At 71.5% G+C, this 55,844-nt stretch carries 52 protein-coding genes and 2 pseudogenes (2 of these 54 cut by a window edge); 22 read left to right on the forward strand and 32 right to left on the reverse strand.

The window, feature by feature from the left end:
• From A6A29_RS05705 to A6A29_RS05715, 3 genes are all read right to left on the reverse strand, one after another.
• A protein-coding gene (locus tag A6A29_RS05705) for a class I SAM-dependent methyltransferase (protein WP_073718743.1) crosses the window boundary here: on the reverse strand, positions 1-407 show its 5' portion. It extends 334 nt beyond the left edge of the window; 407 of the gene's 741 nt are visible here — the first part of the coding sequence; it begins with the start codon at positions 405-407; its stop codon lies off the left edge, out of view.
• A 332-nt stretch (positions 408-739) separates the two neighbouring features.
• Positions 740-1,612 (reverse strand): undecaprenyl-diphosphate phosphatase, encoded by an 873-nt coding sequence (locus tag A6A29_RS05710; RefSeq protein WP_073718744.1) that lies wholly within the window; start codon positions 1,610-1,612, stop codon positions 740-742.
• A gap of 210 nt (positions 1,613-1,822) precedes the next feature.
• Positions 1,823-2,533: a TVP38/TMEM64 family protein gene (locus A6A29_RS05715; protein ID WP_073718745.1), complete on the reverse strand. Its 711-nt coding sequence runs from the start codon at positions 2,531-2,533 to the stop codon at positions 1,823-1,825.
• Between the two features lie 356 nt (positions 2,534-2,889).
• Here A6A29_RS05715 and tuf point away from each other — a divergent pair, with 356 nt between their 5' ends.
• Complete coding sequence (gene tuf / locus A6A29_RS05720; protein WP_073718746.1) at positions 2,890-4,065, forward strand: elongation factor Tu; 1,176 nt, start codon at positions 2,890-2,892, stop codon at positions 4,063-4,065.
• 119 nt (positions 4,066-4,184) lie between these two features.
• Positions 4,185-5,030 carry a spermidine synthase gene (locus A6A29_RS05725; RefSeq protein ID WP_073718747.1) on the forward strand — a complete coding sequence of 282 codons (846 nt, stop codon included), beginning with the start codon at positions 4,185-4,187 and terminating at the stop codon, positions 5,028-5,030.
• Between the two features lie 197 nt (positions 5,031-5,227).
• Here the strand turns inward: A6A29_RS05725 and A6A29_RS05730 are convergent, their stop codons facing one another.
• On the reverse strand, positions 5,228-6,301 hold the full coding sequence (locus A6A29_RS05730; RefSeq protein ID WP_073718748.1) for a hypothetical protein: 1,074 nt from the start codon (positions 6,299-6,301) through the stop codon (positions 5,228-5,230).
• Positions 6,302-6,411: 110 nt separating this feature from the next.
• On the opposite strand from A6A29_RS05730, the gene A6A29_RS05735 reads away from it, so the two are divergent.
• Positions 6,412-6,849: a DUF4442 domain-containing protein gene (locus A6A29_RS05735; protein ID WP_073718749.1), complete on the forward strand. Its 438-nt coding sequence runs from the start codon at positions 6,412-6,414 to the stop codon at positions 6,847-6,849.
• A 139-nt stretch (positions 6,850-6,988) separates the two neighbouring features.
• Entirely contained in the window at positions 6,989-7,648 is a 660-nt protein-coding gene (locus A6A29_RS05740; protein WP_073718750.1) for a DedA family protein, read from the forward strand.
• Positions 7,649-7,744: 96 nt separating this feature from the next.
• On the opposite strand, the gene A6A29_RS05745 is transcribed toward A6A29_RS05740, so the two are convergent.
• A complete protein-coding gene (locus tag A6A29_RS05745; RefSeq protein WP_073718751.1) occupies positions 7,745-8,275 on the reverse strand; it encodes a gamma carbonic anhydrase family protein in 531 nt (176 codons plus the stop codon).
• Positions 8,276-8,417: 142 nt separating this feature from the next.
• Between A6A29_RS05745 and A6A29_RS05750 the strand changes: the two genes are divergently transcribed.
• Positions 8,418-9,167, forward strand: a complete 750-nt coding sequence (locus A6A29_RS05750; protein WP_073719028.1) for an acyltransferase — start codon at positions 8,418-8,420, stop codon at positions 9,165-9,167.
• A gap of 2 nt (positions 9,168-9,169) precedes the next feature.
• On the opposite strand, the gene A6A29_RS05755 is transcribed toward A6A29_RS05750, so the two are convergent.
• Positions 9,170-10,036, reverse strand: a complete 867-nt coding sequence (locus tag A6A29_RS05755; protein ID WP_073718752.1) for a DMT family transporter — start codon at positions 10,034-10,036, stop codon at positions 9,170-9,172.
• 93 nt (positions 10,037-10,129) lie between these two features.
• On the opposite strand from A6A29_RS05755, the gene A6A29_RS05760 reads away from it, so the two are divergent.
• Positions 10,130-10,702 (forward strand): helix-turn-helix domain-containing protein, encoded by a 573-nt coding sequence (locus A6A29_RS05760; protein ID WP_073718753.1) that lies wholly within the window; start codon positions 10,130-10,132, stop codon positions 10,700-10,702.
• A 43-nt stretch (positions 10,703-10,745) separates the two neighbouring features.
• The gene (locus A6A29_RS05765) at positions 10,746-11,300 is read left to right on the forward strand and encodes a YbaK/EbsC family protein (protein WP_073718754.1); all 555 of its coding nucleotides are present in this window, start codon (positions 10,746-10,748) and stop codon (positions 11,298-11,300) included.
• Between the two features lie 29 nt (positions 11,301-11,329).
• Here A6A29_RS05765 and A6A29_RS05770 read toward each other — a convergent pair whose 3' ends face one another.
• The gene (locus A6A29_RS05770; RefSeq protein WP_073718755.1) at positions 11,330-12,145 is read right to left on the reverse strand and encodes an aminoglycoside N(3)-acetyltransferase; all 816 of its coding nucleotides are present in this window, start codon (positions 12,143-12,145) and stop codon (positions 11,330-11,332) included.
• 126 nt (positions 12,146-12,271) lie between these two features.
• The gene (locus A6A29_RS05775) at positions 12,272-12,688 is read right to left on the reverse strand and encodes a CoA-binding protein (protein WP_073718756.1); all 417 of its coding nucleotides are present in this window, start codon (positions 12,686-12,688) and stop codon (positions 12,272-12,274) included.
• A gap of 74 nt (positions 12,689-12,762) precedes the next feature.
• Between A6A29_RS05775 and A6A29_RS05780 the strand changes: the two genes are divergently transcribed.
• The 3 genes from A6A29_RS05780 (at position 12,763) to A6A29_RS05790 (ending at position 17,930) form a co-directional block, all read left to right on the forward strand.
• On the forward strand, positions 12,763-13,389 hold the full coding sequence (locus A6A29_RS05780; RefSeq protein WP_073718757.1) for a YigZ family protein: 627 nt from the start codon (positions 12,763-12,765) through the stop codon (positions 13,387-13,389).
• A 180-nt stretch (positions 13,390-13,569) separates the two neighbouring features.
• Entirely contained in the window at positions 13,570-14,814 is a 1,245-nt protein-coding gene (locus tag A6A29_RS05785) for an exonuclease SbcCD subunit D (RefSeq protein ID WP_073718758.1), read from the forward strand.
• Complete coding sequence (locus tag A6A29_RS05790; protein ID WP_073718759.1) at positions 14,811-17,930, forward strand: AAA family ATPase; 3,120 nt, start codon at positions 14,811-14,813, stop codon at positions 17,928-17,930. The genes A6A29_RS05785 and A6A29_RS05790 overlap by 4 nt, the downstream gene beginning before the upstream one ends.
• Positions 17,931-17,934: 4 nt before the next feature.
• On the opposite strand, the gene A6A29_RS05795 is transcribed toward A6A29_RS05790, so the two are convergent.
• Complete coding sequence (locus A6A29_RS05795) at positions 17,935-18,381, reverse strand: Lrp/AsnC family transcriptional regulator (RefSeq protein WP_073718760.1); 447 nt, start codon at positions 18,379-18,381, stop codon at positions 17,935-17,937.
• Between the two features lie 94 nt (positions 18,382-18,475).
• Here A6A29_RS05795 and A6A29_RS05800 point away from each other — a divergent pair, with 94 nt between their 5' ends.
• Positions 18,476-18,964 carry a rhodanese-like domain-containing protein gene (locus A6A29_RS05800; protein ID WP_073718761.1) on the forward strand — a complete coding sequence of 163 codons (489 nt, stop codon included), beginning with the start codon at positions 18,476-18,478 and terminating at the stop codon, positions 18,962-18,964.
• Here A6A29_RS05800 and A6A29_RS05805 read toward each other — a convergent pair.
• Positions 18,927-19,850 (reverse strand): ATP-grasp domain-containing protein, encoded by a 924-nt coding sequence (locus A6A29_RS05805; RefSeq protein ID WP_073719029.1) that lies wholly within the window; start codon positions 19,848-19,850, stop codon positions 18,927-18,929. The genes A6A29_RS05800 and A6A29_RS05805 overlap by 38 nt on opposite strands.
• A gap of 67 nt (positions 19,851-19,917) precedes the next feature.
• Here A6A29_RS05805 and A6A29_RS47760 point away from each other — a divergent pair, with 67 nt between their 5' ends.
• Positions 19,918-20,469, forward strand: a complete 552-nt coding sequence (locus A6A29_RS47760) for a GNAT family N-acetyltransferase (protein WP_338012854.1) — start codon at positions 19,918-19,920, stop codon at positions 20,467-20,469.
• A 46-nt stretch (positions 20,470-20,515) separates the two neighbouring features.
• Here the strand turns inward: A6A29_RS47760 and A6A29_RS05820 are convergent, their stop codons facing one another.
• A complete protein-coding gene (locus tag A6A29_RS05820; protein ID WP_073719030.1) occupies positions 20,516-22,201 on the reverse strand; it encodes a DUF885 domain-containing protein in 1,686 nt (561 codons plus the stop codon).
• A gap of 48 nt (positions 22,202-22,249) precedes the next feature.
• Positions 22,250-22,789, reverse strand: a complete 540-nt coding sequence (locus A6A29_RS05825) for an Lrp/AsnC family transcriptional regulator (protein WP_073718762.1) — start codon at positions 22,787-22,789, stop codon at positions 22,250-22,252.
• Positions 22,790-22,848: 59 nt separating this feature from the next.
• Here A6A29_RS05825 and A6A29_RS05830 point away from each other — a divergent pair, with 59 nt between their 5' ends.
• Positions 22,849-24,123, forward strand: a complete 1,275-nt coding sequence (locus A6A29_RS05830) for a trans-sulfuration enzyme family protein (RefSeq protein WP_073718763.1) — start codon at positions 22,849-22,851, stop codon at positions 24,121-24,123.
• Here A6A29_RS05830 and A6A29_RS05835 read toward each other — a convergent pair.
• From A6A29_RS05835 to pdxR, 5 genes and pseudogenes are all read right to left on the reverse strand, one after another.
• A pseudogene (locus A6A29_RS05835) lies at positions 24,044-25,453 on the reverse strand (GNAT family N-acetyltransferase); the annotation flags it as partial. The gene A6A29_RS05830 and the pseudogene A6A29_RS05835 overlap by 80 nt on opposite strands.
• 65 nt (positions 25,454-25,518) lie before the next feature.
• Complete coding sequence (locus A6A29_RS05840) at positions 25,519-28,365, reverse strand: DUF7824 domain-containing protein (RefSeq protein WP_073718765.1); 2,847 nt, start codon at positions 28,363-28,365, stop codon at positions 25,519-25,521.
• The gene (locus A6A29_RS05845; protein ID WP_073718766.1) at positions 28,362-29,735 is read right to left on the reverse strand and encodes an SWIM zinc finger family protein; all 1,374 of its coding nucleotides are present in this window, start codon (positions 29,733-29,735) and stop codon (positions 28,362-28,364) included. The genes A6A29_RS05840 and A6A29_RS05845 overlap by 4 nt, the downstream gene beginning before the upstream one ends.
• Before the next feature lie 130 nt (positions 29,736-29,865).
• The gene (locus A6A29_RS05850) at positions 29,866-31,446 is read right to left on the reverse strand and encodes an alkaline phosphatase D family protein (RefSeq protein ID WP_073718767.1); all 1,581 of its coding nucleotides are present in this window, start codon (positions 31,444-31,446) and stop codon (positions 29,866-29,868) included.
• A 168-nt stretch (positions 31,447-31,614) separates the two neighbouring features.
• Positions 31,615-33,279: a MocR-like pyridoxine biosynthesis transcription factor PdxR gene (gene pdxR, locus A6A29_RS05855; RefSeq protein WP_079182583.1), complete on the reverse strand. Its 1,665-nt coding sequence runs from the start codon at positions 33,277-33,279 to the stop codon at positions 31,615-31,617.
• Positions 33,280-33,326: 47 nt separating this feature from the next.
• Between pdxR and A6A29_RS47930 the strand changes: the two are divergent.
• Positions 33,327-33,740, forward strand: a pseudogene (locus A6A29_RS47930) (EamA family transporter); the annotation flags it as partial.
• Between the two features lie 504 nt (positions 33,741-34,244).
• Here A6A29_RS47930 and A6A29_RS05865 read toward each other — a convergent pair.
• Entirely contained in the window at positions 34,245-35,075 is an 831-nt protein-coding gene (locus A6A29_RS05865) for an alpha/beta fold hydrolase (protein ID WP_073718769.1), read from the reverse strand.
• Positions 35,076-35,197: 122 nt separating this feature from the next.
• Here A6A29_RS05865 and A6A29_RS05870 point away from each other — a divergent pair, with 122 nt between their 5' ends.
• Positions 35,198-36,082 carry an RNA polymerase sigma-70 factor gene (locus tag A6A29_RS05870; RefSeq protein WP_073718770.1) on the forward strand — a complete coding sequence of 295 codons (885 nt, stop codon included), beginning with the start codon at positions 35,198-35,200 and terminating at the stop codon, positions 36,080-36,082.
• Positions 36,083-36,365: 283 nt separating this feature from the next.
• Positions 36,366-37,133, forward strand: coding sequence for a GntR family transcriptional regulator (locus A6A29_RS05875; protein ID WP_073718771.1), 768 nt, complete (start codon positions 36,366-36,368; stop codon positions 37,131-37,133).
• 117 nt (positions 37,134-37,250) lie between these two features.
• Here A6A29_RS05875 and A6A29_RS05880 read toward each other — a convergent pair whose 3' ends face one another.
• The 3 genes from A6A29_RS05880 to A6A29_RS05890 all read right to left on the reverse strand — a co-directional run bounded on the left by A6A29_RS05880 (position 37,251) and on the right by A6A29_RS05890 (position 40,341).
• Positions 37,251-38,408, reverse strand: a complete 1,158-nt coding sequence (locus A6A29_RS05880; RefSeq protein ID WP_073718772.1) for an ROK family transcriptional regulator — start codon at positions 38,406-38,408, stop codon at positions 37,251-37,253.
• A gap of 102 nt (positions 38,409-38,510) precedes the next feature.
• On the reverse strand, positions 38,511-39,161 hold the full coding sequence (locus A6A29_RS05885) for a response regulator (RefSeq protein WP_073718773.1): 651 nt from the start codon (positions 39,159-39,161) through the stop codon (positions 38,511-38,513).
• Between the two features lie 4 nt (positions 39,162-39,165).
• Positions 39,166-40,341: a sensor histidine kinase gene (locus A6A29_RS05890; RefSeq protein ID WP_073718774.1), complete on the reverse strand. Its 1,176-nt coding sequence runs from the start codon at positions 40,339-40,341 to the stop codon at positions 39,166-39,168.
• 108 nt (positions 40,342-40,449) lie between these two features.
• Here A6A29_RS05890 and A6A29_RS05895 point away from each other — a divergent pair, with 108 nt between their 5' ends.
• From A6A29_RS05895 to A6A29_RS05905, 3 genes are all read left to right on the forward strand, one after another.
• Positions 40,450-41,388, forward strand: a complete 939-nt coding sequence (locus tag A6A29_RS05895; RefSeq protein ID WP_073718775.1) for an ATP-binding cassette domain-containing protein — start codon at positions 40,450-40,452, stop codon at positions 41,386-41,388.
• 2 nt (positions 41,389-41,390) lie between these two features.
• On the forward strand, positions 41,391-42,128 hold the full coding sequence (locus tag A6A29_RS05900; protein ID WP_073718776.1) for an ABC transporter permease: 738 nt from the start codon (positions 41,391-41,393) through the stop codon (positions 42,126-42,128).
• A 128-nt stretch (positions 42,129-42,256) separates the two neighbouring features.
• The gene (locus A6A29_RS05905) at positions 42,257-42,694 is read left to right on the forward strand and encodes a hypothetical protein (protein WP_073719032.1); all 438 of its coding nucleotides are present in this window, start codon (positions 42,257-42,259) and stop codon (positions 42,692-42,694) included.
• A gap of 112 nt (positions 42,695-42,806) precedes the next feature.
• Here A6A29_RS05905 and mug read toward each other — a convergent pair whose 3' ends face one another.
• From mug to A6A29_RS05940, 7 genes are all read right to left on the reverse strand, one after another.
• Positions 42,807-43,361 carry a G/U mismatch-specific DNA glycosylase gene (gene mug / locus A6A29_RS05910; RefSeq protein WP_073718777.1) on the reverse strand — a complete coding sequence of 185 codons (555 nt, stop codon included), beginning with the start codon at positions 43,359-43,361 and terminating at the stop codon, positions 42,807-42,809.
• A gap of 19 nt (positions 43,362-43,380) precedes the next feature.
• The gene (purB, locus tag A6A29_RS05915) at positions 43,381-44,823 is read right to left on the reverse strand and encodes an adenylosuccinate lyase (protein WP_198952990.1); all 1,443 of its coding nucleotides are present in this window, start codon (positions 44,821-44,823) and stop codon (positions 43,381-43,383) included.
• A 225-nt stretch (positions 44,824-45,048) separates the two neighbouring features.
• Positions 45,049-45,894 carry an SGNH/GDSL hydrolase family protein gene (locus tag A6A29_RS05920; RefSeq protein WP_073718779.1) on the reverse strand — a complete coding sequence of 282 codons (846 nt, stop codon included), beginning with the start codon at positions 45,892-45,894 and terminating at the stop codon, positions 45,049-45,051.
• A 128-nt stretch (positions 45,895-46,022) separates the two neighbouring features.
• Positions 46,023-47,042 (reverse strand): hemolysin family protein, encoded by a 1,020-nt coding sequence (locus A6A29_RS05925; RefSeq protein WP_073718780.1) that lies wholly within the window; start codon positions 47,040-47,042, stop codon positions 46,023-46,025.
• The gene (locus A6A29_RS05930; RefSeq protein ID WP_073718781.1) at positions 47,039-48,376 is read right to left on the reverse strand and encodes a hemolysin family protein; all 1,338 of its coding nucleotides are present in this window, start codon (positions 48,374-48,376) and stop codon (positions 47,039-47,041) included. The genes A6A29_RS05925 and A6A29_RS05930 overlap by 4 nt, the downstream gene beginning before the upstream one ends.
• Before the next feature lie 218 nt (positions 48,377-48,594).
• A complete protein-coding gene (locus tag A6A29_RS05935; RefSeq protein ID WP_073718782.1) occupies positions 48,595-49,020 on the reverse strand; it encodes a GNAT family N-acetyltransferase in 426 nt (141 codons plus the stop codon).
• A gap of 243 nt (positions 49,021-49,263) precedes the next feature.
• Positions 49,264-50,145 carry a TIGR03621 family F420-dependent LLM class oxidoreductase gene (locus A6A29_RS05940; RefSeq protein WP_073718783.1) on the reverse strand — a complete coding sequence of 294 codons (882 nt, stop codon included), beginning with the start codon at positions 50,143-50,145 and terminating at the stop codon, positions 49,264-49,266.
• A 243-nt stretch (positions 50,146-50,388) separates the two neighbouring features.
• Here A6A29_RS05940 and A6A29_RS05945 point away from each other — a divergent pair, with 243 nt between their 5' ends.
• Positions 50,389-50,616: an antitoxin gene (locus A6A29_RS05945; protein ID WP_073718784.1), complete on the forward strand. Its 228-nt coding sequence runs from the start codon at positions 50,389-50,391 to the stop codon at positions 50,614-50,616.
• Entirely contained in the window at positions 50,613-50,984 is a 372-nt protein-coding gene (locus A6A29_RS05950; RefSeq protein ID WP_073718785.1) for a fic family toxin-antitoxin system, toxin component, read from the forward strand. The genes A6A29_RS05945 and A6A29_RS05950 overlap by 4 nt, the downstream gene beginning before the upstream one ends.
• Positions 50,985-51,097: 113 nt before the next feature.
• Here A6A29_RS05950 and A6A29_RS05955 read toward each other — a convergent pair whose 3' ends face one another.
• Genes A6A29_RS05955 through bioB form a run of 4 tightly spaced genes read right to left on the reverse strand, consistent with a single transcriptional unit; the run spans position 51,098 to position 55,068 of the window.
• Positions 51,098-51,793, reverse strand: a complete 696-nt coding sequence (locus tag A6A29_RS05955) for a class I SAM-dependent methyltransferase (RefSeq protein WP_073718786.1) — start codon at positions 51,791-51,793, stop codon at positions 51,098-51,100.
• 60 nt (positions 51,794-51,853) lie between these two features.
• Complete coding sequence (bioD, locus tag A6A29_RS05960) at positions 51,854-52,552, reverse strand: dethiobiotin synthase (RefSeq protein WP_073718787.1); 699 nt, start codon at positions 52,550-52,552, stop codon at positions 51,854-51,856.
• Position 52,553: 1 nt separating this feature from the next.
• On the reverse strand, positions 52,554-53,906 hold the full coding sequence (locus tag A6A29_RS05965) for an adenosylmethionine--8-amino-7-oxononanoate transaminase (RefSeq protein WP_073718788.1): 1,353 nt from the start codon (positions 53,904-53,906) through the stop codon (positions 52,554-52,556).
• Positions 53,899-55,068 carry a biotin synthase BioB gene (gene bioB / locus A6A29_RS05970; protein WP_073718789.1) on the reverse strand — a complete coding sequence of 390 codons (1,170 nt, stop codon included), beginning with the start codon at positions 55,066-55,068 and terminating at the stop codon, positions 53,899-53,901. The genes A6A29_RS05965 and bioB overlap by 8 nt, the downstream gene beginning before the upstream one ends.
• Before the next feature lie 143 nt (positions 55,069-55,211).
• Between bioB and A6A29_RS05975 the strand changes: the two genes are divergently transcribed.
• A protein-coding gene (locus tag A6A29_RS05975) for an 8-amino-7-oxononanoate synthase (protein WP_073718790.1) crosses the window boundary here: on the forward strand, positions 55,212-55,844 show its 5' portion. The gene runs 534 nt beyond the window's last position; the window shows 633 of its 1,167 coding nt (coding positions 1-633); its start codon is at positions 55,212-55,214; its stop codon lies off the right edge, out of view.

The raw sequence follows: 55,844 nt of genomic DNA on the forward strand, positions 1-55,844 counted from the left end.
GCGAGGCTCCGGTGGGCGTTGCGGAGCACCTGGAGGTTGTCCTCGGCGTCGTCGAAGTACCCGAACGACGTGAACACGTTGAGTACGACATCGAATGCGCCGGGAATCGTGTACGTGAGCATGTCCGCGCGCTCCAGGCGTGCTTCGGCACCCGCCTGCTCGCAGGCGCCGCGGGCCCGCTCCAGCATCGAGGGCGAGAGGTCGACGCCCGTGACGTCGTAGCCGCGCAGAGCGAGCGGCACCACGAAGAGCCCCGGCCCGCAGCACAGGTCGAGCACCCGTGAGCCCGGTGGGAAGTCCAGCAGGGGGGAGGAGTGCACCAGATCCGCGGCGGCCTCGGCTCGGGCGGGCGGGAACATCGTGGATGCGAAATCGGACCAGAGCGCGTCGTCCTCGTACCAGTGCATGCCTCTCGGCCTCCTCCCGGGCCCCGGGGCCCTGATTCCGCGCGTGCCGGTGATCGTCCTCCCCAGTAGTCGGCGCGGTGGCACGTGGAGTTCCCGAGGACTCCGCAGGACCGTCCGCCACCCGTACGGCACGGTCCCGCCGAGCGGGATGCCGGTTGTGCCGTCGGCCGGTCAGGAGCGGGCCGTTCCCCTTCGTGGTGCCGGCTCCGGGGGCCGCGAAGGGCACAGGGACGCAAGCCTGGAAGCGACCGGACCCGGTCGCTTCCAGGAGGAGATGTCCGAGGTCCCGCAGCTCTCGCCGCGCGTCCTCGCGGGGGGCCGGGGGAGCGCCCTCAGCCCGCGGACTCGCCCGCGTGCGGGCTCAGCACACCGGCCGTCACCAGGGCGAACAGGAGGATGCCGAGGAGCACCCGGTAGATGACGAACGGCATGAAGCTCTTGGTCGTGATGAACTTCATGAACCACGAGATGACGGCGTAACCGACGACGAACGCGATCACCGTGGCGAAGATCGTCGGGCCCCAGGACACATGGCCTTCGCCCGCGTCCTTCAGCTCGAAGACGCCGGAGGCCAGCACCGCGGGGATCGCGAGCAGGAACGAGTACCGGGCCGCCGCCTCGCGGGTGTAGCCCATCAGCAGACCACCGCTGATCGTGGCGCCCGAGCGGGAGACTCCGGGGATCAGCGCCATCGCCTGGCAGAAACCGAAGATCAGACCGTCCTTGATCCCCAGCTCCTTGAGGGACTTGCGCTCCTTCACCGCACGGTGCTTGCCGCCGACCTCGTCGCGGGCGGCGAGCCGGTCCGCGATACCGAGGACGATGCCCATCACGATCAGTGTCGTCGCGATCAGCCGCAGATCCCGGAACGGGCCCTCGATCTGGTCCTTGAACGTCACGCCGAGCACACCGATGGGGATCGAGCCGACGATGACGAGCCAGCCCATCTGCGCGTCGTGATCGCTGCGCATCGAGGCGTTGGTCAGCGAGCGGAACCAGGCCGACAGGATCCGCGCGATGTCCTTGCGGAAGTAGATGAGCACCGCCGCTTCCGTGCCGATCTGGGTGATGGCGGTGAACGCCGCGCCCGGGTCGTGCCAGCCGGCGAACGCCGCGGTGAGCCGCAGATGGGCGCTGGAGGAGATCGGCAGGAACTCGGTCAGTCCCTGAACGAGGCCCAGGACGAATGATTCGAACCAGCTCATGGGGCTTTGGCCATCCCGGAGGTGATCGTGCATCGGCCGAGGGATTCGAAGGCCGTCGGCAGCGTGCGGATTGCGGTCAAAGAGAGAAGGGACGCCTCGGGGTATCGGCCCCGGAGTCCCTTTGTGGGTCGCGGGCAGCGTATCGCCTACAGGTGAACGTTCCTTCCGCTGCCCCCGGCCGCCCGCCGCTCATGTCCCGCGTCGCCCGGATCATCCGGCGCCCAGCCGGTGGCGCTTGCGCCAGGCGACGAGCGCCCCGCCGATGCCCGTCAGCACGATGAACCCCATCGCGGCCAGGAACGCGGGCGAGGTCGGGGAGGCCGCCTCGCTGCCCGCGATGACGTACGCCGCCGTGTTCGGGATCGAGCCGAGCCCCGTGGCCAGCAGGAACGGCGGGTACCCCATGCGGGAGGTGGCCGCGCAGTAGTTGGCCGCGGCGAACGGCACTCCGGGAAAGAGCCGCAGCGCCAGCATGGACCGGAAGCCGTGCCGGCTCAGCAGCCCGTCCGCGGCCTTGAGCCAGCGCCCGCGCAGCAGTGTGCGCAGTGCGTCCTGGCCCAGTACCCGGCCCAGCATGAACGAGACACCCGCGCCGAGCACCGTGCCCGCCAGGGCGGCGGCCAGACCCGCCTGCGCGCCGAACAGGGCACCCGCGGCGATGTTGAGCAGGGGGCGCGGTACGAACGCCACCGTGCAGACCCCGTACGCGAGCCCGAACAGCATGGCCGCGGCCCCGCCGGTCAGCTGGGGCGGCCACCCGGCGGCCAGCAGCCGCTGTGGTTCGAACAGCAGCATCGTCGACGCGGCGGCCAGCAGCATCACCACGAGCAGCGAGAACCGGGACCAGGGCGAGAGCAGCACCCTCGAACAACGCACGGCGAGACCACCGGTGGGCCGGGCGGCGGGAACGGGGTCGAACATTCGGGGAGAGTAACCGAAATGAGTGTGTGATCGTCGTAACGCCCATGTGAGGTGCTTTCGTCGCGCGGTGCGGAAAACCACTCGACGCCCCCCTCCCGCCGGGCCATGATCGAGGCATGTTCCGGTACGCCTTCCTCGCAGCACGGTCCGCAGTCGCGGCCGCGCCGAAGGCTGCCGTGAGCGCTGTCGCGGTCCCCGCGGCAACGGCACTTCTCGCAGCGGCTCCCGCCGCCGCGGCGCCCCTCGGCGGCGCCCGAAGCTGACCCTCCCCCGACAGTCCGGCGGACCCCGTAGGGGGAGGGTCGGCAGGGCACTGGGGTCTCTTGCTCTCAGCTTCGAACACCAAGGAACGAGCCATGCCCAAGACGGCATACGTGCGTACCAAGCCGCACCTCAACATCGGCACCATGGGCCACGTCGACCACGGCAAGACCACGCTCACCGCCGCCATCACCAAGGTCCTCAGCGAGCGCGGCGGCAGCAGTACCTCCTATGTGTCGTTCGACCGGATCGACCGGGCGCCCGAGGAGGCCCGGCGCGGCATCACGATCAACATCGCGCACGTCGAGTACGAGACCGACACCCGGCACTACGCGCACGTCGACATGCCCGGTCACGCCGACTACATCAAGAACATGGTGACCGGCGCGGCGCAGCTCGACGGGGCGATCCTCGTCGTCTCCGCGCTCGACGGGATCATGCCGCAGACCGCCGAGCACGTCCTGCTCGCCCGTCAGGTCGGCGTCGACCACATCGTCGTCGCCCTCAACAAGGCCGACGCGGGCGACCCCGAGCTGACCGACCTGGTCGAGCTGGAGGTTCGCGAACTGCTCACCTCGCACGGCTACGGCGGTGACACCGTCCCCGTCGTGCGGGTCTCCGGACTCAAGGCGCTGGAGGGCGAGCCGCGGTGGACGGCGGCGATCGAGGGACTGCTGGACGCCGTCGACACCTACGTACCGATGCCGGTGCGCTACACCGACGCGCCGTTCCTCCTCCCGGTGGAGAACGTCCTGACCATCACCGGACGGGGCACGGTCGTCACCGGCGCCGTGGAGCGCGGCACCGTCCGCGTCGGTGACCGGGTGGCGGTGCTCGGCGCGGACATCGACACGGTCGTCACCGGCCTGGAGACGTTCGGCAGGCCGATGGAGTCCGCGGAGGCGGGCGACAACGTGGCGTTGCTGCTGCGCGGTGTGGAGCGCGACCGGGTCCGTCGAGGCCATGTGGTGGCGGCGCCGGGAAGCGTGACTCCCAGCCGCCGCTTCACCGCGCAGGTGTACGTCCTGTCGGCGCGGGAAGGCGGCCGGACCACCCCGGTCACCACCGGCTACCGGCCGCAGTTCTACATCCGTACGGCGGACGTCGTCGGAGACGTGGACCTCGGCGAGGTGGCGGTCGCTCGCCCCGGCGACACGGTCACCATGACCGTCGAGCTCGGCCGTGACGTTCCGCTGGAGTCCGGTCTCGGCTTCGCGATCCGTGAGGGCGGCCGCACGGTCGGCGCCGGCACGGTCACCGGCCTGCTCTGACGCACCCGGACCGCCTTGTGCGACCCGCCTCCCGCCAACCTCGGGGAGGCGGGTGGCACGGGGGCCGCGGCGGGTCCGCGCGGTGCGGAGCAGCCCGCCCCACGCCTCACAATGGGGGAGTGAACGAGCCGATACCCGTCATCCGCGACGTCGACCGCGGCACCGCCCGCCTGCTGCCCGATGTGGACCGCGACCGGGCCTGGCTGCTGACGGTGGACGAGGCGCCCCAGTCCTACGTCGACCTCGACGACCCCACGTACCTCGAATTCGAGTACGTCCGCAGGCTCGCCCATGTCGTGGACTGCTCCGCCGGTCCGGGCGCCCCGCTCGACGTCCTGCACCTCGGCGGCGGCGCCCTCACCCTGCCCCGCTATGTCGCGGCGACCCGGCCCGGATCGCGGCAGCACGTGGTGGAGGCGGACAGGGGGCTGCTGGACCTGGTCGGCGAACACCTGCCGGTGCCCGAGGACAGCGGCATCACGGTGCACGGCACGGATGCCCGCGCGTGGCTGGAGCAGGCGGCGCCGGGCTCGGCCGATGTCCTGGTCGCGGATGTCTTCGGCGGCTCGCGGGTACCGGCCCACCTCACCTCCGTCGAGTACGCGCGGGCCGCCGGGCGGGTCCTGCGCGGGGACGGGATCTACGCCGCGAACCTGGCCGACAGCGCGCCCTTCGGCTTCCTGCGCTCCCAGCTGGCCAATTTCGCCGCGGTCTTCGGGGAGATCGCGCTGATCGCCGAACCGGCCGTGCTGCGCGGGCGCCGCTTCGGCAACGTCGTTCTCCTCGCCTCGCACACCGCGGTCGACACGGCCGCGCTCACCCGCCGCTGCGCCGCCGACGCCTTCCCGGCGCGGGTCGAGTACGACGAAGCGCTCGCACGGCTCATCGGCGGGGCGAAGCCGGTCGGGGACGCCGACGCGGTCGGCTCGCCCGTGCCGCCCGACGGGGCGTTCAGTATCGGCTGAGGCGCCGGGCAGTCGCGCGGCAACCGCTCGGCCCCATGGATGCCCGCGCCCGCGCCCGCGCAGCGCCCACGCCCACGCCTGAGAACGGCGAACGCCGCCGCGATCAGCGAGCTCCGGAAGTCCGTAACTCGCATGGATCGTCGGCGGCGTGCCACTGTCTTCAGGTGCGGCCCGGACAGCGCGGGAGGTCGGCCGTCCTATCCGGCCGAGGTCTCCGCGAGCCGCACCGTGCTCAGGATCTGCTGGATGGTGGTGTCGGGGAGCTCGTCCTTGACCGCCGCGTTGGCGTAGAGCACCCACGTCGAGTACTCGGTCTTGGCGTTCTTGAAGCTGAAGGCGATCGACTTGCCGTCGGTGTCGCACTTCTCCTTCTTGGACACTCCCGACGCGGTGGCCGTCACGACGCTCCCGGTCAGGCCCGACTTCGTCGTGAACGGCTTGGCCTTGCCGACCTTGACGGTGCCCTTGGGCTCGGTCTGGGCGTAGGCGGCCCACACCCAGTTGCCCGCCTCGTTCCTCGCGGCCTCGTCGGTGCTCTTGGCACCCTGGGCGCCCTTGGTGCCGACGCCGGCCAGACCGGTGTCCTCCTTGGTGCCGTCCTTGTCGGAGTCGTCGATGCACCACTTGCTCTTGTAGTAGGCCGGTGCGGAGAAGCCGACGACGGGCGGGCCCTCGGGCTTCTTGGCGTCCTCGAATCCGGCGAACACCCCCGAGCCCGAGACCTCCCAGTCACCGGGCACGTCGAACTGGGTGCCCCACTTGGGGTTGGTGACGACCTTCCAGCCCGGGATCACGGGCTTGGGGTCCCCGTCGGTACCCCGCGGATTCGCCGGCGCGGTGGCGGAATCGGACGGCTTCGCGGTCGGCGACGACGACTTCTTGTCGTCGGCGACCGTCGAGCCGTCGCCCTTGTCGTCGTTCTTGTTCATCACGACCACGCCGGTCACGACGGCAGCCGCGACGACCGCGGTCGCCGCGACGATCGCGACGACGGTCGTCTTCTTCTTGCTGTCGGGCTGCGGCCCTCCGGGCGGACCCGGAACGGCGTGCTGCGGCATGGTCGGCTGCTGATACGGGTTGGGCTGCGGGTACCCCGGTTGCTGGCCGGGCTGTCCCTGCGGATATCCCGGTTGCTGGCCGGGCTGTCCCTGCTGCTGGTACCCCGGCTGCTGATAGGGGTTCGGCTGCTGGTATCCCGGCTGCTGATACGGGTTCTGATTCTGGTCCTGCGGGTTTTGCTCGCCCCCGGGCGGCTGCTGTCCTGGCCACATGGCCAGTAACCATAGAGGGACGGCACGTCCCCTGCTACGCCCGCCCCCGGGAGGGGATGGCCAAACGGTTCTACCGGTGAGTAACATGCGGACGTATGAGCGCTGAACAGATGTCCGTCGGCGAGATGCTCGTCGCGACGGTTCCGATGGCCCGGACCCTCAACCTCGATTTCCTGGAAACGACCGCCGAGCGTGCGGTCGTGCGGCTGCCGGACCAGGCGGAGTACCACAACCACGTCGGCGGACCGCACGCCGGAGCGATGTTCACGCTCGCCGAGTCGGCCAGCGGCGCGATCGTCATAGCCGCCTTCGGCGACCAGATGACGCGCGCCGTGCCGCTCGCCGTCCGGGCGGAGATCGGCTACCGGAAACTGGCCATGGGCGAGGTCACCGCGACCGCGACCCTCGGCCGTCCCATCGCCGAGGTGGTCGCCGAACTGGACGAGGGCAAGCGGCCGGAGTTCCCCGTGGCCGTCGAGATCCGGCGCGGTGACGGCGCGGTGACGGGCGAGATGACGGTGGTCTGGACGCTGCGCCCCAACAGCTGACCGGCGAGGACGGCGAGCGGGGCCGTCGCGCATCCCCTGTCCGGGAGCGCGGCGGCCCTTCGCGCTGCCGGGGGCAGGTAGGCTTCCCGCCTGCGCCGCGGCACATGCGGCCGCACAACCTGCACGGGAGGCACCGGCGTTGCACGTTCAGGAGTGGCTGGAGACGGTCCCCGCGATCAGTGTCTACCTCCTTGTGGGGGTCGTCATCGGACTGGAGAGCCTGGGCATTCCGCTGCCGGGCGAGATCATCCTCGTCAGCTCGGCGCTCCTGGCCTCGCAGCACGGTGAGATCGACCCGGTGGTGCTCGGTGCCTGTGCGACCGCCGGGGCGATCATCGGTGACTCGATCGGCTACGCGATCGGCCGCAAGGGCGGCCGGCCGCTGCTCGCCAGGCTCGGCCGGAAGTTCCCGAAGCACTTCGGCGGGGCCCAGATCGCCATGGCGGAGCGGTCGTTCGAAAAGTGGGGCATGTGGGCGGTGTTCTTCGGCCGCTTCGTCGCGCTGCTGCGGATCTTCGCGGGGCCGCTGGCCGGAGTCCTGCGGATGCCGTACTGGAAGTTCCTGACCGCCAATGTGCTCGGCGGCATCATCTGGGCGGGCGGCACCACGGCCGTCATCTACTCGGTGGGAGTCGTCGCCGAGGCCTGGCTGAAGCGCTTCTCGTGGCTGGGCCTCGTGGTCGCGGTGCTGTTCGGGCTGGCATCGATGCTCGTGCTGAAGAACCGGGCGAAGAAGGCGGCGGCACAGTCCGGCGGTCACCCGGCGGCCGAACCCGCGGTGGCACCGGCCACGGACTGACCGCGCGAGGGAGCCGGGCCGGAGAGGGAGTGGGGCCGGAGACGGAGCTGGGCCGGAGACGGAGCGGCGGGCGGAGACGGAGCGGCGGGGCCGTCCTCAGCTCTCGTGCGCCGCGCGGTGTGCCTTGGCCAGCTCCACATAGCCGACCGCGTTGAACTTGATGCCTTCGAGCTCCTCCTCGGTCAGCGCGCGCTTCACCTTGGCCGGCACCCCCGCCACGAGCGAACCCGGCGGCACCCGCATCCCCTGCGGGACCAGCGCCTGTGCCGCGACCAGTGAGCCGGCGCCGATGTGCGCACCGTTGAGCACCGTGGCACCCATGCCGACCAGGACGTCGTCCTCGATCGTGCAGCCGTGCAGCACGGCGTTGTGGCCGACCGAGACCCGGGCGCCCACCGTGAGCGGGAACCCGGGATCGGTGTGCACGCTGCAGTTGTCCTGGATGTTGCTGTCCGGGCCCAGCGTGATCGGGCCGCAGTCGGCGCGCAGGACGGCCTGGTACCAGACGCTGGAGCCCGCGGCCAGGGAGACCTCGCCGATCACCACGGAGGTCGGTGCGACAAAGGCATCCGCATCGATGTCCGGCTCCTTGCCGCCCATGCCCGTGATCAACGCCTGCTCCGCCATGGCCTGCTCCTCCGTGCTCGGGTGTGCTGCGCTCGCGCCACGGAAACCGTAAGCGACGGTGCTTCGCGGACGAAACGCGGTGGGGTGAACATCACAGGTCACCGCGCGGATGGCCCGATGTGCCGCGGACTACCGTGAGCGCGTGCCGAACAACCGGAACGTGTTCTCCTCCCTCGCCCACTGGCGGCGCCGCGCCGTCTCCCGCGCGGTCCATCGCGGCTGGGCGTGGGTGCGGGATTCCGGTGCGGTCACCGCCCAGTACCCCGGACGTCTGCGCTTCGGCGGCATCGGCGCGGGGACCCGGCTCGCGTTCCCGCAGGGCACGGTGTTCGGCGAGCCGTGGATCGTGCTCGGCGAGCACTGCGTCATCGCGGAACAGGTGACACTCACCGCTGGAATGATGCCCGGCCTGGATCTGGGGCCCGATCCGATCCTGACCCTCGGGGACGGTGTGGTGCTCGGCCGGGGCAGTCATGTCATCGCCGATACGACGGTACGGATCGGCTCGGACACGTACTGCGGCCCGTACGTCTACATCACCTCGACGAACCACAGCTACGACGACCCGCACGAGCCCGTCGGCAAGCAGTGGCCGCGGATGGAGCCGGTCGAGATCGGCCCCGGCTGCTGGATCGGTACGGGGGCAGTGGTCCTGCCGGGCGCCAGGCTCGGACGCAATGTGGTGGTCGCGGCCGGGGCGGTCGTCCGGGGCGACGTCCCCGACCACGCGGTGGTGGCGGGCGCTCCGGCGCGCGTCGTACGACGCTGGGACCCGGACACGGGGTGGCAGCCGCCCCTGCGTACGCCGGCGCCCGTACCGATCCCCGCGGGCATGACGTCCGAGCAGTTGGTGGCCCTGGCCCGGTCGGAAGAGTCCCCGGGGGCCGAGTAGCGCTACCCCGTCGCGAGCAGGACCGTTCCCACCAGGGCCAGTCCGGCCCCCGCCGCCTGGACCCCGCGCAGCCGTTCGCCGAGCACGCCCCGCGCGGCCAGCGCGGTCACCACCGGATACAGCGAGGCGAGGACGGCGGCGACGGTCACCGGGCCGTGCTGGGCGGCGATCGAGTAGGTGCCGTTGGCGGCGACATCGGCCAGTCCGACGAAGGCCAGCGCGGGGAGTGCGGCCACCACGACCGGCATACCGCCCGCCTCGGGCAGGGCACGGCCGCCGCGGCGCACCGAGACGTACAGCGCGGTGCCGCCGACCGCGATGTTGGTGAGGCGCTGGACGAACAGGGCGAGGAACAGCCCGGTGACGGTGGTGGACGCCTCCGCGATCAGGGCCATCACCGTGCCGAAGCCGAACGCGGCCAGCAGGGTCAGCAGGACCGCCTGCCGCCGCACCGGTGCCCCGCGCAGCTCCGGGCCGCCCGCCAGCACGATCCCCACCAGCGCCACGCCGACCCCGGCGAACTGGAGGAGCCCCGGCCGCTCACCGACGATCAGTCCGGCACTCACCGGTACGGCGACCCCCAGCGATCCCAGCGGGGAGACCACGCCCATCGGGCCGAGGGCCAGCGCCTTGTAGAAGCTGAGCATCGCGACCGGCCCGACGGCGCCCGCCGCGACCGCGAACCACAGCTGACCGCCCGCCTCGCTCCAGGCGCCCGTGACGATCACCATGACGCCCAGCACCACCGCGGCGACGGTCTGCGAGACGACCACCACGGTCAGCGCGGGCGTGCGCCGGGTGAGCAGCCCGCCGCCGAAGTCGGCCAGCCCCCACAACAGGCTGGTGGCCAGGGCGAACAGTGCTGTCATGGCGGGCCTCGCAGTACAGTGCGATGAACGGATGGGTGCACCACACCGTAGTGCAGTATTTTCGACTGTGTCATTCAGAATATTGGACGGAATGTGTCTGACCTCGATCAGCTCACCCAGTCACTGGCCCGCAACCTCAAACGCTGGCGGGGTGAACGCGGCTTCACGCTGGACGCCCTCGCCGCCCGCGCGGGAGTCAGCCGCGGCATGATCATCCAGATCGAGCAGGCGCGCACCAACCCGAGCGTCGGCACCACGGTCAAGCTCGCCGACGCCCTCGGGATCAGCATCACCACGCTCCTCGACTACGAGCAGGGCCCCCAGGTCCGGCTGGTGCCCGAGAGCCAGGCCGTACGCATGTGGTCCACACCGGCGGGCAGCTCGACCACCCTCCTGGTCGGTACGGAGGCCGGGGGGCCGCTCGAACTGTGGGGCTGGCGCCTGATGCCCGGCGACAGCAGCGCATCGGACCCGCACCCCGAGGGAACGGTCGAACTGCTGCATGTCACCGCGGGCGAACTGACGCTCGTCGTCGACGGCGAGGCACACGCCGTACCTGCCGGTACGTCGGCGACGTTCGAGGCCCACGTGCCGCACGCCTACCGCAACGACGGCACCGAGCCGGCCGAGTTCACCATGGCGGTGTCGATCCCGCCCGTACGCTGAGACGCCCGACCGGAGGGGGAAAGTCCGCTGTTAGCGTGAGCCCATGCGCGCTCCCCTCGGCACCTTCGACGACGCCTCTCCCGCTGCGGAACGGCTCGATCTGCTCCCCGGACCGGTCGCCGAGGCGCTGACCGCCGGATGGGGCGGCATCAGCGCCGCGCAGATCATCCACGTCGACACGGACCCGGCGATCGCCGACACCGCCGTCTTCGCCGAGCACCACGGAGCCGACCTGCTCGACACGTCCGCCAACTGCGTCGTCGTGGCGGGCAAGCGCGGCGGCGAGGTCACTCTGGCCGCCTGTGTCGTGCTCTCCCGCACCCGGGTCGATGTGAACGGTGCCGTACGCAGACACCTCGGCGCCCGCAAGGCGTCCTTCGCCCCGATGGAGGTGGCGGTCGGCGAGAGCGGCATGGAGTACGGCGGCATCACCCCGATCGGCCTGCCCGGCTCCTGGCCCCTGCTGCTCGACCCCGCCGTCGTGGACGAGGAATGGGTCCTGCTCGGCAGCGGCAGGCGACGCGGCAAGCTGATCGTCCCCGGCAAGGCACTCGCCGCGCTGCCGGGCGCGGTGCTCGTCGAGGGCCTCGGCGTCTGACCGGAGCGGCCCGCGCCGCCCCCCGGTCCTCAGCCGAGGGCGGGCCGGTGGACCGGGAACCAGCCGGCGGCGAAGTCCACGGCCGCGGTGAGGCGGACGAGCCGACACGGCGCCGACCCCACCCGGCCGGTGCGTACGGCCCCGTCGTCGGCCGCGTCCGCGAAGGCGGCCCCCAGCGCCCCGAAGTCGCCGTCGTCCAGTGCGATGTCCTCGTACTCCCACCACTGCCGCAGCCCGTCGCGCGTCACCACACAGCGGTAGCGGCGGCGGGGCGGATCGGGGACCCGGTACTCGCCGAGGTGGAAGGCCGTGCAGGTGCCGAAGCCCGTTCCCAGCATCAGGATGCGGGCATCGGCCTCGTACAGCCGGGCCAGCGGCGAGTCCTCCCCGAGGTGGCAGTCCGGGCGGTGCCCCGCGAGCAGCGTCCCCGCGGCCGGGCCGATCGCGGCGAACGAGGTCTGCGGATGGCCACTGCGCCCGGCCCCCGGCGCGGTCCGCACGGTCTCGGCGAGGCGGCCCATCGACGGTGCCGCCGAGGTGGCCCGGTCGAACGGCGGCATCGAGGCGCGCAACGCCTCCCGGGCATCGGCGTCCAGTCCGCGTGCCAGGCCGCGGTAGTGCGGCGAGGTGTCGGAGTTCTCCGTGGTGAACGTGGGAACCACCACGGTCCCCGCCGGTCCCAGAACCCGGCGCAGGGCGTCCAGAACCGTCCGGGCGCCCCCGTCGACGGGTCCCACCGCCCGCAGCGAGGAATGCACGATCAGGACCCCGCCGGGGCGTACACCCAGTGCGGTCAGCTGGGCGGCGGCCAGGTCACCGTCGAGAGGAACGCTCACGGTGGGCATTCTTCCCGTCCCGGTACGGGTGCCACACCAGCGGCAGCCCGCCTCCTGCCCACGGAGCCCATGCCTCGGGCGACGCGCGCCCGGGCCCGCGGAGCCGACGCCCTCGGGCCCGGGGAGGCGGCGCTCTCAGGCCCGCGGAGGCAGCGCCGGGATCTCGATCGCGGGGCACCTGTCCATGACCATGTCGAGCCCCGCCGCGCGGGTGCGCTCGTACGCCCGCTCGTCCGTCACCCCCAGCTGGAACCAGACCGCCTTCGCGCCCACCGCGACCGCCTCGTCCGCGACGGCGCCCGCCAGCTCGCTGTTGACGAACACGTCCACCACATCGACGGGGAACGGAATCTCCGCGAGCGAGGGATACCCCCGCTCGCCGTGGACCGCCTCCGCCTTGGGATGCACGGGCACCACGCGCTTGCCGAAGCGCTGGAGGACCTCGGCGACGCCGTAGGCCGCCCGGGAACGGTTGTTGGACAGACCCACGACCGCCCAGGTGTCGCCCGAGTCCTGAAGAATCCGCTGGATCGTCTCTTCGTCTGCGTACATGCCCGGACAACGGACAGCCCCCGCGCACCATTCCCGCCCGAACGCGGGCGGGGACCGGCGCATAGGGTGGCCGAATGCAGGAGCAGTACCGGACAGTCGCCCGCGCGGGCGTGCACGAGACCGAGATCAACCGATCGCGCTTCCTCTGCGCGCTCGCCCCCGCCGCCACCGAGCAGGAGGCGCAGGAGTTCGTCGCACGCGTCCGCAAGGAACACCCCACCGCCTCGCACAACTGCTTCGCGTACGTGATCGGCGCCGACGCCTCCGTACAGAAGGCCAGTGACGACGGTGAGCCCGGCGGCACCGCGGGCGTCCCCATGCTCCAGATGCTGCTGCGCCGCGAGGTGCGGTACGTCGTCGCGGTCGTCACCCGCTACTACGGCGGCGTCAAACTGGGGGCTGGCGGCCTGATCCGGGCGTACGGGGGAGTGGTCGGCGAAGCACTCGACGCGCTCGGCACCCTCACCCGGCAGCGGTTCCGGCTCGCCACGATCACCGTCGACCACCAGCGGGCGGGCAAGCTGGAGAACGATCTGCGGGCCACCGGCCGCGATGTGCGCGAGGTGCGGTACGCGGAGGCCGTCACCATCGGGATCGGACTCCCGGACTCCGACGTCCCGGCGTTCACGGCCTGGCTGGCCGACGCGACCGCCGGCTCGGCGACGCTCGAACTGGGCGGCGAGGCATACGGCGACGCCTGACACCGGCCTCGCACCGTGGGAAAACCGTGATCGATGAGGGTTCGGGGGCGCACCGGCGTTAGCGTGGTCGGTGCTGACAGCGTGATCACGGGCCGAAGGGCGCGGATCCGGTGCGGGGCCGACCCGGCCCATGGGGTGGAGGACGAGGAACATGCAGGTCGGAGTCGGCGGAGTGATGTCTTGAGGATCCTGCACACCTCGGACTGGCACCTGGGACGGTCCTTCCACCGCGTCCCGATGCTCGACGCCCAGGCCGCCTACCTCGACCACCTGGTGGCGACCGTGCGGGAGCGGGACGTCGATGTGGTCCTGGTCTCGGGCGATGTCTACGACCGCGCCGTACCGCCGCTCGCGGCCGTCGAGCTCTTCGACACCGCGCTGCACCGGCTCGCCGACGCCGGGGTCCCGACCGTGATGATCTCCGGCAACCACGACTCGGCTCGCAGGCTGGGTGTCGGCGCGGGTCTCTTCGGGCGGGCCGGCATCCATCTGCGTACCGACCCCGAGGGCTGCGCCACGCCGGTCGTCCTGTCCGACGGCCACGGCGACGTGGCGTTCTACGGCCTGCCCTACCTGGAGCCCGCCCTGGTCAAGGACGCGCTGGGGGCCACGAAGGCTGGGCACGAGGCCGTCCTCACCGCCGCGATGGACAAGGTCCGCGCCGACCTCGCCGGACGATCCGCGGCCACGGAAAGAAGCTTGGGACGATCTGCGGCCACGGAGAACACCCCGGGTCGGACCGGGCCCGTTCCCAGGAGCGGCGCCACCCGGTCCGTGGTCCTCGCGCACGCCTTCGTCGCGGGCGGGCGGCCCAGCGACAGTGAGCGAGACATCACCGTCGGCGGGGTCGCCGCCGTACCGGCCGGAGTCTTCGACGGCGTCGACTACGTGGCACTCGGGCACCTCCACGGCTGCCAGACGGTCACCGAGCGCGTCCGCTACTCCGGCTCCCCGCTCGCCTACTCCTTCTCCGAGTCCGACCACCGCAAGACCATGTGGCTGATCGACCTCGACGGCTCCGGCGACCTCACCGCCGAACGGGTCGACTGCCCGGTCCGGCGCCCGCTCGCCCGGCTCCGCGGTCGGCTCGACACCCTGCTGGAGGACCCGGCCCTGGACCGTCACGAGGACTCCTGGGTCGAGGCCACGCTCACCGACCCAGTACGCCCCGCCGAACCGATGGCCCGTCTCGCCCGGCGTTTTCCGCATGTCCTCAGCCTCGTCCTCGATCCCGAGCGGGCCCCCGAGGACCCCCTCGCCTCGTACGCCCAGCGGCTCAAGGGGCGCGACGACCAGCAGATCGCGGAGGACTTCGTGGCCCATGTCCGGGGCGGCAGCGGGCCCGACGAGCGCGAACGCACCGTGCTGCGCGCGGCCTTCGACGACGTACGGGTGGACGACAGCGTGCACGAGGTGTCCCGTTGAGACTGCACCGCCTGACCCTCACCGCCTTCGGCCCGTTCGGTGCCACCCAGGAAGTCGACTTCGACGCACTCTCCTCGGCCGGACTCTTCCTGCTGCACGGACCGACCGGCGCCGGGAAGACCTCGGTCCTCGACGCCGTCTGCTACGCCCTGTACGGAGCGGTACCCGGCGCCCGGCAGAGCCCCGGCACCTCACTGCGCAGCGACCACGCCCCCGCGGGGCTGCCGACCGAAGTCCTGCTGGAGCTGACCGTCGGCGGCCGACGCCTCGAAATCACCCGCAGGCCCGCCCAGCCCCGCCCGAAGAAGAAGGGCGACGGCTTCACCACGGAGAAGGCCCAGAGCTGGCTGCGCGAGTACGACTCCGAGAACGGCTGGCGGGCGCTCAGCCGCTCGCACCAGGAGATCGGCGAGGAGATCACCCAGCTCATCGGCATGAGCCGGGACCAGTTCTGCCAGGTCGTGCTGCTGCCCCAGGGAGACTTCGCCCGGTTCCTGCGCGCCGATGCCGAAGCCCGCGGCAAACTCCTCGGCCGGCTCTTCGACACCCGCCGGTTCGCCGCCGTGGAGGAGCGTCTGGCCGAACTGCGCCGGGGGGCCGAGGCCAGGGTGAAGTCGGGCGACGAACAGATCCTCGCGGTCGCCCAGCGGATCGCCCAGGCCGCCGGACCGGCGGCCGGCGAGGCGGCACTGCCCGCCGCCCAGCCCGGCGAACCGGGACTCGCCGAGGGGGTCCTGGAGTGGGCCGCGATCGCCCGCAGCGCGGCACACGAACGGCTCGACATCGCCCGCTCCGTCCTGTCCGAGGTGGAGGACGGGCAGGCCGCGGCCCGCCGGGCGCTGGACGACGCGCAGGAACTGTCCAGGCTCCAGCAGCGGTACGAGGAGACCCGGCGCCGCGCCGCCGCACTGGAGGAGCGACGCCCCGAACGGGACCGCTGCCACGCACGGCTGGAGCGCGCCCGCAAGGCGGACCGGGTCGCTCCGGCGCTGGAGCTCCGGGACGAGGCCGAGCGGGCGTACCGCACGGCGAGCGAGGCCCGCGAACGGTCGCGCGCCCGACTGCCCGCGAGCCTCGTCGACGCGGGCGCCGAGCAACTCGCCGAGCTGGAGCGCCGATTCCGCCAGGAGCTCGGCGGCCTCGACGCCGCCCGTCGAGCCGAGCGGCGCAGCGCGGCGATCGACAGCGAGCGCGTCCGGCTGGAACGGCAGTCGCGGGCCGACGACGAGCTGATCCGGGAAGCGGCCGACTGGCTGACGGGCTGGGACGCCACCCATCAGGAGCTGCGGGAACGGATCGAAACGGCGCAGGAGTCCGCGACCCGCGCCGAACAGGTGGCCGGGCGCCTGGCCCCGGCCCGCAGGCGGCTCGACGCGGCGCGTCGACGCGACGCGCTCGCCGTCGAGGCGGCCGACGCCCGGGACCGGCTGGACGAGGCCCGCGAGCACGCCCTCGGCGCCCACGAGACCTGGCTCGGACTCCGCGAGCGGCGGCTGCGCGACATCGCGGCCGAGCTGGCGGCCGAACTCGTCGACGGCGCGGCCTGCACGGTGTGCGGCTCGGCCGAGCACCCGGCACCCGCCAGCACGGGCGACGGCCATGTCGACCGGGCGACGGAGGAGGCGGCACTCGCCACCCACCGGCGCGCGGAGGAGACCCGCGCGCGGGCGGAACACACCCTGGGAGTCGTACGCGAAAGGCATGCCGCGGCGCGCGGGGAGGCGGCTGAGACGGAGGCACCGGGGGCACCGGGGGCCGGGAACGCCGCCGAAGGGGTGACCGGCGGTGCCGCCCGCGACTCGGCCGTCGACCCCTCGGCCGTCGACCCCTCGGCCGTCGACCCCTCGGCCGTCGACCCCTCCGTCGTGGAACTGCGGGCGCTCGTGGACCGGTTGACCCGGGAGCACGCCGAGGCACACCGCCTCGCGGCCGGGACCCATGCCGCGCGCGAAGCCCTCGCCGCAGCCGAGCGGGAGCACCTGGGCCGCCTCGACCAGCAACAGCAGGCCGAGCGGAGGGCCGCCGCCCGGACCTCGCAGCGGGAAGCCCTCGACCGCGAACAGACCACGTTGGAAGCGGAGTTGGCGACCGCGAGGGGCGAGTCGGACTCGGTCGCCGCACACGCGGACCGGCTCGCGCGCCGGGTCGCCCTCCTCGCCGAGGCGGCCGAGGCCGTACGCACCGAACAGGACGCGGCGCAACGGCGCAAGGAGGCCGACGACCGGCTCTCCGACGCCGCCTTCCGAGCGGGGTTCGACACCCCGCAGGAGGCCGCGGCGACCCTGCTCGAAGCCGTCGGCCAGCGGGATCTCCAACAGCGGATCGACACCTGGCAGGCGGAGGCCGCCGCAGTCGCCGACCGGTGCGCCGAGCAGGACGCGCGCGCCGCCGCCGAGCGCCCGCGAGCGACCCCGGACCTCGCTCGGGCCGCGTACGACCGGGCCGAGCGGCAGCTGCGCGACGCCGCCGCGGCACTCGCCGCCGCGCGGGAACGCTGCGCCGAACTCGGCCGCCTCTCGCGGCGCGCCGCCGAGGAGGTCCGCAGGCTCGGCCCGGTGCGTCAGGAGTACGAGCGCGTCGCCCGGCTCGCCGGACTGACCGCGGGAACGGCGGCCGACAACGAACGCAAGATGCGGCTGGAGGCGTACGTACTCGCCGCCCGGCTCGAACAGGTGGCCGCCGCCGCCACCGCCCGCTTGCAGCGGATGTCCTCGGGCCGCTACACCCTGGTCCACTCCGATGCCCGTACCGGTGGCCGCCGGGCCGGCCTCGGCCTGCACGTGGTCGACGCGTGGACGGGCAGCGAGCGCGACACGGCTACGCTCTCCGGCGGCGAGACCTTCTTCGCCTCGCTGGCCCTGGCGCTCGGCCTCGCCGACGTCGTCACCGACGAGGCGGGCGGCGCCGGGCTGGACACGCTCTTCATCGACGAGGGCTTCGGCAGCCTGGACGACCAGACCCTCGACGAGGTGCTCGACGTGCTGGACTCACTGCGCGAGCGGGACCGCAGCGTGGGCATCGTCAGCCATGTCGCCGATCTGCGCCGTCGTATCCCCGCCCAGCTCGAAGTGGTGAAGGAGCGGCACGGATCCGCGGTGCGCCACCGTGTGACCTGAGGACTCAGCGGTTGATCGCGCGCCGGGGGAGCGGTGAGGAGTACACGACGCTGGTGGTGACGGAGCCGAGGGCGCCGATCCGTCCCGCGACCTCCTCCAGGTGGCTCATCGACCGCGTGGTGACCTTCAGGACGAAGCAGTCGTCGCCGGTCACATGGTGGGCCTCCACGATCTCCGGCGTGGTGTCGAGCAGATCGTGGAACGGCTTGTAGTTGCCGTTCGGATAGCGCAGCCGCACCAGCGCGAGGATCGGCAGCCCGAGCCGGTCGGGGTCCACCACCGCGGCGTATCCGCTGATGATCCCCACCTCTTCGAGACGGCGCACGCGCTCGGTCACCGCACTCGGGGACATCGCCACGGCGCGGGCCAGTTCGGCGAACGTCGCCCGGCCGTCGCGCTGGAGTACATCGAGGATGCGCCAGTCGGTGGCGTCCGGGGAATAGTCGGTCATGCACCAGAAGTAGCAGGGAAAACCCCGGCGGATCAAGGCGAGCGCCGGGGATCTCCGCTTCCGGCCGGGGGTCGCCGACCATAGATTTCTGGTCATGACCTCACAGCACACCGCCACTGCCGGTAACCCCGTCCTGCGTGTTCCGCCCGCCTCCCCGGCCGTGGCCGCCGCCCACTTCGGTGCCTCGCTCGCCTTCCACGCCGATGTCTCCGACGTCGCCGCGGCACTCGCCTCCGAGGACGCGCCCGGGTTCGTCGTCCTGGATTCCCGGTCCACCGCCTCCTGGGACCAGGGGCACATTCCCGGCGCGGTCCACCTGCCGACCGCCCTCGTCCCGGAGCGGGCGGCCGCTCTCCTCGACCCTGCCGTGCCGGTGGTCACCTACTGCTGGGGCCCCGGCTGCAACGGCGCGACCCGCGCGGCCCTGGCCCTCGCCGAACTCGGCTACCAGGTCAAGGAGATGCTCGGCGGGTTCGAGTACTGGGCGCGGGAGGGCTTCGCGTACGAGACCTGGGAAGGCGTCGGACAGCGCCCGGCCGACGCGCTCACCGCTCCGGTGGACGCCGAGGACTGCGGCTGCTGACCGGCGTGCGGCGCCCCGCGTCCGTCAGGGCGGCGACCAGGGCAGCGGCGTCGGCCCCGGTGGGCAGCCCGCTGACCTGTCCGTCACCGACCTCCACCACGCGCCAGACGCCGTCCTCCCGCAACGCCAGATCGGTGGTCACCCACCGTCGCCCGAGCCGCCGCACCGCTTCGCGCACGGCGGTCAGGTCCGGTGCGGGCAGGTGATGCGGAGTGTCGGGGTGCGCGGTGACCAGCACAGGTTCACCGGCGACCCACCACACCCGCGCCTCGCCACCCGGCACGAACGCCTCGAACGCGCGCAGCACCAGGCCCCCGGCGAGATAGTCACCCTGCAGCTCGACGAACCGGCCGACGACAGCGGCGAGCCGGTCCGGGTCGGTCAACTCCGGTATGTAGCACGCCTCGTGCCACTCGTGCTTGCGGGACTTCACGTAGTCCTTCACGATGCCGGGACCCGGACCGAGCGGTGCGGCGAGCGAGGACAGGGACGAAGCGTCGGGGGCCGGGCTCCCCGGAGCCATGGCTCGCCAGACGCTGAGCGGTGTCAGCCCGGCGAACGTCTCGTACCAGCCCGGGAGTTCATGCGCTCCTCGGTAGGCGACCGCGTCCGTGTACAGCGAACAGCCCCGTGCGCGAAGCGCCTGTTCCAGCTCCCCGTACCGGGCGGTGGGGACCATCCAGCCCCGGTACCAGTACGGCCCGGAGCCCCGCTCGATCCGGGCCGTCGCCCCGGCGGCGTCACCGGCGAGCAGTGCGTCATGGTCGAGCAGGGCTACCCGGCCGCCGGACGCCCGCACGACGGCGGCCTCCCCGGCGAACTCGGGGTCGGGCCGGCCGGGGCGCAACGGGTCGGCGCAGAACAGGAATCCGGTCGTCGTGGACATGGCGTGCGACCTCGCTTCGGTGAACACCCGTCCTCGGTCGAGGGGGGGCGACTGGTAGAACGTGGTGATGAAGATCGAGATCAGCCCGCCGCTGACCGACCCGGAACTCAACGCCCTCTTCGCCGCCGCCTGGCCCGGTCACCGGCCGACGGAGTTCGGGCCCGTCCTGGCCCGCAGCCTGCTGTGGCTCGCAGCCCGGCGGGACGGGCCGAGCGAGGAGCGGGGCGACGGGCCGGTCGCGGGGCAGGGCGACGGAAGCGGTGAAGGACCCGGCTACGGAAACGGTGAAGGACCGGGCTACGGAAACGGCGAAGGACCCGGCCACGGAAGCGGCGAGGGGGAGGGAGACGAACGCGGCGAAGGGCCGGGCGGCGGACGGCTTGTGGGGTACGTCAATGTCGTCGGTGACGGCGGTGTGCACGCGTTCGTGCTCGACACCACCGTCCATCCGGACGAGCAGCGCCGCGGGCTCGGCCGCCGACTGGTCACGACGGCGGCCGAGCAGGCCCGCGCGCGTGGTGCCCGATGGCTGCACGTCGACTACGAACCCGCGCTGGGCGGTTTCTACGCCGGTTGCGGCTTCCGGCCGACGGCGGCCGGGCTCATGGCCCTGGACTGAACAGAACGGAACCGAACCCGGCCGCACGGGAGCCATGCGCGCGGGATCAGAGCTTCGACAGCTCGTCCACCAGGTCGTCCAGACCCAGCGATCCCTGCGAGAGCGCCGCCATGTGCCACGCCTTGAGGTCGAACGCGTCGCCGTGCGCCTTGCGGGCGTTCTCCCGGCCGAGCAGCCACGCGCGCTCGCCCAGCTTGTAGCCGATGGCCTGCCCCGGCATCGACAGATAGCGGGTCAGTTCGCTCTCCACGAAGTCGGCCGGCCGGCCGCTGTGGTTGCCGAAGAACTCCTGGGCCAGATCCGGGGTCCAGCGCTCACCCGGGTGGAACGGTGAATCCGCCGGGATCTCCAGTTCCAGGTGCATGCCGATGTCCACGATCACCCGGCAGGCCCGCATCATCTGGGCGTCCAGATAGCCGAGTCGACGTTCGGCGTCGGGCAGGAAGCCCAGTTCGTCCATCAGACGCTCCGCGTACAGCGCCCACCCTTCGGCATTCGCGCTGACCTGTCCCACCGACGCCTGGTAGCGGGACAGGCTGTCGGCGACGTGCGTCCACTGGGCGATCTGCAGGTGATGGCCGGGGACGCCCTCGTGATACCAGGTGGAGACCAGGTCGTACACCGGGAAACGGGTCTCGCCCATGGTCGGCAGCCAGGTGCGGCCGGGGCGCGAGAAGTCCTCGGACGGGCCGGTGTAGTACGGGGCGGCGGCGCCACCGGACGGGGCGATCCGGGACTCGACCTTCCGTACCCGCTCGGCGAGTTCGAAGTGGGTGCCGTCGAGTGCCTCGATGGCCTCGTCCATCAGGTTCTGCAGCCAGTCACGGACCTCGTCGACGCCCTCGATGTGCTTGCCGTGCACATCGAGGTGGGCGAGCGCCTCCCAGGGACCCGCGCCGGGCAGGATCTTCGCGGCCTCGGTCTTCATCTCGGCGAGCAGCCGGTGGTATTCGGACCAGCCGTACGTGTACGCCTCGTCGAGATCCAGGTCGGTGCCGTTGAACTGGCGCGACCAGCGGGCATAGCGCTCACGGCCCACCGTGTCGGGCGCACCCTCGACCGCAGGGGCGTAGACCTCGCTCATCCAGTCCCGCAGCGCCACGAGCGCGGCCGTGGCCTGACGCGCGGCGTCGTCCAGGTCCTCGCGGAGCGCGGCCGGACCGGGGGCGGCGAAGTCTTCGAAGAACGACGGGCCGTTGTTCCCGATCCACTCCGTCAGCTGCTCGATGAACGTGGCGGTCGGGCGCGGCCCGCCGTACAGCTTGCGCTCCAGACCGAGGGCGAGCGAGGTCCGGTACCCCTCCAGCGCCGCGGGAACCGCGCGCAGGCGGTCCACCACCGCTGACCAGTCCTCGTCGGTCTCGGTCGGGGTGACCGTGAACACCTCACGGATGCTGTGCGGGGGCGAGTGCATGTTGGAAACGGCCCGCAGCCCCTCGTCGGCTTCGTGGACGGCCAGTTCCGCGGTCAGGCGCTCGCGCAGCAGCCGCCCGCACCGGCGTTCCGCGTCGCTGTCCGCGCCGGGCAGCAGCTCCGCAGCATCGAGCTCGGCCAGCGTGGCGCGGGCGAGAGCGGCGACGGCGGCCTGACCGGCCGGTGAGAAATCGGGCAGGCGGCGCGAGCTCTCCGCCACGCCCAGATAGGTGCCCGTGATCGGGTCGAGTTCGATGATCGCGTCGACGTAGGCGTCGGCGACCTGACGGGGCAGCGCGCGGCTCGATGTGTCTGACATGCGGACATCCTCGTACGGCGCGGCCCTCCGCGTCACCATCATTCGGTGTCAGGCGTCCGGATCCGCATCTTTGCCGGGCACCGGGGAACCGGTCCGGGTCCTGTCGGCCGGCATCCCGCCGGGTGGCAGCAGGGGGCCGCACTCCCACTCCTGGAAGATCAGCCGGGTCTCCACCCGGGCCACCTCGCGGCGCGAGGTGAACTCGTCCAGCACCAGCCGCTGCAGATCGGCGGTGCCGGCCACCGCGACATGGACGAGATAGTCGTCCGGGCCGGTGAGGTGGAACAGCGCACGGGACTCCGGCAGGGCCCTGATCCGCTCGACGAACGGGCCGATGAGCTCCCGTCGGTGCGGCCGGACCTGCACCAGAAGCAGGGCTTCCAGACCGCGGCCGAGCTTGGCGGGGTCCAGGCGCAGCTGATGGCCGAGAATGACACCGGAGCGGCGCAGCCGGGTCACCCGGTCCAGACAGGTGGAGGGCGCCACGCCCACTTCGGCGGCGAGCTCCCGGTACGTGGTCCGCGCATCGTTCTGCAGCAGTCGCAGAATGTGCAGATCCACCGGATCCAGGACGACAGAATCAGCCATCGGCCGAACGTAGCACGGGGTTTTCGCCCTACCTTCCGGTAGCTGTTCAGAGTGAATCCATGGACAACGAAGTCTCGATCACCCCCTCGGCCCCATCCCGGTCCAGGGCACTGGCCACCGAGGCCGTGCACGCCGGACGCGACGATCTCGCCTCACTCGGCCTGCACGCCCCGCCGCTCGACCTGTCCACCACCTACCCCTCGTACGACTCCCGGGGTGAGGCCGAGCGGATCGACACGTTCGCCACCACGGGCGCCCGGCTCGACGGGCCGCCGGTCTACGCCCGGCTGGACAATCCGACCACCGCCCGTTTCGAGACGGCACTGGCCCGGCTGGAAGGAACCGACAGCGCCGTCGCGTTCGCCAGCGGAATGGCGGCGCTCACGGCGGTCCTGCTGGCCCGCGCGAGCATGGGGCTGCGCCATGTGGTGGCCGTCCGCCCCCTCTACGGGTGCAGCGACCACCTGCTGGGAGCGGGACTGCTGGGCACCGAGGTGACCTGGACCGACCCGGCGGGCATCAGCGACGCGATCCGGCCGGACACCGGCCTGGTGATGGTCGAGACGCCCGCCAACCCCACCCTGGCGGAAATCGACATCCGGGCGGTCGCCCACTCCTGCGGCACGGTTCCACTGCTGGTCGACAACACCTTCGCGACGCCCGTGCTCCAGCGGCCCGCCGAGCACGGGGCCCGGATCGTCCTGCACAGCGCGACCAAGTACCTGGGCGGGCACGGCGATGTCATGGGCGGCGTCGTGGCCTGCGACGAGGAGTTCGCGGCCCGGCTGCGCCAGGTGCGCTTCGCCACCGGCGGCGTACTGCATCCGCTGGCCGGCTACCTGCTGCTGCGCGGGCTCTCCACGCTCCCGGTGCGGGTACGCGCGGCGTCGGCGAGCGCCGCCGAACTCTCCCGTCGGCTCACCGCCGACCCCCGGATCTCGCGGGTGCACTACCCGAAGCTGGGCGGGGCGATGGTCTCCTTCGAGGTGTACGGGGATCCGCACCGGGTGATCGCCGGGGTGCGGCTCATCACTCCTGCCGTCAGCCTCGGCAGTGTGGACTCGCTGATCCAGCATCCGGCCTCCATCAGCCACCGCATTGTGGATGAGGGAGACCGCCAGGCGTCCGGTGTCGGGGACCGGCTGCTGCGGATGTCGGTCGGCCTGGAGGACGTCGAGGACCTGTGGGCAGATCTGTGCCAGGCGCTCAGCGACGGGCCCGCTCAGCCTGTGCGGCGTGTTCGCTCTGCTGAGCCCGAGCCCGCTGTTCGGCCTGCTGCGACGGAGTGGTCGGAGCGGTCGATGTCGTCGGAGCCGTCCTCAGCCGGGCGGTGATGACCAGGGTGCCTTCCTCGATCTGGTAGTCGAGGGGCAGTTCGAGCGCGCGCATGGCCGCGACCATGCCGGTGTTGTGGGACTGCGTCACGGCGTAGACGCTCTCGCAGCCCGCCTCCACGGCGAGTGCCACCAGACGGCCGAGCAGTTCGGATCCGATGCCCCGGCGCTGCCAGTCGTCCTCGACGAGGAGCGCCACCTCGGTCTCGTCCCCGTCCCAGAGGAGGTGGCCGAGCGCCACCAGCCGGCCGGAGGCCGTCTGCACGGCGAGGGTGCGGCCGAAACGCGGGCTCAGCAGGTGGTCCAGGTACCGGTCCGCGTCGCCGACCGGGCCGTGGTACCGCAGCCCCAGCGTGCGCGGGGAGCAGCGGTCGTGCATCGCGCGGGCGGCGGCGAGGTCGTCGCCGTCCGCGCGGCGCACGGTGATCTCGTTGCCCTCGGGAAGGGTGAGCACGTCCTCACTGCGCGGGACGCGGGGGCCGAGCCGGGCGTCGAGCTCGACCAGGGCACGGGCACGGGCGAACTCGGTCGGTGTGAAGGGCAGATAGGGGCGTTCGACGGTGATGACCCCACCGGACGGGTCGCGCAGCCGCATCACGGTCTCCTCCAGCACGCCTTCCACCGGTGCGCTCTCACCGGTCGGGCGGCCGGTGATCGAGACCGCGGGCAGTGAGTGGATGGTGCATCGGCCGAGCAACTGGCGCAGGGCCAGTGGGAGTTCCGCCGCGTCCAGGGCGGTACGGGTGGCCAGCCCGAGGACGCGGGTCGGGGTGTCCACGAGATCGTGGGCGTCCGCCCGCTCGATCCAGGTGGAGCTGCCGCCCGCCGCGGAGATCTCCCGGGTCAGCTCCTGGGCCTGGAGCGTCGCGGGCGCGCGGAGCAGGAACTCGTCGACGGTGCCGCGCGCCAGCGGGTGCGTCTGGAGGGTGAGGATGTCGATCCGGAGCCGGGCGAGCGTGGTGCACAGCGCGGCCAGGCTGCCCGGGTTGTCCCGGACGGTCGTCCGCATCCGCCACAGCACCGTGTCCTCGGCGGACAGAGACGGTTCCTCCTCGGTGGACGCCGCGACCGCGCCGCGATCCCTGGCGGCGCCCGCGTCGCCGGGGCCCGGCGGTGGGGCGTGGCTGTGCCGCCGGGCCCACCAGGTGTGGAACGTGGCCGTGGCAACCAGCGCCACGGCCGACGCGATCAGAAGATAGGGCCCGTCCGGCTGGTGACCGATCAGGTTGGCGATCGCGTCGGCAACGGCGACCGCTGTGAACAGTGCGGCCAGTTCGATCAGGTCCCGGCGCCAGTGGTGCGGACGCCGGGCGGTCTTCGCGGATGTCACATCAGTCATGACCTCACTGTGACTGAGCGGTGTTGCCTGATCACGAACGCCTTGTGACTGATGGGTTAAGTGTGGATCTGGTAGCCTATCGTCGCTTTTTGGTCAGATTCCACGGCCTGATTCCGCCTGCTTCCCGCATCGGCCCCGCTGATGCCCTCGTCGTTCGTGGTGCTGGTGCTGGTGCTGGTGCTGGTGCTGGAGCTCTGCGAGTCGGTCCCAGCGCCGGCCCCGGTGGTGGGTCCGGCCCCGGCACCGGGGCCACAGGCGGCGAGCAGTCGGCCGGCCTGGCGCACCAGCTGCGAGGAACCCTTGCGCCCCGCCACGGCCGCGAGCCCCTCGATCGGCGCGAGATCCTGGGCACCGCTGCGTTCCGCGCAGTCGGCGGTCACGGCCAGCACCTCCCCGAGGCCGTGCGGAGGCTTCGGATATGTCAGGAGCGAGGGCAGCAGTGCCACCAGCACGGAAAGCACCGTCCGGTACGCGCCGGTGGCGGCAGCCGTCCGCGTCGAGTCGGCGATCCGACTGGGTTTCACCAGGTCGTGATCGATGAGGATCGCCAGTTCCCGGCCGAGCAGGGGCGCGTCCAGGCGGCCCTGGGCTGCCAGCACCAGCAGGGCGTCCACCGCCGACAGCCGGTCCTGGGGGTGTCGGGCCCCCAGTCCGTAGGCCAGCGCCAGATGTATCGCGCCGCCGGCCGGGCCGCCGGCCTCGGCGAGGACGGGGAGTGTCCAGGCCGCCCCCTGCGTGCCCTCGTCCGCACAGTGCATCAGGTTGGGCATCAGCCAGGCGGCCAAGGTCTCCCCGTCCTCGGGCAGCGCGGCGATCCAGTTCTCGGCACGCCCGTCCATCCAGTGGTAGCACTGGCGAGCGTCGGGGAGATGCGGACGGCCCAGCCAATGGAAGGAACGCGGGAACTCCTGCTGGATCACCAGACGCTCCTTGGTGGCGAGCAGTACCCGCCGGGTACCGGTGGCCGAGCGCTGCCACCAGTTGCCGGACGAGGGCGGGCCGCTGGGCGGGCGGTGCCGCAGCACCGGCGCGAGCGGTTGGTCCGCACGTATCCAGGCGGCCAGCCGGTCGCCCTCCGCGGTGCCGAGCTGGGCGGCGGCCGCTGCCGCCTCCTGCTCCCCGCTCCGGCGTACGCGCAGCAGCGCCTGGGCGAAGTCGACGGGACCGGGACCGGCGCCGAGCCGCTGGTACGTCCGCAGCCGCTCGACCAGCTCGGCCGGGTCCAGCGAACCGGTGTGCCAGGTCGGCGTCGCCAGCAGCAACGGAATCTGTGCGGTCCGTACAGCAGCGGCTGCCTCCCACATCCGGGCGAACAGCACGCCGTTCAGCGCGGCATGGGCGCAGGTGCCCGTTCCGGTCCAGCGGGCACCTCCGTCGCGTACGGCGCTGGGCGACACCAGGCCGAGAAGGGAGGCCACGACCACGTCCAACCCGCCCGGATCCCTGGTGAATCTCCGGTCCACCTCGTCCTGCGGAACCCCGCCGAGGAACCAGTGCCCGGCCAGCGCCTCGCGCAGCGCGGACTCCAGCGCCGGCCGGTCCGTCCGGGCGTGCCGGATCAGCCCGTCCAGCGCCCGCTCGAAGACCGTGGTCTCCCGCGAGCCGGACTTCACCAGGGCCGCCACCTCCTCGACGAGCTCGGCGACACTCTCCGGTGCCGGTTCGAGTCGACGCAGGGCGGGCGCCGGTGGCAGCAGCTCCTCGTAGGGACCGCTGTCGGCGGTCTCCTCCGGGAGATCACCGAACAGCTCGGTAGCCGCGGCCCGGTGCATCTGCCCGACCTGGCCGGCGGCGAGGGCGAGCTCCTCGCGGAGCGCGTCGTCAACAGTGGGGAGATGCCGGGCCACCAGCTTCAGTGCCCGCTCCTGGATGTCCGTGTCCTCGTGACCGAAGGCTTCCGCGACGACGGGCAGCAGTTCGTTCGCCGTCGACGCGTCCCGGCGCAACACCTTTCCCAGAAAAACCAGTTGGCTGCGGACGAGCTTCTTCTCCCGGCGGAAGAGCACCGATCCCGAGACATCCGCGAGATCCCGTGTGGTCAGCCTGCCGAGGCCGTCCAGCCGGGTGAGGACGGTCTGTGCGTGGCCCGCCACGGTCGAGATGCCGTCCGCCGCCATGCCCATCCAGTCGGCGAGCCGCGCCGTCTCCTCCTGCTCGGTCAGAGCGAGCTGACGCAGCAGCACCAGGAAGAAGCGCTGCTCGCCGGGCTTCCCGCCGCGCAACAGCCGGGTCACGCAGCCGTCGACCAGTACGCCACGGTCCAGCAGCCCTTCCCCGGCCAGCGCGATGAGCGACGCCGGCCAGTGCCTGAGCGAGTCGGGGTCCTCGTACCAGCTGAGTTGCGGCGGCAGCTCGGGCAGTTCGAAGATCCGGGGCGCGAGAACGGCCAGATGCGGGTCGGCGCGCAGCACATCCAGCAGCGATGTGGCGGACGGACTCTGCCATCGCGCGAGGCCGCACCGCTCGGTCCAGCCCTGGACCAGGCCGTCCGTGGCGGGAATCGGGCACTGGGCGATCCGTACCAGCTCGCAGACGAACCAGTATTCGGACTCCGAGGTGGCCGACCGCTCGGCCAGCCGGTGTGCCAGGTCGCCGAGCCAGGCCGGATCGCGGTCGGCCAGCGCCTCCAGGACGAAGGGATACGGCGACCTCACCCAGTCACGCATCTCGCGGGAGCCGATCCAGGTGGCGCAGCCGGCCGCGCCCGAATGGCAGCCCGCACCGGCCACCAGGAGAGCCTTCCGGATCTTTTCGCGCTTCCGCCACTCCCAGGTCCGCGACTCCTTGCGCAGCTCCTTCAGTTCCACCAGCGCTGCCCTGCGACCGGCCGGGTCCAGCCGGAGCACCAGCGGCGGGATGTCTTCCTTGCGGCCTTCCCGTACCGCCGTGAGCAGCTCGCTCATCGCACACCTCCGGCAACTGTCGCACCGCGGCGGACCATCCGGACGGCCAGCGCGTGCTTGCACGGCCCCCGCCGTCCCCGGTAGTCCGCCCACCACTGGCAGGTACAGCTCAGCACGCCGTCCTTCTCCCGGACCCGGTACCCGCGCTCCCCGGAGGCCACCGAGGCCAGCTCTCCGTCCAGGGTCACCGCGCCCGAACCGGCGAGCTGCCGGGCGGCCACGAGCCGGGGATTGTGGCGCTCGGCCCGGTCCGCGTCATAGGGCAGCTCCCGGTGGAAGTAGGCGGCGTCCGCCAGGTCGTAGCCCACCCGGCCGGCCGTGCCGAGCCGGGTCAGCGCGGCCCGTACCCGCTCGACCGTCAGCCCCGACTGCTCGGCCAGATCGGCCGGCTCGATCCGGGGCTCCCAGGCGAGCAGCACGGACACCAACTCCGCGTCCGCGGCGGCATCGTCGGTGGCCAGTGCCTCAAGGACGCCGCCCTCACCGGAGAACCCGCGCGAGGCATCGGGCGACAGCGTCAGGGTGAGCCGCATCCCCGGCAGCACCACCTCCCAGGCGCTCGCCGTCGCCACGCCGTCGGCCACCGGCCCGTACACCCGGAGGGCCGAGGCGTGACGCAGCACCCGCTGAAGAGCCACCAGCCGCTCGGGCCCCGGCAGACACACCGCCCCCGGAACCGGGCGGGTCGTCGGCCGCAGACCCGTCCCCGCGGCAACCACCCACTGGGCGCCGCGCGAGGCATTTCCCGAGGAACGCGGCAGGGACCGGAGGAACCTGACAGCCTCCGCCGCAGACAGCTCGGCCCGCAGGTCGAAACCGGCCGAGGCCACCTGCGCCTCGGCGAATCCGCGCAGCCACCGGTCCGGCAGCGGAACCTTCTTCTCCACCACCGGGCCGTCCAGTGTGGTGACCGCCATCTCCTCGGGTCCGACCCGCAGATGCAGCGGATCATCAGCCGTTATCCGCGAAAGCGCCTCTCGCAAGGGGTTGTTGACGTCGACATTCGTCGTGCCGTGCCCCGTCCGTGCCCCGTCCAGCCCTTCCTGCAGCACATCGAGACGCGCGTACACCCCGCAGCAGCCGGAGAACGACTCGAAGCGCAGCCGGTCGCCGTTCCCCGTCACCACCGGATCGAGGGACGCGGCCAGTGCCCGCTGGTAGTAGCGCGTGGAAGCGACGTCGGCCACCGCCAGCAGACCGCGGGCAGCGATGCGCGGCGAGGTGAGAAAGCCGTTGAAGAACCGGGGATGGGCCTCGGCCCCGCGCGGGGTGAGACCACCTGCGGTCTCCAGCCCGAGCAGGGCTCCGGTCTGCGAGGACTCCAGAGCGGACGGGCGTGAGTAGGCCAAGGCCTGAACGGATCGGGTCATGGAAAAAACCGTAGAGCCCACCACTGACAATCGGCCTCGGCAGACGGTCCGGGCCCGCCCAACGGCACGCGCTCACAGCCCTGTCAGCGACCCCTCACACCCGCGGAAGCATGGGCCGGAACGCGCGGACTCACTGCCCTGTCAGCCCCGGCCGGAGGACCTTGCTGAACAGCACGGAGCCGCCCTCCGCGCGCAGCCGTACGGTCAGTTCTCCACTGTCGCCGTCGATGTCGACCTCGCCGAAGAACTGCGGTGACTCCATCGGGGACACGTTCGCCCGGTCCGGGGCGCGTACGAAGACCCGCTCGGGACCGAAGGTGCCGTCGAGCGCGTTGGCGGGGAATCCACCGGCGGCCAGCGGCCCCGAGACGAATTCCCAGAACGGCGCGAAGTCCTTGAAGGCCGCACGCTCGGGGGCGTAATGCTGAGCCGAGGTGTAGTGCACATCCGCCGTCAGCCAGAGCGTGCCGGTGATCCGTCGGTGCTTGATGAACCGCAGCAGCTCGGCGATCTTCAGCTCCCGGCCGAGCGGAGCGCGGGGGTCGCCCTGTGCCACCGCCTCGAAGTCCGTCGCGCCGTCGGTGACGACGAGCCCGAGCGGCATGTCCGCCGCGATCACCTTCCACACCGCCCGGGAACGTGACAGTTCCCGCTTGAGCCAGCGCAGCTGATCGGCACCGAGGATGCCCGTCGTGTCATCGGGCTGCCGGCCGGGGGAGTTGGCGTTGCGGAAGGAGCGCATGTCGAGGACGAACACATCGAGCAGCGGACCGTGCCGTACGACGCGGTGCACGCGGCCCTCGCGCGATGAACCGTGGAGCGTGGAGACCGGGAAGTACTCACGGAAGGCGCGCATCGAACGCGCGGCCAGTATGTCCACGTTCTTCTCGGTGTAGCGGGCGTCGTCCAGGATCTGGCCGGGGTACCAGTTGTTGCGTACCTCGTGGTCGTCCCACTGGACGACCGAGGGAACCTGCGCGTTGAACCTCCGGAGATTCTCGTCCAGGAGGTTGTAGCGGAAATTGCCCCGGTACTCGTCGAGGCTCTCGGCGACCTTCGCCTTCTCCTCGGTGGTGATGTTGCGCCAGATCCGCCCGTCGGGCAGCGTCACACTGGGCTCGATCACGCCGTCCGCGTAGATGTTGTCGCCGCTGCACAGAAAGAAGTCCGGGTCGAGGCGGCGCATTTCCTCGTACACCCGGTAGCCGCCGATGTCCGGGTTGATGCCCCAGCCCTGTCCGGCGATGTCACCGGACCACAGGAAGCGCACGCCGTCCCGGCGCCGGGCGGGAGCGGTGCGGAACGTTCCGTACACCGGCCTGCCCGTACGGCGTGGGTCGTGCGGGTCCGAGAGCGTGACGCGGTAGTGCACCTGCTCACCCGGGGGCAGGCCGTACAGGGGAGTGGTGCCCGTGAAGTCGGTGCCCGAACCGACCAGCGGCCCGTGCCATCGCCCGGCCCGGCGGAAGGACTCGGTGGCCGAGGTCTCCACCAGCATCCGCGCCGGCCGGTCCGACCGCACCCACACGAGTGCGGACGACGACGTCACATCGCCCACCTGCACACCCCAGGCGGCCTCGGGCCGCCCCGAGAGCGCGAAGGCGGGCGCCGCCGCGACGGCGGCGGGCAGCGTGACAGCCGCCGAGGCGAGGAGCGAGCCGCGCAGGACGGTTCGGCGGCCGGGGGAGTGAATACGCGGGCGGTTCGGCATCGTTGCGCCTCCAGGGCGAGGAGTCAGAGGGTGGGGCAGGGCGGTGGTACAGCGGTGGCGGTCTGCGGGGCGATCATGGAACGGCTGACCGCCGAGTCATGCCTAGTGCCCGGCGGCTGCCGCCACACCAACCCCAGGTGAACAACCGGACCGGTCCCGTACTCCCGCCTACGCAGGACAACCGGACCGGTCCCGCACTCCCGCCTGGGCAGCCCGCTGCGAGTCGGCCAACAGCCCCACACCCCGGCGGATTTCGGCCGGGGGCAGATGGGCATAGCCGAGCACGAGGCGCACGGCGCTGTCCTCGGTCCCGGCCGCCGCGGAACCGGCCGTACCCGTTCCCGCCGTCCCGGAACCGGCTGTACCCGTTCCCGCCGTCCCGGAACCGGCTGTACCCGTTCCCGCCGTCCCGGAACCGGCCGCAGCTGTCCCGGTCGCACCCCGGCCGAGCGCGTCTGCCCCCGTCGTCCCGCAGTCGCGCAGCGGCCGCAGTGCGATCCCCGCCCCGGCCGCCCGGTCCAGGAACCGGGTTTCCGGACCGTAGCGTTCGGGAAGCCGCGCGATGATGTGCAGCCCCGCCGCGATGCCACTGACTTCGGTACCGGGAAAGTGTTCGACGAGCGCGCCGACCATGGCGTCGCGACGCTCCCGGTAGGCGCGCTGGCAGCGGCGCAGCTGCCGGTCATAGCCGCCACGCGCGATGAAGTCGGCCAGCACCGCCTGGTCGATGGCGGGGTTGCCCAGGTCCATCGTCCGTTTGCGCGCGACGATTCCCTCGGTCAACGACGCGGGCGCGATCAGCCAGCCCAGCCGTAGCCCGGGGGCCAGCGACTTGCTCACCGAACCGGTGTACGCGACATGTTCGGGATCCAGTCCCTGAAGTGCGCCGACGGGCGCCCTGTCGTAGCGGAAATCCCCGTCGTAGTCGTCCTCCATGATCACTCCGTCATTGCCGCGCGCCCAGTCGAGCAGTCGGCTGCGGCGCTTCGCGGAGTAGCCGATTCCGGTGGGGAACTGATGGGCGGGCGTGGTGACGACCGCGCGCACGCCCGAACGCAGCAGCGGTTCCACCGCCAGCCCCTCGTCGTCGAGCGGCAGCCGGACGACGCCGAGACCGGTCGACGCGAACAGCGAAGCGTGCTCCGGGCTGCCCGGATCCTCGACACCTACGGCCGACAGTCCCTGGTCGCGCAGGACGAAGCCGAGCAGGGTGGTGGCCTGTGCCACGCCCGAGCAGACCACCAGCCGTTCGGGATCGGCCACGACCCCTCGCCGCCGGGTCAGCAGGGCGGCCACGGCTTCACGCAACTCCGGCAGCCCACGCGGATCCGGGTACCCCAGGACGCTGTGCGGCAGCCGGTCGAGGACCGCGCGCTGCGTGGCGGCCCAGGCGGCGCGCGGGAAGAGCGAGAGATCAGGGGTGCCCGGCCGGAAGTCCACCCGTGCGCCGGGCGCACGCGGTGCCAGGTCCCGCGCCCCGCGTGCCGCTGCCCGGACCCCGCCGCTCACCCAGGTACCCGCGCCCCGCCCGCTGCGCAGGTAGCTCTCCGCGACGAGTTGCTCGTACGCCTCGGTGACCAGGCCGCGCGACACCCCGAGATCGGCGGCGAGCTCACGGCTGGACGGGAGCCGGGTCCCCGCCGCGAGACGGCCCGAGCGCACCGCCTCGCGCAGCGCCGACTGGAGCGCACGACCGCGTTGCCGCGCCGGTGCGGCAGCTGCGGGGAGCAGCAGCTCCCACGCCGCGGAGGCGGAGTCCAGCGGTTGGCCGACGGCTGCCCGGCCACTGTTTCCCACACTGTCGACCGGCGAATTGGTCCCCGAAGACGTCATGGAAGTGGACCTTAAGCCGGGCCGGTTCGGAATCTAGCGTCGGCCGCATGAACGCACCCTCTCTACGCGGGGTACTCCTCGCAGCCCTTGCCTGTGTCCTCGTGGGAGCCTCCTTCACGGCGAACAGCGTGCTGGGCGACTATCCGTACGCCGGAGGCCAGGCACTGCGCTACGGCCTGGCCGCACTGCTGCTCGTACCGCTGCTGCGTCGAAACGGACGCTCCGGCCTCGCTCCGCTCCGTACCCTCACCCGACGCCAATGGGGCAGGCTGACTCTTCTCGCGGCAGTCGGCATGGTCGGGTTCAACCTGGCCGTGCTGGCCGCCGAACGATCGGCGGAACCAGCGGTTCCAGGCGTTCTCGTCGGCTGCGCGCCCATCGTCGTGGGCGTCCTCGTGCCGGTGCTGGAGGGGCGCCGTCCCTCCCGCGCCGTCCTGTACGCGGCCGGGCTCGTGGCGGCCGGGGCCTTCACCGTCCAGGGCTGGGGACGTACGGACCTCGCGGGAATCCTGTTCTCGGTGGGCGCGCTCGCGGGGGAGGTCGGGTTCGCCGTGCTCGCCGTGCCGGTGCTGCGCCCGCTCGGACCGAAACTGCTGTCGGCGACCGTCTGCGGCATCGCCGCACTGGAGGCCGCACTGCTCGGTGTCCTGCTGGACGGCGGCGGGTTCCTGCGGATGCCGACGCCCGGCGAGACGACGGCACTGCTCTGGCAGGCCGCCGTTGTCACGGTCATCGGTTTCGTCTGCTGGTACAGCGGGATCCAGCGCATCGGTGCCGAACGCGCCACGCTCTTCTCCGGTCTGATCCCGGTCTCGGCCGCTCTCACCGCGCCGCTCGTCGGAGCGGGTGCGTACGGCATCGCCCAGGGGGTGGGCAGCCTGCTGGTCGGCGCCGGGGTGGCGCTCGGCTCCGGTGTCCTGGGACGCCGCACACCCTTCACGACCGCGGCGGGGCGTGCCGCCGGGTCAGCGGCTCGTGTCGAGGACGACGCGCGCCACCAGTGCCGGGTCGTCGTTCATCGGGACGTGGCCGCAACCGGGCAGCCGCACGAGCCGGGCGCTGGGGATCCGGTGCTTGGCCCGGATCCCCTGGCGGCGCAGCAGCAACCGGTCGCGGCTGCCCCAGGCGACGGTGACGGGAAGCCCCGGCACATCATCGGTGAAGCCGCCGTTCCGGCCGACGGCCAGCGTCTGGTGGAATCCCGTCGCCTCGCGCAGAGCGAGGGTCTCGGCGACCACGGCCTCGGGTGAACGCTTTCCGGGCCTCGCGTAGATGGTGCTGGTCAGAGCCGCCCGCCCGGCCGCGCTCCGCGACATCCGCTCGATCATCGTCAACGGCAGCGACAGTGCTCCCCTGCGCATCGCGCGCAGGGTCGCGAAGGCGTAGCGCCGCTCGTGTTCCGTCCAGAATCCGGCCGGGGACAGCGCGGTCACCGAACGGGCGAGCCCCCTGCGGCCCATCTCCAGGGCGAGCAGCCCGCCGAGCGAGTTGCCCGCCACATGCGGACGGTCGAGGCCGAGCTCCGCACAGAAGGCGCCGAGCACGGGGGTCACCGACTCCAAGGTGTACGGGACACCGTCCGGCAGCGCCGGGGAAGCCCCGAATCCCGGCAGGTCCACGGCGATGACATCGCGCTCGGTGGCCAGGATCCGCAGCACCGGGTCCCACGCCTGATGGTGGTGTCCGATGCCGTGGAGCAGCAGCAACGGTTCGCCGGAACCCATCCGTTCGTACGTCACGGAGACCGGGCGTGGGCCGTGGGCCGATTCGATGGTGAACGAGACCGTGGTGGCCATGTCGCTGCTCCCTGAGGTGGGTAGACGTCGCGTCAACAACAATTACCGTTCGGTAGCTTGTAGTTCAAGGGGCCCGGCGATTCCCGCTGGACAGTGTCCGGCGTGTCGGCTGGGATGGGGGAGTGACAGTCGACAACGCGACCGACCTCTTCGAGGAACACCGCCCCGTGCTCACCGGGGTCGCCTACCGCATGCTGGGCCGCGTCGCGGACGCCGAGGATGTGGTGCAGGAGGCGTGGCTGCGGTGGTCGTCCACGGCGCACGAGGAGGTACGGGAACCGAGGGCGTTCCTCGTGCGGATCACCACCCGCCTCGCCATCGACCGGCTCCGGCAGCTCCGCTCGCGCCGCGAGGCGTACGTCGGGCCCTGGCTGCCCGAACCGGTCGTCACCGACTTCGGGCCGTCCGTGCCCGACACCGCGGAACGGGCCGTCCTCGCCGATTCCGTGTCCCTCGCCGTGCTGGTCGTCCTCGAATCGCTCTCGCCGCTGGAGCGTGCCGTCTTCGTCCTGCGTGAGGCCTTCGGGTTCCCGTACGCCGAGATCGCGCTCGCCCTGGACCGCACCGACGCCGCCGTACGCCAGCTCGCCGGGCGCGCCAAGCGCCATGTGGAGGAGCGCAGGCCGCGCTACGACGTGGATCCGGCGGAGCGGCGCGACCTCACCGAACGGTTCCTGGCGGCCGCGTCCGGCGGTGACATCGAGCAGCTCCTCGCACTGCTGGCCCCCGATGTCCGGCTCGTCAGCGACAGCGGGGGCAAGTCGAAGGCGCCGAGGCGGATCATCGAGACCGCCGACAAGGTCGGCAGGTTCCTCTTCGCGGTGGCGCACGGCATGGAGCCCGGTGTGGAGGTCCGGTTCGCGGAGTTCAACGGCGGTCCGGGCGTGGTGCTGTTCTCCGGAGGAAAGCCCGACAGCTTCTTCCAGGTGGATGTTCGTGACGGAGCCATTCAATGCGCCTATATTATTCGAAATCCGGACAAGCTTGCCGGTCTGTCCATCGAATAGTCGCCCGTCCCAGCGGTAAGGGCTGACTTCTCCCGCCTCACAGGTTCCCAACGTCCCTGGTCAGAGCCCCACGGGCCGCCCCGCTCGTGGGGCTTTGTGCTGCGCGCGGCTCACCGTGTCAAGAACGTCCTGTGAACGCTCTGCGCCAAAGCCCCGTTTCGCTCCGTTACCGAATAAGGATTGGTCTTGACCAAGGGGGTGCGTCACCCTAAGGTCACCTTAAGACAGGAACCTTTAATAAATAACGTCGCGGAATAGACGCTGGGCGATTGCGGAGGACAGGGTGGGGACCACGCAGCTGGAATCGGTTCAGGAGCCGAAGTACTGGCACCTCAAGACCGTGCTCAGCGAGGCACTCGACTCGGACTTTGCGGTGGGAGCGGTCCTGCCCAACGAGCGCGACCTCGCGGCACGGTTCGGTGTCGCACGAGCCACGCTCCGCCAGGCGCTGGAGCAGCTCGAACTCGAAGGCAGGCTGCATCGCCGCCGTGGTGTGGGGACGACCGTCGCCCCGCCGCGCGTAGGCGTCGCGGTCTCCACCGCGCAGCACGACTGGACCGGCGGAGTCGCCGGCGAGGCGTGGCAGCCCATCGACTGCACCACCGCCACGGCCCCGGCCGCGGTGACCGCCATGCTCGACACGAGCGCGGAGGAGCAGGTGCACGTGGTGCGCCGGATCCGGGTCACCCATGGCCAGTCGGTCGCCGCGGAGCTGCTGTACGTCCCGGCGTCGTCCGTGCCGGACCTCTCCGCGATCGACTCACCGTCCGGTCCCGCCCGCGCCCGGAGCGTGCTGCGTGAGCTGCACCGGCTGGGCCTGGAAGGCCAGGACCGTTCCGTCGAGCTCGGGTCGGCCCGCGCGGACGACGCGAAGGAGCTCGACAGGCTCCCCGGCGCGCCCGTCCTCGTCGTCACCACGCGCTACTTCGCCGCGGGCGGCACTGCGGCCGTCTCCGTCGCCACGTACCGGGCCGACACCTGCCGGCTCACTTTCGGGGACTCGGGCGCGCTGGAGATCACCCACGACGAGCAGGAGCGCCAGGCATCCTGACGCGGCCCGGCTCCGCGTTGGGGCGCCCGAGCCACCCGGGTCCCGTACGCACGGTTCCCGGGTGATCGAGTCCACCCGCCCCACCGGCTACGCATCGCAGCGCACGGCCCGTCGCACTCAGCGGCGGGCCGTTACCGTGCCGTCCACCGCGAACAACTGCTCCTCGACATGGTCGAGTGCCAGTCGCAGGGCACCGGTGGCGACAGCCGCCTCGCCCAGGAGCGACAGCGTCACTCTCGGAGGGCGCAGACAGTAGCGCGCCAGCTCGTTGCGGAGCGGGTCCAGGACACCGTCCAGACCGGCCGCCCAGCCCCCGATCACCACCAACTCCGGGTCGAGTGCCAGCACCAGAGCCGCCACATCGTGCACCAGCCGCTGAATGAACCGCTCCACGGCCGCCTGCGCTCCGGCATCGCCGTGCCGGGCCTTGGCGAACACAGCGGTCACGGCGTGCTCGTCCAGAGGCACCAGCGGTGTGTCCGTCGTCGACAGCAGATGCTCCGGGGTCACATCCCTGCCCAGCAGATGCAGGGCGCCGATCTCACCGGCCGCGCCTCCGAAACCGCGGTGCAGACGTCCGCCGATCAGCGACCCGGCACCGGGGCTCAGTCCCGCCAGTACGAAGACGATGTCGTCGGACTCGGTCGCCGCACCCTTCCAGTGCTCGGCCACCGCCGCGGCGTTGGCGTCGTTCTCCACGAGCACCGGGCAACGGAACGAACGCCGCAGCCGCTCCCCGAGAGGCAGGCCGGTCCAGTCCGGCAGGGCGGTTCCCAGCCGCACGGTCCCGTCCGCCTCCACGATGCCGGGACTGCCCACACCCACCGCACGCAGACTGCTCCTGGCCACCCCCGTGCGCCGCAGGACATCCGCGATCACGGCCCTGACCTGGTCGAGCCGGTCGTCCGCGCCCGCGGTCTCGGACACCGCACGCGACCCGGCACCGATGATCCGGCCGTCCAGCCCCGACAGCATCGAGGAGACCCGGTGCGGACCGATCTCGATACCCAGCAGATGCCCCGCCTCGGCACGGAACCGGAACCGTCGCGCCGGCCGCCCCTGACGCCGGGCCTCACTCTCGTCGGGCACGGCCTCGACGACCAGACCCGCTTCGAACAGCCCCTCGATCACGCCCTCGACCGTCGGCCGGGACAGACCCGTGATCCGGGTCAGATCAGTCAAGGTCGGAGTGCCGGCCCCTCTCAGGGCGTGCAGCACCACCGCCGAATTGATCCGCCGCAACAGCGAAGGGTCTCCACCGGTCAGCCGGCCCACCGTGTGTCCTCCCACCTCGTGCGCGCATGTCTGCCGGATCGTACTCGCTGGCCAGGGGCTCGGCGACCCTCAGCCGCAGCCGGTACCGAGCCGCAACCTACGTCATCGCGGAGCGACGAAACCGGACTCGTACGCGGCGATGACCGCCTGCGTCCGGTCCCGCGCGCCCAACTTGCCGAGCACGGCGCTGACATGCGTCTTCACCGTCTCGACGCCGACCACCAGCTTGCCCGCGATCTCCGCGTTGGACAGCCCCCGCGCCATCAGCCTCAGCACCTCGCCCTCGCGCTCCGTGAGCGCCGCCCGGTCCATGGCCGCCCTGGCCTTGCTCGTGCCGTACTCGGCCGCGAGCTGCCGGACCGCCGCGGGGAACAACAGCGACTCGCCCTCGGCCACCAGGCGCACCGCGTGCACGATCTCGGCGGGCCGGGCGCGCTTGAGCAGAAAGCCGTCGGCCCCCGCCCGCAACGCCTCATAGACGTACTCGTCGTTCTCGAACGTCGTCACCACAAGGATCTTCGGCGGATCCGGCACCGTCCGCAGCACTACCCGGGTCGCCTCGATGCCGTCCATCAGGGGCATCCGCACATCCATCGCCACCACATCGGGTCGCAGCTGACGCACCAGAGGGATCACCGCGGCGCCGTCGGCCGCCTCGCCCACCACCTCGATATCGGGCTGAGCCCCAAGCACGGCACGCAGGCCCGCGCGTACGAGAGGTTCGTCGTCGACCAGAAGAACGGTAACCGGCATCCAGTCAGCGTATGCGGTCCAGAGGGAGGCTCACCTGGACTCTCCACTCGCCGTCGTAGGGCCCTGTTCTGGCCTTTCCGCCCAGGAGCGCCGCCCGCTCACGTATGCCGCGCAGCCCACTTCCGCCCCCCGACAGCCCGGAAGATCCCGTCAGCGGATTGGCCACCTCCAGCTCCAGGCACCCGCTCATCACGGCAATCCTCACCCGGACGGGGACCGACCCGGCGTGACGCAGCACATTGGTGAGGCACTCCTGAAGAATGCGATACCCCTCGCGGGACACCGGGCCCGGTACCTGGTCCAGGGTTCCGGACACCTCCGCGTCCACCGTGGCCCCGGAGCCGCGGGCCGAGTCGAGGAGCCGGCCGGCCTCGCCGAGCGTCGGCCGCCGGCTCACCGGCGTACCGGACTCCCTCAGCACCGTCAGCACCCGCTCCAGATCGTCCAGCGCATCACGACCCGTTTCCTCGATGGCGGCGAGTGCTCGCTCGGTGAACTCCGGATCGTTCGCGGTCCGCGCCGCACCCGCCTGCACCACGGCGACCGTGAGCGCGTGCCCGATGGAGTCGTGCAGCTCGCGAGCGATGCGATTGCGCTCCAGCAACTGCTCGGTGAGCTCCTCAAGAGCGGTCATTCGCTCCGCCGGTGAAGGCCCGAGCAACTGACGGGCGGCCGCTGTGGCGAGCGTGCCCGCGAGAACGACCACGGGGAACAGCAGCACCATGGGCAGAGGTGCGAGCAGCAGCGCGCACCAACCGGGCGGATCGCCGTACGCGAGCAGTCCGTCGTCACTCGGGACTCTGCCCAGGCCGATCAGGACGAGGTCGACCGTGGTGGCGGGCAGCCAGATCGTCGCCAGCCCCGCGGCGAGGGCCAGCAGCAACCGCACCTCCAGCCACAGAACGGTCCGCCACCGGTCCGCCCATGTAACCGCGACAGCCGCGGAGATCGAGGCATCCGGACTACCGCGCTCGTCAGGGGTGAGGAGCAACTGCGCCTGGACCCCTTCCGCGAGGCGCGTCGCGGGGACGAGTCCCACCGGCACCGCGAGGAGCACCGGCATCCACGGTGTGTCCATCGAGATGAACAGCCACACACTGACGACGGCGGCCGGAACGAGCAGATGCAGCCAGCGGGTGTAGGTGACCGGCCTGGCCAGCGGGATGAGGAAGCGGCGCATGCCGTCATCGTGTCAGCCGCGCAGCACACGACGGCTCCCCCGAGCGAGGGAGATGAACCCCACGGCCGGGGGAGGCAGGGCGGTGGGCACGGCCGCCAGGCTGAGGACATGACCAGCATCGACGTCCACGAACTCACCAAGGAATACGGCCCCACCCGCGCCGTGGACCGCCTCACGTTCAGCGTGCTGCCCGGCCGGGTCACTGGATTCCTCGGTCCGAACGGTGCGGGCAAGTCCACCACCATGCGGCTCGTCCTCGGTCTCGACCGGCCGACCGGTGGCACGGCGACCGTGGGCGGGAAAAGCTACGCCGCGCTGCACAATCCGCTGAATCGGGTCGGTGCGCTGCTCGATGCCCAGGCAGCTCACGGCTCGCGCACCGCGCGCAACCACCTGCTCGCCCATGCCGCGAGCAACGGCATAGCGCCCACCCGGGTGGACGCCGTGCTGGAGGAGGCCGGACTCGGACCGGTGGCGAGAAAGCGGATCAAGACCTTCTCCCTCGGTATGCGACAACGCCTCGGAATCGCGGCGGCGCTGCTCGGCGACCCGGAGGTGGTGATGCTGGACGAGCCGTCCAACGGACTGGACCCCGAAGGCATCGTCTGGATCCGCGAACTGATGAAAAGGCTGGCCCGCGAAGGCCGCACGGTTCTGATCTCCAGCCATCTCATGAACGAGACATCGTCCTTCGCCGACCACTTGGTGGTGCTCGGCAGGGGCAGACTCCTCGTCGACATGCCGATGCGGAAGTTCCTCGACTCCCGCAGCCGGCCCCGGGTGCGACTGCGCACGACGCAGTCCAGCAGGCTCCGAGACGTGCTGACCCGGAAAGGCCATGCACCCGTACAAAGCGACGACGGGAGTTGGACGGTCGACGGCGCCACGGCCGAGGAGATCGGCGTCCTGGCCGCTTCCGAAGGCATCCCTCTCCTTGAACTCATCGACGAGCAGATGAGCTTGGAACAGGCATACCTGGATCTCACGACGGACGAGACGGAATTCGCCGCCGCCACGGCGTCGCCCACCAATCGCCAGGAGGCGTGACCATGCCCCCGACCGCAGTGCTCCACTCCGAGTGGATCAAGATCAGATCGATGCGGTCCATCTCCGGCTCGCTGGCAGCGGTCTTCGTCGCGACACTTGCCGTCACTGTTCTCACATTCGCCACGATCGGCCGGGCGGAGGCGGGCAACGCGGATGCCGAGCCGGTCTTCGACGCCTTCTATGCCCTGAGTTTCGGACAGATCGCGGCCATCAGTTTCGGTGCGACCGCACTCTCTTCGGAGTTCCTCAACGGCGCTCTACGGATATCGCTGTGCGCCGTTCCGCGCCGCGGTCTCTTCTACCTGTCCAAGATGACAGTCGTGGGGGGCCTGGCCCTTGGCGTGGGGCTGCTCACCAGTTTCACCGCGTTTCTGGTGGGACAGCTCTTCATGGGGGACTTCGCGATCGGCCTCGGACATCCGGGCGCGCTGCGGGCGGCCTTCGGAGGCGGTGTCTACCTTGCGCTGATGGCACTGTTCGCGGCAGGGCTGGCAGCGCTGTCCCGCAGTGCTGTGGCAGTGCTCAGCCTGCTCATACCCTTCATCCTGATCGTCTCCTTCGTGATCGGGGACATCGCGGGCGGTGTGTCTCAATATCTTCCGGACCGGGCGGGCCAGTTGGTGCTGCACCAGAATCCGGACGGCAGCCTCGGGCCGTGGACGGGACTGGCGGTGGCAGCGGCCTGGGCTGCGGCCGCGCTGCTCGCAGGCTGGTGGGTGATACGGAACCGGGACGCGTGAAGCCCCGATATGTGAGGGAGGGGCAGGCAACCCGGGAGACGAAGGAGACGAAGCCGCTCCAGCCCCCGGTGCGCTTCACGGCAAGGGCCAGGACGCCACTTGTCAGTGCCAGACGGTTTACTGATGGCATGACGACCGCACATCACCTCCGCCTCATCGACGGGATGCGCACCAGAGAGTTTCCCGCGGAGCGCATCCCATGGGGCTCAGGAGTCAGCGGACCCGGCTATCACACTGCCTCCCTGCACACGGATGAGGAGCACTGGGACGACGACGAGCCAGGTGGCCCTGAGCACCGGGCCCAGTGTCTCGCGGAGCACGACGCGCTGCTGACACTGCTCACCTCGCGCTGGGGCGAGCCGCAGTTGGTGAGCCTGTGGAGCGCGCAGGAGCGGATGATGGCGGGCGAGGTGATACCGGAACCCTGGGCCGATCCGGTCGCCGGCTGCGAGTACCTTCAGCTCTGGCGGATCGAGGACCGGTGGCTCGCGGTGGGGCTCTTCCTGGAGGAGGGCGGACCGGGCTGCGAGCTGACTGTCCTGGTGACCGTGATCGATCCGCCCTGATCGGGTACGCCGCAAGGAATGTACGGAGCCGGCTCTCCGGACCGGGGCCGACGGGACGGTGAGGGCTCGTGGGTGCAGAGGTACCTGGGTAAGCGCCCGGTTTCCGCAGCGTTCAGGGACAGGCCGAAGGGGGCGACTCGACGGCTTCACGGAGGCGGGCGTACTCGTCGGCCATGGTGTGGGTGGTCCAGTGGGCGTTGAGGCCGCTGGGGTTGGGCAAGGCCCACACGCGGGCGCCGCCGATCGTCCGGTCCTGCGGGCCGATCCGCGCACGGCGTTCACCGAAGGCCGTGCGATACGCCGTGACACCGACCACGGCGAGCCACAGCGGCGCGAGCCGTTCCGTCTTCTCCGCCAGAATCCGGCCGCCTTCCCGGAATTCGTCGGCGCCGAGCTCGTCCGCCCGAGCCGTCGCACGGGCCACCACGTTGGTGATGCCGAGTCCGTGGGCCAGTAGTTCGCCCTGCTCCGAGGGCTTCAGCCGACGGGGCGTGAAGCCCGAGAGGTGGAGCACCGGCCAGAAGCGGTTGCCGGGGTGGGCGAAGTGGTGGCCCGTGACGGCGGTCATCAGGCTCGGATTGATTCCGCAGAACAGCACACGCAGGCCGCCCGCGACCACATCGGGAACGACGCGATCACGGGCGGCCTGGAGCTCTTCGGGTGTCATCGGGTGACTGTGGTGACCGTCAGAGGATGGAGCCGGGGGTGTAGGCCGCGGCCTCCGGGTGCTGCTTCGTGATGTCCTCGATCCGGGACACCAGGGCGGTGACCTGGTCACCCGCCGCACCGGTGAAGGACAGCTTGTCGGCCATCAGGGCGTCCAGCTGTGCGCGGTCCAGCGGGATCCGCTCGTCGGCGGCCAGCTTGTCCAGCAGCTCGTTGCGTTCCGCGCCCTGCTCGCGCATCGCCAGCGCGGAGGCGACCGCGTTCTCCTTGATGGCCTCGTGGGCGACCTCGCGGCCCACCCCGGCCCGTACGGCGCCCATGAGGACCTTGGTGGTGGCCAGGAACGGCAGGTAGCGGTCCAGCTCCCGCGCCACGACAGCCGGGAACGCGCCGAACTCGTCCAGAACCGTCAGGAAGGTCTCCAGCAGGCCGTCGAACGCGAAGAAGGCGTCCGGCAGGGCCACCCGGCGGACCACGGAGCAGGACACGTCGCCCTCGTTCCACTGGTCACCGGCCAGCTCACCCGTCATCGAGGCGTAGCCGCGCAGGATCACCATCAGACCGTTCACACGCTCGCAGGAGCGGGTGTTCATCTTGTGCGGCATCGCGGACGAGCCGACCTGGCCGGGCTTGAAGCCCTCGGTGACCAGTTCGTGGCCGGCCATCAGCCGGATGGTCTTCGCCACCGACGAGGGGGCCGCCGCCAGCTGGACCAGCGCGGTCACCACGTCGTAGTCGAGCGAGCGGGGATAGACCTGGCCGACCGAGGTGAAGGCCTGGGCGAAGCCGAGGTGCCCGGCGATGCGCTGCTCCAGGTCGGCGAGCTTCCCGGCGTCTCCGCCCAGCAGGTCGAGCATGTCCTGCGCCGTACCGACAGGGCCCTTGATACCGCGCAGCGGGTAGCGGCCGAGGAGGTCCTCCAGCCGACCGTACGCCACGAGCAGTTCGTCCGCCGCGGTGGCGAAGCGCTTGCCGAGGGTCGTCGCCTGAGCGGCGACATTGTGCGAACGTCCCGCGATGACCAGCTCGCGGTACTCGGCCGCCAGCTTGCCGAGACGGGCCAGGACCGCCACCGTACGGTCGCGCATCAGCTCCAGCGAGAGCCGGATCTGCAGCTGCTCGACGTTCTCGGTCAGGTCCCGGGAGGTCATGCCCTTGTGGACCTGCTCGTGGCCCGCGAGAGCGTTGAACTCCTCGATCCGGGCCTTCACGTCGTGCCGGGTGATCTTTTCGCGCTCGGCGATCGAGGCCAGGTCCACCTGGTCGAGGACGCGCTCGTAGTCGGCGAGAGCCGCGTCGGGGACCTCGATCCCGAGGTCCTTCTGAGCGCGCAGCACCGCCAGCCACAGCTGACGCTCCAGCTTCACCTTCTGCTCGGGGGACCAGAGGACGGCCAGCTCCGTGGAGGCATAGCGGCCGGCCAGGACATTGGGGATGCGAGGCTTCGCAGACACAGCAGTCACGTAAACAGATTCTACTGGCGGTTTGTGCAGGCCAGCGCCGCAGGCCGGTTTGTGGCTTGCTACGAACGCGCGCAGGGGGCGGCAGCGGCGAGTGGGGCCGGGGTCAGTCCCTGCCGTCGGACGGTGGATTCCACCGCGTGCACCCGGAGGCGTCGGATACCCGGGATCCCAGGCGTCCCGGATGCCCGAGAGCGTCGGATGCCGTGCACCGGCCCCGAGGCGCCGTCAGTGTGCGGAGCCTTCCACCCGGTGCCAGCTCGTCACCGGGCCCGGAGCGGCGGAGTCGGCGGGCGTGATCCAGAAAGCCCGGCCCGTCTCGGCGCTGAACTGCGCCCCCGACCGCCCGTCCCCCGACGACCGGCCGGTGAGCCGACGCCCGATCCAGGGCGCCAGATGCTGCCGGGCGAAGCGGAGGTCGTCGACCCGCCGCGTCGGCCAGCGCGGAGGCGGCGTAGCCCCCACCGGCGTCCGCCAGTCGTGCTCGGAGGGGAGGCCCAGGGTCTGCCAGACCGCCTCGGCCACCCTGCGGTGCCCCTCGGCGGTGAGATGCAGCCGGTCGACGTCCCACATCCGGGGATCGCCGAGCGAAGCCGCACCGTACAGGTCCACCACCAGTGCGCCATGCCGGTCGGCCAAGTCGTCGACCAGCGAGAACAGCTCCTCCATGCGCGGACGGAAACGTTCCATCACCGGGCCGTTGCGACCGGGGCTGCGCATGAGCACCAACTGCTTGCAGGACGGAGCAAGCCGCTCCACCGCCTCTTCGAGACGGGCGCGCACCATGCCCATGTCGCACTTGGGCCGCAGTGTGTCGTTGAGACCGCCCACGAGGGTGACGACATCCGCCTGCATGGCCGCCGCGGGGGCCACCTGCTCGTCGACGATCTGGCCGATCAGTTTTCCGCGTACGGCGAGGTTGGCGTACCGGAATCCGGGGGACCGGGCCGCGAGCCGGGAGGCGAGGACATCGGCCCACCCCCGGTACGTACCGTCGGCCAGCAGGTCCGACATGCCCTCGGTGAACGAGTCGCCGACCGCGACAAGACTGGTGTAGGAGGCATTCAATTCCATGGCCCCGCGATCGTACCGTGGCAGCCGCGCCGGGGTCCGGGCCTCCGGGGCCGGGGAGGGACAGGCGCGGGACATGAGAGAGGGGCGGGGCAGCCGCGTACGGCAGCTGTCCCGCCCCTCCTGGTGACTCAGCGCGCCTGCGGTCTGCCCACGAGCTCGCGCAGTACGTCCTCCATCGTGACCATGCCCGCCAGCCGGTCGTCCTCGTCGAGGACGGCCGCCAGGTGGGTGCGGCTGCGCCGCAGCGCGGTGAGCACGTCGTCGAGCGGGGTCGCCGCGCGCACCCGCGCGATCGGCCGCATCGCGGTCACCGGGAAGGGGACATCGCGCGGAGTCGCATCCAGCGCGTCCTTCACATGGAGGTAGCCCAGGATGCGCTCCTCGGTGTCCATCACGGGGAAGCGCGAGAAGCCGGACACGGAGGAGAGGCGTTCCAGCTCCTCGGGTGTGGTGCCGATCCGGGCGTACACCACCCGGTCGACCGGCATGAGCACGTCCCGCACCGGGCGACGGCCCAGTTCCAGGGCGTGCCGCAGCCGCTCCGCCGAGCGGTCGTCGACCAGCCCGGCATCCCCGGCGTCCTTCACCAGCCGCGCCAGTTCGTCGTCCGAGAAGGTCGCGGACACCTCGTCCTTCGTCTCCACCCGCAGAAGCTTGAGGAGCGCGTTGGCGAAGGCGTTGATCGTGAAGATCACCGGACGCAGGGTGCGGGCGAGGGCCACCAGGGGCGGGCCGAGCAGCAGCGCGCTGCGGGCCGGTTCGGCCAGGGCGATGTTCTTCGGGACCATTTCGCCCAGCAGCATGTGCAGATATGTGGCCACGGACAGGGCGATCACGAACGAGATCGGATGGACCAGTCCGTGCGGTACACCCACCGCGTCGAAAACGGGCTCCAGGAGGTGAGCGATGGCCGGCTCCGCGACGATGCCCAGCACCAGTGTGCAGAGCGTGATGCCGAGCTGGGCCGCCGCGAGGAGCGCCGATACATGCTCCAGACCCCAGATGACGCTGCGGGCCCGCCGGTTCCCGGCCTCCGCCTCCGGCTCGATCTGGCTGCGGCGTACGGAGATCAGCGCGAACTCCGCGCCGACGAAGAAGGCGTTGACCACGAGGGTCAAGAGGCCGATGAAGAGCTGGAGGGCGATCATCGCGCGTCCTCCATGTCTTCCTCGGAGCCGGGCAGCGGGGCGTGCAGAAGGGCACGCGCGGCGCGGCGCCCGGAGGCGTCCACCACATCGATCCGCCAGTCGGCCAGTTCGACGGTGTCACCCACCGCCGGGATGCGGCCGACCTCGGTGGCGATCAGCCCGGCCAGCGTCTCGTACGGTCCGTCCGGCACCCGCAGCCCGATGGTGCGGAGCTGATCGGTACGGGCCGCGCCGTCGGCCGACCACAGGGTGCGTCCGTCGGCGTCCTCACCGGCGGGGGCGAGGTCCGGTGTCTCGTGCGGGTCGTGCTCGTCGCGCACCTCGCCGACGACCTCCTCGACGATGTCCTCCAGCGTCACCACGCCGGCCGTGCCGCCGTACTCGTCGATCACGACGGCCATCGCGAGTTTGCCGGACAGCCGGTCCAGCAGCCGGTCCACGGTGAGCGTCTCCGGTACCAGAAGGGGTTCGCGCAGCATCTCCGAGACTCGTCTGCGCGACCTCTGCTCCGCCGGGATCGCCAGCACGTCCTTGATGTGGGCCACGCCGACGACCGTGTCGAGGCTGCCCCGGTAGACGGGGAAGCGGGACAGTCCGGTCGCCCGGGTGGCGTTGGCCACATCCTCGGCCGTCGCCTGTATGTCGAGGGCGGTGACCTGGACCCGCGGCGTCATCACGTTCTCCGCGGTCAGTTCCGCCAGATTGAGGGTGCGGACGAAGAGCTCGGCGGTGTCCGCCTCCAGCGCGCCCGCCTTGGCGGAGTGCCGGGCCAGTGCCACCAGCTCCTGGGGGCTGCGGGCCGAGGCCAGTTCCTCCGCCGGTTCGAGACCGAAGCGGCGGACGATCCGGTTGGCGGTGTTGTTGAGGTGGCTGATGAAGGGGCGGAACACCGCGGTGAACGCACGCTGCGGTGTGGCGACCGCCTTGGCCACGGCCAACGGGGAGGAGATCGCCCAGTTCTTCGGGACGAGCTCGCCGACCACCATCAGGACCACGGTGGACAGGGCCGTGCCGATCACGAGGGCGATGGAGGACGACACACCGGGTGAGAGGCCGATCGCCTCCACCGGTCCGCGGATCAGCTTGGAGACGGACGGTTCGGAGAGCATGCCGACCACCAGGTTGGTGACCGTGATGCCGAGCTGCGCACCGGAGAGCTGGAAGGTGAGGCTGCGAACGGCCTTCAGGGCACTCGACGCGCCCCGGTCGCCCCGCTCCACGGCCCGTTCGAGCTCGCCGCGCTCCACCGTGGTCAGGGAGAACTCCGCGGCGACGAAGGCGCCACAGGCCAGGGAGAGCAGTACCGCGACGAGCAGCAGAAGCACTTCGGTCATCGGTTCACCTCCGTCCCATGATCGGGCAGGGTCAGGAGGATCGCGCGATGTCGGCGATGTCGGCTACTGGGAGGCTCGCCCATGGGCGGACGCTCACACCTTTCGAAGAGGGGGCGGTCGAAATGAGATCCCATAGTAAAGGATCGGCAAAGTTGCATGCGGGCGGTCGATATCGCATGTGGGTGGTCGATCGAGGGTAGTCGGTCCCTCCGCGGGGGTCATCCGGTCAGATGCTTCACCCACCGGCTCCACTGCGCTTCCGGGACGTATCCCGCCGCTCGCCAGGAGTGCTGCGCGAGATCGTTGCGGTCGAGCACCATGGCGTCGCCCCGTCGCCCGCCCAGCCGGACGAATCGTTCCTCCGCTGCCGCGAGCAGTGCACCACCGACACCCCGGCGTCGCTGGTCAGGGTGGACCGCGAGCCGATACAGATGGCAGCGCCAGCCGTCGAAACCCGCGATCACGGTTCCGGCGAGGGCGCCGTCCCGCTCGGCGAGGATCAGGGACTCGGGGTCGCGTTCCACCAGGCGTGCGACGCCGTCCCGGTCGTCACTGATGCTGGTGCCCTCGGCCGCCACCTTCCAGAAGGCGAGAATCTCGTCCAGGTCGGCGGGCGTCGCGACGCGTATCGACAGATCATCCATGCGGTAATCCCAACACCGGGCGACCGGGGCGTCGACAGTTTTTCGGAATGCGATACCCCGTACCCGGTGGGCCGCATTCCGTCACGATCAGTCGCATTCCGGCTGATTCCGACACGCGCCGACACGCGCCGACACGCGCCGACACGCGCCGACGTGCTCCGGCGGGTTTCCGACGCGCTCCGACGGGTTCCGTGATGTTCCGACGGGTTCCGGTACGGGGAACTCCGCGCCGGGCCCGTGCGGTCAGCTGCCTGCCAGCTCCTCGATCACCAGTCCGAACGCCTCCATCGACGGCTCCAGCACGCTCAGATAAGAGAAGCCGAACCGTTCCCGTTGCTCGCGCAGCTGGTCGGCGATCTGTCGCGCGGTGCCGACCGCGAACAGCGGCAGCTCCAGCAACGTTTCGTCGTCGAGGTCCGCGAAGGGCGGCAGCAGGCCGCTCACGGCCGCACGCCGGTTCTCGGTCACCTCGACCTTCTGGAGGAGCAGATTCAGCTCTGCCGGGGTCGTACGGTCCCTCGCGAACCCGTGGTAGGTGGCGACCCGCTCGTCGAGCTGTTCGGCGCTGATCATGGAGAGTGAGCCGTCCTTCCCCGCCGCGGCTCCGGTGAACGCCACGATGTCGGCGTACTCGGCCGCGAGTCGCAGGACCCGGTCCCCGTTCCCGCCGATCATCAGCGGGGGCCGGGGCCGCCGCACGGGGGCGGGCAGGTGTGCCTCGTCCCGCAGGAGCCGGTCCACTTCCTCGACCGTACGCCGCAGGTGGTCCACCCGGCCGCCGGGGGAGAGGAACGGGATGCCTGCCTGTTCGTGCTCCTCGCGTACGTATCCGGTGCCGATTCCCAGCTCCAGGCGGCCCTCGGTGAGCGCGTCCGTCCCCGCCGCCTCGCGGGCCAGCAGCGTCGGATTCCAGAAACCGGCATTCAGTACGAACGTGCCCACCTGGGGGCGCTCCGTGGCCGCGGCGGCGGCGACCAGGGCGGGAAAGGGGGCGGGCATGCCCAGATGGTCCGGGACCAGGATCACGTCGAACCCGAGCTGCTCCGCCCGGCGGCAGCGATCGCGCCACTCCGCGCCGCCGGTCGGTGTCAACATGTTCACGCCGAAGCGGAAGGGCCTGGTCATACCGTCTCCTCACTCCGCCGGTGCCCCGAGAACTCCGGCGGTACGGAACGCCGGTGCGCCGGGGCGCACAACGGCGGTGGACCGGTGGACGGTCCGATCGCTGGCTTCGCCACCCACCATGCCAAGCGCACGGCAGGGCGTCCGCCGAACCGGGGAATCCCGCGATCCATGCGCGAGAACGGTGTACGGGGCAGCTCCGGCTTCCTCTTGCCGCTGCTAGCGGAGTCGCGCTAGCGTGAGGCTGTGCCCAAGACTCAGCTGAACGTTCGAGTGGACGAGGCCACCGCCGAGGCCGCGCGGCAGCGCGCGCTGCAGAGGGGGATGAGCGTGAACCGCTACATAGAAGAGCTCGTCAAACAGGACGCGGGCGAAGTGGGACACACCTTCGTCGAAGCGGCGGCCGACTTCATGAAGCAGTACGAATCGGTGTTCGCCGATGAGTTCGGCCCGGAGCGCGAAGGCACCCGTTGAACCTACGGATCGACCTCTCCTGGCTGCTCATGGTCGCCGAGCACAAGACGCCCGGTGATCCGCAGGTCGTCGACTGGGGCGCGCTCGTCGCCGCGGTGAGCCGCCACGAGGCGGAGATCTTCGGCAGCCCCGTCTACAGCGACCCGCATTCCCGTGCCGCAGCCCTGCTGCAACTGCTGCTCCACGTTCCCGCGCTCGAACGCTCCAACGCCATGTTCGCCTCGGCCGTGGCGTACGGCTACCTCGTCGCCTCCGGGCTGAAGGTGATCACCTCGCCCGAGCAGGTGAGGGATCTGGCCCGGCTGGTCAAGGAGGGCAAGGCCGACGTGCGGGCCATCGCGGACGAGCTCCGGCAGTGGAGCGTGTGAGGGTCCTCCCGCCCGGCCGGTGTCGGCCGCCGCACGACCGTCCGGTCGACGTGAGACCGGACAGCCGCCTTGCGCGAGCGGTCGGCCACCCGCCCCGGAGCAGGACGTGACGGTCAGTCCGTCGCGACCGGGCCGTCCACCGTGAAGGGCCGACGGGCCACGCCCAGGACGCAGGGGGAGGAGGGGACCTGCACGCCCTTCTCCGGAATCCGCAGCCTGCGGTACGTCCCCATCTCGAAGCCCGCGGCCTCGATCGCCGCGAGGGTGTCGCGCGCGGTGTGACAGCCCCCGAAGAGCAACGGCCAGACGGTCCGGTCCGCGGCACGCTGTGCCGCGGCCAGGGCCCGGCCCGGGGCCAGCCCGTGTTCGAAGAAGCGCAGTTCACCGCCCGGCCGCAGGACGCGCTTGAGCTCGGCGAGCGCCCGGGGCAGGTCCCGTACCGTGCACAGGACCAGTGAGGCCACGGCCACGTCGAACGCCTCGCTCTTGACCGGCAGTGCCTCCGCCGCGCCGGGCACCACATCCACCGGCACCTCGGACCGCAGTGCGGCACGGGCCGCCAGCTGCCGCAGGGTGCGCTCCGGTTCGATCGCCACCACCTCGGAGACGGCGCCCGGGTAGTGCGCGAAGTTCAGCCCGTTGCCCGCGCCGATCTCGATCACCCGGCCGGACACCCCGGCCAGCAGCTCCCGGCGGTACGCGGCGATGCCGCCCCGCTGATCGGCGCTCACGCTCATCCGGGCATAGAACCGGGCGAAGACCGGGTGGTGCACGGCGTCCCGGGGGATCTTCGTACTGCGCAGATGCATGACGGGCCTCCGTGGCGGGAAAGCAGCGGCTGCCTTCGATTCTCCCCCGTACCGGCCCGCTCAGCCCCTCGTCGTCCACGTACGGACCCCGCCGAGCTCCGGAGCCAGCCAACTGGCCGCCCGCGCTCTGAAGTCGGCGGGCGTCAGCGCCGCCGCCCCGGCCGGGACGGCGCCCAGCAGCGGTGCGCCGGCCGCCACCGGCAGGTCGTCCACGTTGCACCGTGCGGCCAGATCCGGCTCGGCCGGCATGCTGCCCACCACTACACCGAGGCACGTCAGGCCCCGGGCCCGCAGGGCCTCCGCGGTCAGCGCGGTGACATTGAGCGTGCCGAGACCCGCCTGCGCCACCACCAGCACCGGCGCCGCCAGCAGCCGGGCCGCGTCCGCGAGCGTGGCGCCCTCGTCGTCGAACCGCACGAGCAGCCCGCCCGCGCCCTCCACCAGCACCAGATCGTGCTCGGTGGCCAGCTTCCCGGCCGCCTCGGCGACCTCGTACGGGCGCACCGGCGCGAGACCCGCCCGTCGCGCCGCTGTCGCGGGGGCCAACGGCTCGGGGAAGCGTGCCAGTTCGACCGCTGTCACATGGCCGCCCGCCAGGCGCACCACCTCGGCGGCGTCCCCCGGCTCCCCGGGCCGGAGACCGGTCTGGGCGGGCTTGAGCACCGCGACCCGGCGGCCCCGGGCGGCTGCGGCCACGGCGGCGGTCACCACCGTCTTGCCGATCTCGGTACCCGTACCGGACACCACCAGAATCGTCATCTCAGCCCTCCTCGGCCGCCGCGCACACGGCCCGGCAGATCAGCGCCACATCGTCATCACCGGTCACATAGGGCGGCATCGTGTACACGAGATCGCGGAACGGCCGGAGCCAGACACCCGTGCGTACGGCCGCCCGGGTCGCGGCCTCCATGTCCACCTCGTGATCGAGCTGTACGACACCGATGGCACCCAGCACCCGTACATCGACGACACCGGGCAGACCGGCCGCGGCGGCCAGGCCGTGCCGCAGCCCGGCGCCGATCCGCTCGACCTCCCGCTCCCAGTCCTGGCCGACCAGCAGATCCACGGACGCGCACGCCACCGCGGCGGCCAGCGGATTGCCCATGAACGTCGGGCCGTGGGCCAGCACCGGTACCTCGCCGCGGGAGATGCCCTCCGCCACCCGGGAGCTGCACAGCGTCGCCGCCATGGTCAGATAGCCGCCGGTCAGGGCCTTGCCGACACACATGACATCGGGGGAGATCCCGGCGTGCTCGGCGGCGAACAGCTTTCCGGTGCGGCCGAAGCCGCTCGCGATCTCGTCGAACACCAGCAGGACGTCGTTCTCGTCGCACGCCTCGCGCAGAACCCGCAGATACGCGGGCGAGTGGAACCGCATCCCGCCCGCACCCTGCACCACGGGCTCCACGATGACCGCGGCGAGTTCATCCGCGTGGAACGCGATCAGTTCCCGCAGGTGGCGTATGTAGCCGGGGTCCGGCTCCGCGTCGAAACCGTCCGGTGGCGCGTCGGCGAACACCTGCCGGGGGAGCGCCCCCGACCACAGCTCGTGCATCCCGCCCTCGGGATCGCACACGGACATCGGCTGCCAGGTGTCCCCGTGGTAGCCGCCGCGCCAGGTCAGCAGCCGGTGCTTGGCCGGCCGACCCGCCGAACGCCAGTACTGGAGGCACATCTTCACCGCGACCTCGACGGAGACGGAGCCCGAATCGGCGAGAAAGACGTGCCGCAGCGGCTCCGGGGTGATCTCCACCAGCCGTGTCGCCAGGCGCACGGCGGGTTCATGGGTGAGCCCGCCGAACATCACATGGCTCATCCGGTCCAGCTGACCGCGCGCCGCGTCGTTGAGCACCGGGTGGTTGTAGCCGTGCACCGCCGACCACCAGGACGACATGCCGTCCACCAACTCGCTCTGCCCGTATGCGGGTTCGGCGAGCCGGAGCCGTACCCCGGACGCGGACTCCACGACCAGCGGTTCCTGCCGGCCCGGCATCGGACCGTACGGGTGCCAGACGTGCGCCCGGTCCAGGGCGCGCAGTTCGGCGGGGGCGAGCGCGGGCGTGCGCGGCAGCGAGGGCGCCACGGACGACTCGGGGGCGTAGGTCTCAGGCATTGGGCGCGAGATCCGTACCGGCGCCCCGGCGGCGGACCGCCACCAGATCCGTGCGCGCCGCCGGGACCTCGGCGGAGACGGGCACCTCGCCCTCAGCGGCCGTGTCACCGCAGGGTGCGCAGCCGCCCTCGTGCGAACCGCAGCCGCCGGCGGACGGCACCCGGTGCTCGGGCAGCGTCGTGGTTCCCGCGCCCTCCACCTCGAAACCGGCATCGGCGATCATGTCCAGGTCCGTCTGGCCCGCCTGGCCCTCGCTGGTCAGATAGTCGCCCAGGAAGATCGAGTTCACCAGGTTCAGGGCGAGCGGCTGCATCGAGCGCAGATGCACCTCGCGCCCGCCCGCGAGCCGGACCTCGACATCGGGGCAGACGAAGCGGACCATGGCCAGAATGCGCAGGCAGCGCTGTGGGGTGAGGTTCCACTCCTTCGCGAGCGGGGTTCCCTCGAACGGGATCAGGAAGTTCACCGGAACGGAGTCCGGGTCCAGCTCCCGCAGCGAGAAGACCACGTCCACCAGGTCCGCATCGCTCTCACCCATACCGGCGATCAGCCCGGAACAGGCCGAGAGCCCAGCGGCCTGCGCCTGCTGGACGGTCTCCACCCGGTCCGCGTAGGTGTGCGTGGTCGTGATGTCCCCGTACGTCCCCTCGGACGTATTGAGGTTGTGGTTGTACGCGTCCGCGCCCGCCGACCGCAGCCGGTCGGCCTGCCCGTCGGAGAGCAGACCGAGACAGGCGCAGACCTCGACGCCCTCGTTCTGCTCCTTGATCGCTTCGATCGTCTGCGACACCCGGTCGACATCGCGGTCCGTCGGCCCGCGTCCGCTCGCCACCAGACAGACCCGCTTCGCCCCGCCGGCCACCCCGGCGGCCGCGGCCCTGGACGCCTCATCGGGCTTGAGCCACGTGTACTTGAGGATCTCCGCCTTCGACCCCAGCCGCTGCGAGCAGTAGGAGCAGTCCTCGGGGCAGAGCCCGGACTTGAGGTTGACCAGATAGTTGAGCTTCACGCGCCGCCCGAACCACTGGCGGCGCACCTTCCCTGCGGCGGCCACCACATCGAGCAGTTCGTCGTCGGAGGTCGCCAGCACGGCGAGCGCTTCTTCGCGGGTCGGCAGTTCGCGCCGCAGCCCCTTGTCCACCAGCGTGTTCAGCAGGTCCATGGCGTCGATCCTGGCCTACGGCGGGGTCTCCAGCCAAGGAGGAACCAGACAGGAGAGCCGGGTGAGCGTGTGTGTATTGCCACACCCTGACCTGCTGCGCACCCGGCTAGGGTCTGTGAGCTGCCTACAAAAGGGACCGTCTCATGTCCTTCGCCCCGTTCGACTGGATCAACGACGAGGCCCGCCGCCGGGCCGCCGCCGGACTCGTCCGCACGCTCCGCCCGCGGCCCGCCGAACCGGACGTCCTCGACCTCGCGAGCAATGACTATCTCGGCCTCACCCGGCACCCCGAGGTCACCGCCGCCGCCGCCGGAGCGGCGCACCGCTGGGGCGCGGGTGCCACCGGATCGCGGCTGGTCACCGGATCCACCGCGCTGCATGCCGAACTCGAACGCGAACTGGCCGATTTCTGCGGCTTCGAAGCGGCCCTGGTGCTCTCCTCCGGATACGCGGCCAACCTCGCGGCCCTCACGGCGCTGTCCGCCCGTGGCTCGCTGATCGTCTCCGACGCGGGCAACCACGCCTCGATCGTGGACGGTTGCCGCCTCTCCCGGGCGGAGACCGCCATCGTTCCGCACGCGGACCCCGAGGCGGTGCGCAGGGCGCTGCACACGCACGGCGGACGGGCGCTCGCCGTGACCGACTCCGTCTTCTCGGTCGACGGCGACGCCGCCCCGCTGTCCGCGCTCGCCGACGCCTGCCGGGCCGGGGGCGCCGCGCTGGTCGTCGACGACGCGCACGGTCTGGGGGTGCTCGGGGACGGCGGACGCGGTGCG

It is taken from the genome of Streptomyces sp. TSRI0281, from assembly GCF_001905125.1.
In the GTDB taxonomy this organism is placed as follows: Bacteria; Actinomycetota; Actinomycetes; order Streptomycetales; family Streptomycetaceae; genus Streptomyces.

What these genes read in the sequence shown, in the direction of transcription:
- A6A29_RS05825 (WP_073718762.1), bottom strand. Translation starts at nt 22,789, where the DNA reads ATGGCTGATTCTGTCGTCCTGGATCCGGTGGATCTGCACATTCTGCGA.
- A6A29_RS05780 (WP_073718757.1), top strand. Translation starts at nt 12,763, where the DNA reads ATGCAGGAGCAGTACCGGACAGTCGCCCGCGCGGGCGTGCACGAGACC.
- tuf (WP_073718746.1), top strand. Translation starts at nt 2,890, where the DNA reads ATGCCCAAGACGGCATACGTGCGTACCAAGCCGCACCTCAACATCGGC.
- A6A29_RS05765 (WP_073718754.1), top strand. Translation starts at nt 10,746, where the DNA reads ATGCGCGCTCCCCTCGGCACCTTCGACGACGCCTCTCCCGCTGCGGAA.
- A6A29_RS05800 (WP_073718761.1), top strand. Translation starts at nt 18,476, where the DNA reads ATGACCTCACAGCACACCGCCACTGCCGGTAACCCCGTCCTGCGTGTT.
- A6A29_RS05770 (WP_073718755.1), bottom strand. Translation starts at nt 12,145, where the DNA reads ATGCCCACCGTGAGCGTTCCTCTCGACGGTGACCTGGCCGCCGCCCAG.
- pdxR (WP_079182583.1), bottom strand. Translation starts at nt 33,279, where the DNA reads ATGACGTCTTCGGGGACCAATTCGCCGGTCGACAGTGTGGGAAACAGT.
- A6A29_RS05840 (WP_073718765.1), bottom strand. Translation starts at nt 28,365, where the DNA reads ATGAGCGAGCTGCTCACGGCGGTACGGGAAGGCCGCAAGGAAGACATC.
- A6A29_RS05845 (WP_073718766.1), bottom strand. Translation starts at nt 29,735, where the DNA reads ATGACCCGATCCGTTCAGGCCTTGGCCTACTCACGCCCGTCCGCTCTG.
- A6A29_RS05830 (WP_073718763.1), top strand. Translation starts at nt 22,849, where the DNA reads ATGGACAACGAAGTCTCGATCACCCCCTCGGCCCCATCCCGGTCCAGG.
- A6A29_RS05735 (WP_073718749.1), top strand. Translation starts at nt 6,412, where the DNA reads ATGTCCGTCGGCGAGATGCTCGTCGCGACGGTTCCGATGGCCCGGACC.
- A6A29_RS05890 (WP_073718774.1), bottom strand. Translation starts at nt 40,341, where the DNA reads ATGCGCCGCTTCCTCATCCCGCTGGCCAGGCCGGTCACCTACACCCGC.
- bioB (WP_073718789.1), bottom strand. Translation starts at nt 55,068, where the DNA reads ATGGACCTGCTGAACACGCTGGTGGACAAGGGGCTGCGGCGCGAACTG.
- A6A29_RS47760 (WP_338012854.1), top strand. Translation starts at nt 19,918, where the DNA reads ATGAAGATCGAGATCAGCCCGCCGCTGACCGACCCGGAACTCAACGCC.
- A6A29_RS05935 (WP_073718782.1), bottom strand. Translation starts at nt 49,020, where the DNA reads ATGGATGATCTGTCGATACGCGTCGCGACGCCCGCCGACCTGGACGAG.
- A6A29_RS05775 (WP_073718756.1), bottom strand. Translation starts at nt 12,688, where the DNA reads ATGTACGCAGACGAAGAGACGATCCAGCGGATTCTTCAGGACTCGGGC.
- A6A29_RS05895 (WP_073718775.1), top strand. Translation starts at nt 40,450, where the DNA reads ATGACCAGCATCGACGTCCACGAACTCACCAAGGAATACGGCCCCACC.
- A6A29_RS05715 (WP_073718745.1), bottom strand. Translation starts at nt 2,533, where the DNA reads ATGTTCGACCCCGTTCCCGCCGCCCGGCCCACCGGTGGTCTCGCCGTG.
- A6A29_RS05955 (WP_073718786.1), bottom strand. Translation starts at nt 51,793, where the DNA reads ATGCATCTGCGCAGTACGAAGATCCCCCGGGACGCCGTGCACCACCCG.
- A6A29_RS05940 (WP_073718783.1), bottom strand. Translation starts at nt 50,145, where the DNA reads ATGACCAGGCCCTTCCGCTTCGGCGTGAACATGTTGACACCGACCGGC.
- A6A29_RS05795 (WP_073718760.1), bottom strand. Translation starts at nt 18,381, where the DNA reads ATGACCGACTATTCCCCGGACGCCACCGACTGGCGCATCCTCGATGTA.
- A6A29_RS05730 (WP_073718748.1), bottom strand. Translation starts at nt 6,301, where the DNA reads ATGTGGCCAGGACAGCAGCCGCCCGGGGGCGAGCAAAACCCGCAGGAC.
- A6A29_RS05755 (WP_073718752.1), bottom strand. Translation starts at nt 10,036, where the DNA reads ATGACAGCACTGTTCGCCCTGGCCACCAGCCTGTTGTGGGGGCTGGCC.
- A6A29_RS05965 (WP_073718788.1), bottom strand. Translation starts at nt 53,906, where the DNA reads ATGCCTGAGACCTACGCCCCCGAGTCGTCCGTGGCGCCCTCGCTGCCG.
- A6A29_RS05850 (WP_073718767.1), bottom strand. Translation starts at nt 31,446, where the DNA reads ATGCCGAACCGCCCGCGTATTCACTCCCCCGGCCGCCGAACCGTCCTG.
- A6A29_RS05930 (WP_073718781.1), bottom strand. Translation starts at nt 48,376, where the DNA reads ATGACCGAAGTGCTTCTGCTGCTCGTCGCGGTACTGCTCTCCCTGGCC.
- A6A29_RS05905 (WP_073719032.1), top strand. Translation starts at nt 42,257, where the DNA reads ATGACGACCGCACATCACCTCCGCCTCATCGACGGGATGCGCACCAGA.
- A6A29_RS05925 (WP_073718780.1), bottom strand. Translation starts at nt 47,042, where the DNA reads ATGATCGCCCTCCAGCTCTTCATCGGCCTCTTGACCCTCGTGGTCAAC.
- A6A29_RS05745 (WP_073718751.1), bottom strand. Translation starts at nt 8,275, where the DNA reads ATGGCGGAGCAGGCGTTGATCACGGGCATGGGCGGCAAGGAGCCGGAC.
- A6A29_RS05900 (WP_073718776.1), top strand. Translation starts at nt 41,391, where the DNA reads ATGCCCCCGACCGCAGTGCTCCACTCCGAGTGGATCAAGATCAGATCG.
- A6A29_RS05865 (WP_073718769.1), bottom strand. Translation starts at nt 35,075, where the DNA reads ATGGCCACCACGGTCTCGTTCACCATCGAATCGGCCCACGGCCCACGC.
- A6A29_RS05710 (WP_073718744.1), bottom strand. Translation starts at nt 1,612, where the DNA reads ATGAGCTGGTTCGAATCATTCGTCCTGGGCCTCGTTCAGGGACTGACC.
- A6A29_RS05820 (WP_073719030.1), bottom strand. Translation starts at nt 22,201, where the DNA reads ATGTCAGACACATCGAGCCGCGCGCTGCCCCGTCAGGTCGCCGACGCC.
- bioD (WP_073718787.1), bottom strand. Translation starts at nt 52,552, where the DNA reads ATGACGATTCTGGTGGTGTCCGGTACGGGTACCGAGATCGGCAAGACG.
- A6A29_RS05920 (WP_073718779.1), bottom strand. Translation starts at nt 45,894, where the DNA reads ATGGAATTGAATGCCTCCTACACCAGTCTTGTCGCGGTCGGCGACTCG.
- A6A29_RS05805 (WP_073719029.1), bottom strand. Translation starts at nt 19,850, where the DNA reads ATGTCCACGACGACCGGATTCCTGTTCTGCGCCGACCCGTTGCGCCCC.
- A6A29_RS05885 (WP_073718773.1), bottom strand. Translation starts at nt 39,161, where the DNA reads ATGCCGGTTACCGTTCTTCTGGTCGACGACGAACCTCTCGTACGCGCG.
- mug (WP_073718777.1), bottom strand. Translation starts at nt 43,361, where the DNA reads ATGACACCCGAAGAGCTCCAGGCCGCCCGTGATCGCGTCGTTCCCGAT.